Genomic DNA, 57,047 nt, shown 5'->3' on the forward strand with positions numbered 1-57,047 from the left:
CACGCCGCCGAGCGCGAAGCGGCCACGCTGAGCTATGCCGAACAACGCGCGCTCGACCTGGGCCTCGCGCTCGCGGGCGGCGCGCACACGCTGCTGCTCGACGAACCCACGGCGGGCATGAACCGCGCCGAGGCCGCGCGCGCGATGGCGCTGATCCGCGCGACCACGGCGGGCAAGACGCTGCTGCTCGTCGAGCACGACATGGACGCCGTGTTCGGTCTCGCCGACCGCGTCTCGGTGCTGGTGCAAGGACGCGTGATCGCCACCGGCACGCCGCAGGCGATCCGCGCCGATGCGGCCGTGCGCGAGGCGTATCTGGGCGCGGATTTCGGTGCAAACGGCGGTGCAAACTTCGGCGCGTCATCATCATGAGCATGACGAACGAAGCGCTCCTCGAAGTCGCGGGCCTGCGCGCGTGGTACGGCGCGAGCCAGGTGCTGCACGGCGTCGATCTGCGGATGCATGCGAGCGAGGTCGTCGCGCTCGCGGGCCGCAACGGCTCGGGCCGCTCGACCTTCGCGAAGGCGCTGATGTCGATGGTCGCCGCCGATGGCGCGCGTCGCTTCGCGGGCGCCGATCTCGCGCCGCTGCGGACCTTCGAGATCGCGCGCCTCGGCCTCGGCTACGTGGCGGAGCAGCGCGACGTGTTCCCGACACTGAGCGTCGACGAGAACCTGCGCCTCGGCGCGGTGAAGCCGCGCAAGGGCCGCCGCGCGCCGCGCTTCACGCTCGACGACGCGCGCGCGCTGTTTCCGATCCTGCACGAGCGCCGCGCCGCGCGCGCGGGCGTGCTCTCGGGCGGCGAGCAGCAGATGCTCGCGCTGGCGCGCGCACTGATGGGCGATCCCGATCTGCTGATCGTCGACGAACCGGCCGAGGGCTTGTCCGCGCAAATGACCGCGCGTGTCGGCGACGCGTTGCGCGCCTTGCGCGAACGCGGCGTTGCCGTGCTGCTGATCGAGCAGCGGCTCGCACTCGCGCCCGCGCTCGCGGATCGCATCGCGGTGATGGGGCATGGGCGCATCGTGTTCGAGGGCGCGCCGGGCGAACTCGCGCAGCGCGAGGACATCGTGCGCGAATGGCTCGGCGTCGGCTAAGGATCGTTGCGCGATCAACTAGCTGATGCGACGCGCGCGAGCGCCGTCATCGGGCCGATTTGCGCGAGCGTGTCGCACTGCTGCGCGTCGCGCACGAACAGCGAACCGGCGAAGCCGAGCGCGTTGATCGAGATGCCATCGACGCGCTCCTGCGCGCGCGGCACCATCAGCATCCAGCGGCGCGTGACGAGCAGGTTGTAGGGCGCGCGCTGATGCGCGAGTCCATCGATATCGATCGCGCCGATTCCCACTGCGTCGAGCAACGCGCGATAGGTCTGCCATGCGTTGCGCGCGGCATCGTCGGCGCTGCCTTGCAGGAGATCGAGCGTGGCGAACGCGTGCGCGAAGGGCAAGTTCGGCACGCACGAGAGACCGTTTTCCTTTTGCGCCGATGGCCATAAAACTTCCATCGGCACGGCGGGCCCGCGCGCATCGAGCGGCAGCGGCACGGCCTGCAAATGCTTGTGCGGCTGACTCGCGCCTGCTGCCTCGCCGCCGTTGTAAAAACCGAGTGCATCGAAGCCGCGCAAGGCCACGAGCAGCGCCGCGAAATCATCGCGATCGAGCAGCGCTTCCTGCGGCACGAAACGCCGCGTGACGATCAGCAGATGATCGTCGATCACGTTGTACTTGTTGAGCAGCGCGAGGTGTGTCGGCGTGAGCGCACCGACGCAGAGATCGTCCTCGCAGGGCAGAAACGGATTGCGGCGCGGAGCGGCGGGCGCATTGCCCTGAGAGACCTCGGTGCGCCGCGCCATCTCCTTGCGTGCGAGGCTCGACACCTGGCGCACGGCGAAACGCACGCCGCCTTCGTCGAGATGCGTGAGCACGGTCTCGATCGGTTTCAGCGCGCCGCATTGCAACGCGTGGCGCGTTTGCGCGTCGAGCGCGGCGCGCAGCGTGGTGGCGGTGAGCGGCGTCGAGGTCATCGGCGAATCATGGGCGATTCATTGACGATTCACAGGCAAACGCGGCGCTCAGGCCTTGTAGCCGATCGCGCGCAGCAGATCCTTGCGCCAGCGCACATCGTCCTCGGTCTCGACGCCGAGCGGCGGCGCGCCGTCCACCACGCCGACGATGCCGCGTCCACGGTCGGTTTCGGCGATCAGCACCTCGGTCGGATTGGCCGTCGCGCAGAAGATGCGGCAGACCTCGGGCACGGCTTTCACGGCGTTGAGCACGTTGACCGGAAAGAAGCCGTCGCCGAGAAACACGATGAAGCTATGGCCCGCCGCGATGCGCAGCGCGTTCTCCGTCGCCATCTCGACGAGCGCCTCGTGCGTGCCCGAGCGGCGCACGAGGCGCTTGCCCGACGCTTCGCAGAAGGCCAGCCCGAACGCGATGCCCGGCGCCGCGCCGTAGAGCGCTTCGTGCAGGTCCTCGACCGTTTTGATGAAGTGCGATTGCCCGAGGATGAAGTTGGTCGCTTCGGGCTTGACGATTTCAACCGTGGAAAGCTGCATGGCGAACCTCGCGCGGACGTCTCGAAGGCAGGTCCTTCAAGCATGGTTCGAAGTCGCGGCCAATGCAAGCGGCGCGGATCGGACATGAAAAAACGGCCGGCGCCTGTGCAGGCAGCCGGCCGTTTTCCGTGCAGGAAGATCGTTGCAGCGAGCTTACGCGGCCTTCGCCGCCCGTTTCTTGCCTTCGACGTCGGGCAGGAACACCGTCAGGATGCCGATCAGCGGCAGGAACGAGCAGACCTTGTAGACGAAGCCGATGCTGGTGGCATCCGCGAGCTGGCCGAGCACGGCCGCGCCGATGCCGCCCAGACCGAACGCGAAGCCGAAGAACAGGCCCGCGACCATGCCCACCTTGCCCGGAATCAGTTCCTGCGCATAGACGAGGATCGCCGAGAACGCCGAGGCCAGCACCACGCCGATGATCACCGTCAGCACGCTGGTCCAGAACAGGTTCGCGTAGGGCAGCAGCAGCGTGAACGGCGCGACGCCCAGGATCGAACCCCAGATCACGTATTTACGGCCGATGCGGTCGCCCACCGGGCCGCCGATGATCGTGCCCGCAGCCACGGCGGCGAGGAACACGAACAGGTGGACCTGCGCGGCCTGCACGGGCAGATGGAAGCGGTCGATCAGATAGAACGTGAAGTAGCTGTTGATGCTCGAGAGGTAGAAGTACTTCGAGAACACCAGCAGCACGAGGATGCTGATGGCCATCGCCACGCGTCCACGCGAGAGCGCGACGGCGGGCGCTTCGGCGCGCTTCTTCTTGAGATTCGGATGCGCCTTGTACCAGCGGCCGATCTGCGTGAGCACGAACATCGCCACCAGCGCGGCCACCGAGAACCACGCGATGCTGCGCTGGCCGTGCGGAATGATGATCACGGCGGCGAGCAGCGGTCCGAGCGACGAGCCCGCGTTGCCGCCCACCTGGAACAGCGACTGCGCGAGGCCGTGGCGGCCGCCCGAAGCCATGCGCGCAACCCGCGACGACTCCGGGTGGAACACCGACGAGCCGCAGCCCACCAGCGCGGCGGCCACCAGCAGCACGCCAAACGAGGGCGCCACCGACATCAGCAGCAGGCCGCACAGCGTGAAGCCCATGCCGACGGGCAGCGAGTACGGCATCGGGCGCTTGTCCGTATAGACGCCGACGAGCGGCTGGAGCAGCGACGCCGTGATTTGATAAGTGAGCGTGATCAGGCCGATCTGCGTGAACGACAGCGCGAAGTTGTCCTTGAGCATCGGATAGATGGCCAGGATCAGCGACTGGATCATGTCGTTGAGCAGGTGCGAAAAACTGATCGCGCCGAGCACGCTGTAGACCGTGCGCTGCACGGCGGGCGTGGCGGGTGTTGCGTTGGCGGTGGACGCTGCGGACGCAGCGGCCGCGCCGGACAGGGCGCGCTTGTCGAGGCTGGTTTCCATATGTCTTGAGCAGGAGAGCATCACGCGGGCGTCGTCTGAAAGCGCGAGGCGATCAATGCGGCGACGGCATGAAAGGGTCGTATATAGGAGTTATGAAGCGCAGTGTAATGTGTCTTGGACGAATCGTACGGACAAGTTTTGTCGCGAATCGGACACGCGGAAAAGCGCAATCGCCGCGACGCCTTGCCGCAGGCGGCCGCGCGGCGAGGGAAATTTCGCGCGGCAATTTTGGCGGCAAATTTTGGCCGGTTATAACCCGCCAGGATGCGCGAATACTTTCGCGCAACATACGGGGCCGGAATGCGGGCGATGCGGCCAGCGCGACACGTCAGGACATTAAAGATCGCGCGGCGCCGTGCCGTTGACCGGAGTTGAGGCGTTGCGCCATGCATGAGCCGCCACGAGCGGCCAGCGAGAGGCGTCGGCGGGTTTCGGCGGTTATCGCGGAGCCGAAAAACAGCTGACGCGGCGCGCGTCGTACAACAAGCTGGAGACCGATAACGATGAGAGCAATGACTGAAGCGGGCCGCCACGCGGGGTTCGTGCCGGACGAGTTGGGGGCGCCAGGCGGCAACGGCGCGGCGGGGAGCGGCAAAGGCAAGGGTAGCGGCAAGGGCAAAAAGCAGCGCGCCGCCGTCAACACGCGCGCGGACGCGTCGCGCCTTTCGGTGAAAGCGACGCTGCGTTTGGCGTTCGCGGTGGTGCTGGTGGGCACGCTCGCGATCGGCGCGTTCTCGCTCACGCAGATCAGCCGCCTCAACGATTCGACGGAATCGATCTACGAGCAGGGTCACGTCGCGAGCCGCGCCGCCGAGGAAGCGCGCGGTCACGTGCTGCGCGCGAGCCGCTCGCAGAAGATGCTGCTCACGGCCACCACGGCCAGGGAGCGCGACGAACTCGGCGACGGCATCGAAAAGGATCTGTCCGCCATCGTCGACGAGATGAAGGTGCTCGACGACCATGCCTCCGGCACCGCCGCGCTCGCCTCCCAGAAACAGTTCAGCGGCGCCGTGCAGGCCTGGAGCGGCCATCTGCGCGACTTCGTCACGCTCGTGAAGGCGCAGCCGCTCGATCTTTCGCAGATGAGCTGGCAGGTCGGCACCCAGGACGTCTCGCTGCTGGTCGAAACCGAAAAGCTCGAAAAACTCGTCGATCAACTCGTCGAGCAGCGCGGCGCGGCGGCCAAGGCGACCATCGCGGCGTCGGCGTTCATCTTCAAGTCGTCGTTCGTGATGATGGCGGCGGCCACGGTCGCGCTGTTCGTCGTGGCGTTCTTCGTCAGCGAATGGGTCGTGCGGCGGCTGTCGCGCGCGCTCGGCGGCGAGCCCGCGCATGCGAAGGCGATCGCCGCGCGCATCGCCTCGGGCGATCTCGCGCAGCCGGTCGTCGTGCGCGAGCGCGACGCGCAAAGCATGCTCGGCGCACTGCGCGACATGCAGCAGGGTCTCTCGACGACGGTCGCGGAAATTGCCGCGAGCGCGGAAGCTATCGCCGCTGCTTCGGGCCAGATCTCGACCGGCAATCTCGATCTTTCGCAGCGCACCGAGGAGCAGGCCGTCGCGCTCGAACGCACGGCCAGCAGCATGGAGCAGCTCACATCGACGGTGCGCCTGAACGCGGAGAACGCGCAGCAGGCCAGCACGCTCGCAGGCAACGCGTCGCAGATCGCGGAGAAGGGCGGCGCCGTGGTGGGCCGCGTGGTCGCGACGATGGGCGAGATCAACGAGAGCGCCAAGAGCATCGCGGACATCATCGGCGTGATCGAGGGCATCGCGTTTCAGACCAATATTCTCGCGCTGAATGCAGCCGTGGAAGCGGCGCGCGCAGGCGAGGAAGGGCGCGGCTTCTCGGTGGTCGCGGGCGAAGTGCGCAATCTCGCGCAGCGCAGCGCGGCGGCGGCCAAGGAGATCAAGACGCTGATCAGCGCCTCGGTCGAGCGCGTGGCGAACGGCTCGACGCTCGCCACCGACGCAGGCAACACGATGGACGAAGTCGTGAAGGCGGTGCGCCGCGTGAACGACATCATCGGCGAGATTTCGGCGGCGTCGAGCGAGCAGCGCGCGGGCATCGAGGAAATCAGCCGCGCGGTCACGCAGATGGATTCGGGCACGCAGCAGAACGCGGCGCTCGTGGAAGAAGCGACGGCCGCTGCGCAATCGCTCGACGATCAGGCGAAGGTGCTCAAGCGGCTGGTCGGCAAGTTTCATCTGGCCTGACGCATTATTCGTCGTGGGCAGGTAAAGCAAAACGCCGCGTTTTACGCGGCGTTTTTTCATGGCGATGCGCTTACTTCGCGTCGCGCTCGATGATCCACTCGTGCGCGGGATCGTTATGGAAATGCCACTCGCGCGTGGGGCCCGCCATCACGTTCAGATAGTACGAGTCGTACCCGTAGGGCACCACGACAGGGTGATAGCCGCGCGGCACCATCACCACGTCGTGATCCTCCACGGCGAGCGTTTCGTCGAGATCGCGCGCGTCGGTGTAGACGCGCTGAAACGCGAAGCCCTGCTGCGGATTCAGGCGATGGTAATACGTCTCTTCTAGCGCGCTTTCCTGCGGCAGCCGGTCGGCGTCGTGCTTGTGCGGCGGATAGCTCGACGAATGCCCCGACGGCGTGCGCACTTCCACCACGAGCAGCGATTCGGCGGGCTCGCTCTGCGGAAGAATATCGCAGACGTAGCGCGTATTCGCGCTCTTGCCGCGCGTCGAGCGCTTCATCTGCGAAGGCTCGATCAGGCGCACGGGCAGCGTGCCTTTGGCGGGCGCGCTCGCGACGCCCACTTCGGCGTCGCGCGTCGCGCGCACGGTGGCCTTCACGCCAGGCGGCACGTAGAGCGCGACCGGCGCGGCGTCCTCGAACACGCTGTCGCGCGAGCCGAGGCTCGAATAGCGCTCACCATTCGCTTCGATATCCACGGCGCCCGAGAGCACGACGATGCAGCTTTCACGGTCGGTCTCGTGCACGTAGACCAGTTCGTCCTTGCCCAGCCGGTACGCGGCGAAGCCGACATAACGCCAGCCCGCGCTAACGGGCGTGACGCGCGCGATTGTCTGGCCTTCGCGCGCGGCCTTGACGAGCAGGCTCATGCTGCCTCCTTCGTTCGGGAAAGTGTTTCGATATCCGAATCAACCAGCGATCGCAGCGTGCGATAGCCCTTCTGCGCATATGCATACGACGGCGCGATCACGGGATCCTGCTCGGCTTCCACGACGAGCCAGCCGCGATAGCCATGCTGCTTGAGCTTCGCGATGATCGACGCGAAATCCACCGCGCCATCGCCGGGCACCGAAAACGCGCCCGCAAGCACCGCATCGAGAAAGCTCCAGTTGCGATTGCGCGCGAGCTTGACGACGGCGGGGCGCACGTCCTTGCAATGCACGTGGCACACACGCGCGATGTGCTTGTCGAGTTCCGTCACCGGATCGCCGCCCGCGAAGGTGATATGGCCCGCGTCGAACAGCAGGCCCACGGCGTCGCTCGTGCGCGCCATCAGCTTGTCGACATCGGCGGGCGTTTCCACATACGCGCCCATGTGGTGGTGATACGCGAGGCGCACGCCGCGCGAGAGCGTGTGACGCGCGAAGGCATCGACGCGCGCGGCGTAGTCGTCCCATTGCTGCTCGCTGAAAAAGCGCGGGCGCTGATACAGCGGACGCGGCGCGCCCTGGATCGAATCGGCGACTTCGCCATAGACCATGACCGTCGCGCCGTTCTGCGCGAGCAGATCGAGATGGCGGTCCACGGCGGCGATTTCCTCTTCGACGCTGCGTTTCGCGAGCATGCCCGAATACCAGCCCGATACCAGCGACAAGTCGTATTGCGCGAGCAGCGCCTTGAGCGCCTGCGGCTCGCGCGGAAACTTGTTGCCGAGTTCGAAGCCTTCGTAACCGATCTCGCGGCCTTCGGTCAGCGCCGTGGAAAGCGGCGTCTCGCCGCCGAGCGAAGGCAGGTCGTCGTTCATCCACGACAGCGGATTGATGCCGATGCGTACGTCAAATGCGCTCATGTGCGTTCCTCGATCTGTGGAGCGTCGCGTGCTTCATGCTTCGTTCTGGGTAGCGTCGTCGTGCGGACCGCGCGCGCCGCGCTCGGCCACCTGCTTGACATAGCGCTCGCGTGCCTCGCGCACCGCCGCGCGCGGCGAGACTTCCGGCACCGCCACTTCCCACCACCAGCCGCCTTCCTCGGTCGTCCGCGCCGGATCGGTGTCGATGCACACGAGATAGGTGCGCGTCGCCGCGCGTGCGCGTTGCATCGCGGCTTCGAGTTCCGTCACGTTGGCGACGTGCTCGGCCTGCGCGCCCAGCGCGCGCGCGTGCGCGGCGAAGTCGATCTGCGGCGCGCCGAGCGGGCCTTGCGCGCAATCGTCGAACAGGTTGTTGAAGGGCGCGCTGCCGCACGCCTGTTGCAGACGATTGATGCAGCCGTAACCGCGATTGTCGAGCACGACGATGATGAGCTTCGCGCCGAGCATCACCGAGGTGGCGATCTCGCTGTTCATCATCAGGTAGCTGCCGTCGCCGACCATCACGATGACTTCGCGTTCGGGCCGCGCGAGCTTCGCGCCGAGGCCGCCCGCGATCTCGTAGCCCATGCACGAATAGCCGTATTCGACGTGATAAGCGCCGGGCCGTCCCGCGCGCCAGAGCTTGTGCAGTTCGGCGGGCAGCGTGCCCGCCGCGCAGACGACGATATCTTCGGTATCCGAACGATTCGACGAGCGCTGCACGGCGCCGATCACATCGGCATCGTAGGGCAGGGCGCCGCGTTCCTGCTCCGCGTGCGTGAGCGCCGCGACGCTCGCGCGCCAGGCGTCGGCGAGCTGTGTGGCTTGCGCGGTCCAGGCGGCGTCGGCGCGCCAGTGTTCAAGTTGCTCATCGAGCGCGGCGAGCGCGAGCTTCGCGTCGGCCTGCACGGCGATTGCGTCGAGCTTGAGCGTGTCGAAGCCGTTCGCATTGATGCTGATGACGCTCGCGTGTGTGAACAGCGAGTTCGAACCGGTCGTGAAGTCCTGCAGGCGCGTGCCCACGGCGAGGATGCAATCGGCGTCGCGCGCGAGCGCATTGGCAGCGGGTGAGCCAGTCACGCCAATCGCGCCCGCATTGAGCGGATCGTTCCACGCGAGCGCGCCTTTGCCCGCCTGGGTTTCGGCGACCGGAATGCCGTGCGCGGTAGCGAACGCGCGCAGCGTTTCGGTCGCGCGCGCATAGAGCACGCCGCCGCCCGCGACGATCAGCGGCTGGCGCGCGCGGCTCAACTGCGCGAGCGCCGCGTCGATTTCGCTCGCGATGGGCGCAGGCGTGTGGAAATTCACGAGGCGCGGCGTGAAGAAGCTCGCCGGATAATCCCACGCGGTGGCCTGTACGTCTTGCGGCAGCGCGAGCGTGACGGGGCCGCACTGCGCGGCGTCGGTCAGCACACGCAGCGCGCGCGGCAGGGCGCTCAGCAACTGCGCCGGGTGCACGATGCGGTCGAAGTAACGCGAGACCGGCTTGAGCGCATCGTTCGCGGAGAGGCCGCCGTCCTGCTGATCCTCGATCTGCTGCAGCACCGGATCGGGCTCGCGCGACACGAAGATATCGCCGGGCAGGAGCAAGAGCGGCAGACGGTTCACATGCGCGAGCGCGGCGGCGGTGACGAGGTTCGTCGCGCCGGGGCCGATGGAAGTCGTCACGGCCATCATGCGGCGGCGGAAGTGCGCCTTCGCATAGGCAATCGCGCTGTGCGCCATCGCCTGCTCGTTGTGCGCGCGCAGCGTCGGCAATTCGTGGCGATACTGATAGAGCGCTTCGCCAAGGCCCGCCACATTGCCATGGCCGAAGATCGCGAACACGCCGCCGAACAGCGGCTCGGTGCGGCCCGAGCCGTCCTCGCAAGCGACGCGTTGCGCCGCGAGCCAGCGCACGACCGCTTGCGCGGCGGTCAGGCGCACGGTGGCGGTCTGCGGATTTTGTGCGGCGCTTGCCGGGTTGTCCTGCGCGGCGTGGGCGATCGGAGCGATGCGTTGATTCATGCTGCTTTCTCCTCGCGCACGGCATGATGCGTCGACGATCCGCTCGCCGCCTGCGCGTCTTCGCGCGCCGCGCGCCACGCGGCGATCAGCGTTTCGAACGCGGTGCGCACGCGCGCGATCACGGTCTTGTCGTCGATATCGCCCTTGAGCCACGCGTAGCTCGGCTCGTAGAAGATCGTGCGGCCGACCGTGAAGCCGCGGCAGGTTTGCGAAGCCGCCGCCGCCTTGAAGCCGCTCATCAACTGATCCATCGGCGCGGAGAGACCGAGCAGCACCACGCCGCGGCAATGCGGATCGCGCTCGGCGATCAGCGCATCGACTTCGCGCCATTGCGCCGCGTCCACCGGTTCGAGCTTCCACCACTCGGGATAGAGGCCGATGTTGTAGAGCCGCTTGAGCGCGCGCGTGATCGTGCCCGGCGCATTCGGCTTGCCATCGAGCTTCGGCGGAATCACTTCGAGCAGCAGTTCGTGGCCGCTCGCCTGCACGGCGTCGTAGAGCGCGCGCAATTGCGCTTCCTGTTCGAGACGCTGCTCGATGGGCTCGTCGGGATGGAATTGCACGAGGCACTTCACGGTATGGCCGATGGGCCAGCTCGCGAGCGTGGTGCCGATCGAGCGGCCGTGATCGAACACGAGCGGCACCGAACCCGGCAATTCGACCGGGCGGCCGATCCACCAGTCGCGGCCCGTGGCGGCATTGAGCGCGTCCTGGCCGTAACGGTCGTCGATCAGCACGCCGATCTTGCCTTGCAGGCCGAGCGCGCTTTCGGTTTGCGCGACCGCTTCCACATACAGATTCTTCAGATACGCGATGCGCGATTCGTCGGCGCCCGTTTGCTGCGCGAGATCGAAGAACTGATTGCGATGATCGAAGGCGAAGCCGAGCACTTCGTCGTGACGCTTGCGCGCGGGCGTGACGCGATGCAGGCGCGCGAGCGTGGCGTCGCGATCGGGACGGCGCATGCGCACGGGATCGGCTTGCGCTTCGCTCAGGAAGTAGTCGAGTTCGGCGGGCGTGGGCATCGCGGGCGCGCAGCCGTGGCGCGAAACCACCAACGCGCCGCACGCGTTCGCGGCGCGCGCGCAGTCTTCGAGCGACGCGTCGCGCAGCCAGCCCGAGAGAAAGCCCGAGGCGAACGCATCGCCCGCGCCGAGCACGTTGAGCACGTCGACTTCGACGCCGCGCTGCATCGGCACGTCGTCGAGCGAATCGGGCACCGCGCCTTCGACGATCTGGCAGCCGAGCGGCCCGCGCTTGACCAGCAGCGTCGCGGACGTGACTTCACGCACGCGCTTGAGCGCATCGACGAGGGCTTCCTTGCCGCCCGCGATACGGAACTCTTCCTCGGTGCCGATCACGAGATCGAAGTTCGGCAGAATGCGCTGCAAATGTTCGCTTACGCCGGCGCTCGCGACGAAGCGCGTCTCGCCGTCGGCCTTGCCCGTGAGACCCCAGAGCACCGGACGATAGTCGATGTCGAGCACGGTGCGCACGTTGTTGCGGCGCGCGTAGTCGAGCGCGGCGAGGCTCGTGCGGTTCACCTGCTCGGTGGAGAAGTGCGTGCCGGTGATCAGCAGCGCCTTCGCGGAGGCGATGAACGCTTCGTCGAAGTCGGCGGGATCGACGGCCATGTCCGCGCAATTCTCGCGATAGAAGATCAGCGGAAACGTATCGCGGTCCTTGATGCCCAGCAGCACGAGCGCGGTGAGCCGTTCGGGATCGATGCGCACGTGGCTCGTATCGCAGCCTTCTTTCGTGAGCGTTTCGGTGAGAAAACGGCCCATGTGGTCGTCGCCGACACGCGTGAGCATCGCCGATTGCAAACCGAGGCGCGCGCAGCCGAACGCGATGTTCGCGGACGAGCCGCCCAGATATTTGGCGAAGGTGGAGACGTCTTCGAGCCGCGCGCCGACCTGCTGCGCGTAGAGATCGACGCCCAGCCGGCCCAGACACACGATGTCGCGGCTGCGGCCCGGCGCGAAGCGGCTCGGGGTGGTGGGGATGATAGCCATGAGCATTCCTGATGAGTTCGGTGCGGGGCGGGCCTGCTCAGATCGTGGCGCCGTCGAGTTCGGCGATCATCTTTTGCATTTCGGCGCCGCCGGCCATCATGTCGAGCACTTCGTTCTTGCTGATCGTGTCCTTCGTATAGGTGCCGAGCGAGCGGCCGCGATTGAGCAGCGTGAACGAGTCGCCGATGGGGTAGGCGTGATGCACGTTGTGCGTGATGAAGATCACCGAGATGCCTTTGGCGCGCGCCGCGTGAATCAGCTTGAGCACGTTGAAGCTCTGCTTCACGCCGAGCGCGGCGGTCGGTTCGTCGAGAATCAGCACGCGCGCGCCGAAGTGAATCGCACGCGCGATCGCGAGACACTGGCGCTCGCCGCCCGACATCGTGCCGATGGCCTGATGCGGATCGCGCACATGAATGCCCATCTCCGAGAGCCGGTCTTTTGCAATCTGCGCGCTCGAATCGAGATCCATCACGTTGATGAAACCGAACAGCTTTTTCTGCGGCTCGCGGCCCATGAAGAAGTTGCGCGCGACCGAGAGCAGCGGCACCAGCGCGAGATCCTGATAGACGGTCGCGATGCCGAGATCGAGCGCGTCTTTCGGCGACTCGAAGCGCACGGGCTTGCCGTCGACGAAATACTGGCCGTCGGTGGGCGCATGCACGCCTGCGAGCGTCTTGATCAGCGTGGACTTGCCCGCGCCGTTGTCGCCGAGCAGGCAGTGCACCTCGCCGCGCTTCAGGCGCAGCGTGACGCCGTTGAGCGCGATGACTTTGCCGAAGTACTTGCTGACGTTTTCGAGCGCGAGAATCGTGTCGCTGCCGGGGGCGGAGGTGTTGAGTTCGTCGGACATGGTCAGCCTCCCGTTACGATTGCGCGACGCGGCGGCGCACGTAGTGATTAAAGAGCACGGCGATCAGCAGCATCATGCCGAGGAACACGCGGAACCAGTCCGAGTCGATGTTCGTGTAGGTAATACCGATCTGCACCACGCCGAAGATCAACGCGCCGAACGCCGCACCGATCACCGAGCCGTAACCGCCCGTGAGGAGCGTGCCGCCGATCACCGCGGCGATGATCGCTTCGAATTCCTTTTGCAGACCACGGTCGGCAGCGGCCGACCCGATATCGCAGACCTGGAGCACCGCGAACAGGCACGAGCAGAACGCGGTCAGCATGAACAGCGAGATCTTCACGCGCTTGACCGGCACGCCCACGTTCTTCGCGGCGTTCGAGTCGCCGCCCACGGCGAGAATCCAGTTGCCGTAGCGCGTCTTGGCGAGCACGAATGCGCCGATGATGACGAGCGCGAACCACCAGAGAATCACCTTCGGCACGCCGTTGACGAGCGGCTGGCCGCTGTCGAGCATCTTGCCGATACCGATATGCGCGAGCGCCACGAACAGCCCTTTAAATGCGGTGCCGTGAAAGAGCAGGTTGGTCACGTAGTCGGCTTTCGCGACATCGCCCACGCCTGAGACGATGGTGCGGTCGGCGAACATGATCGAGAGTGCGAGCGTGAGGCCGCGCAGGATGAACAGGAACGCGAGCGTGACGATGAACGAGGGCAGCCGCGTGCGCATCACGAGGTAGCCGTTGAGCGCGCCGAGCGCGGTGCAGCCCACGAACGCGAAGATGATCGAGAGCGCGATGGGCCAGTGGAAGTACATGGTGGGAATCGCCACCATCATGCCCGCGAAGCCGATCATCGAGCCGATCGAGAGATCGAACTCGCCCGCGATCATCAGCAGGCACGCGCCAACAGAAAGGATGCCTAAGTAAGCGGCGACCTGCGACCAGTTCATCACGCCGTCGAGGTCGAACATGCCGGAGCCGCCCGCGCCGATCGCGAACACGGCGAACACGAGCACGGTGCCGGAAATCGCAGCGAATTCGGGGCGGCCGAGCAGATGGCCGAACCACGATTCGCGACGCACGCGTTCATCGCCATGCGAAGCGCTCGCCTGAGCGGGCTGGGGCGAGCGCGCGTCCTGCGCGTCGTCCGGTGCATGCGAGGGAAAGTGTTTGCCGGCTACACCCATGATGTCTCCTGTGTCCCGGACCTATGTGCCGAAATGGCTTGACTGGCCCGGTGAATGACGCGCGGCGAGGCTGGCGAGAGGCGAGTCGGTATCGCGTGTAGCGAACCGCCGCCGCGCGTGGCTGACGAAATGACCTGACGGATCAGCGGTACTGACCCGCGTACTTCACAACCTTGTCCAGATTCTCCTTGGTGATGAAGCCCGGACCCGAGCGAATGTTCTTCGGGCCATAGGACGGTTGCAGACCGTAGGTGTCGAGGCGCTGCTTGAACTTGGGATTCGCTTCGAGGATCTGGCGGATCTTCGCCGGATCGGTCGTGTGGTCCTTCTTCACGATCGCGAGCACGGCCACCGGAATGTAGCCCTGGAGATACGGCTGCTGGTCGATGGCGAACTGGATCGTGCCCGCGCGGATCGCCTTGGCGATCTCATCCGAGAAGTCGAAGGTGCAGAAGTAGATCTTGCCCGCGAGGCCCATCTGCTGAACCGCCTTGAGCGTGGCGGCGGCCGGCACCGGACCGAGCGTGAGAATCGCGCCCGTGTTCGGATGGTTGCGCAGATACGCGCTGACCTTCGACTGGATTTCCGTCGGGTCCTGGCCGGAGTCGATCGTCGAGGTCTTGTAGTCGACGCCGATGGCGTCTGCGAAGCCGCGGCAGCGGTCGAACGAAACGGTATTGGTAGCGATGTGGTTCACGCAGAGGAAGGACTTCACGCCCGCGGCCTTGGCCTTTTCGCCGGCCGCGTGGCCCGCCACATATTCGGGCTGGCCCACGTGCATGATCGCGCCCAGTTGCGCGCTTTGTTCCTCGGTGCCCGAGTTGATCGTCACGAGCGGAATCTTCTTGGCCGTGACCTTGCCGATGGAGCTTTTGAGCACGTCGAAGTCGGCGATGGTGGTGATGACGCCGTCGTAATTGCGCGCCGCCGCCTGTTCGACCAGGCGCGCCATGTCGGCGATGTCGCCGTTGGGCGGATTGCGGTAGTCGGTCTCGACGTTGAAGTCTTCGTCGGCCTGCTTGATGGCGTTCTTGATCACGTTCCACCACGAGTCCGAATCCGGCGCGTGGCTGATCAGCACGAAGTGCGCGTCGGCGGCCTGCGCCGTTTGTGCGCCCACTGCGCTCAAGCCGCTCAGCCCCGCTGCCAGCGCGAGCGCCGCGGCTAAACGTCGGAGCATGGTCTTGCCCTTGCGTTGCGTCATTGTCTCCACCTTTCTCGGTCTGTCGTTCGTTTTTGAGGTGAGCGCGGTGCTTGTCTGAATTGCGCGTCGACACGTTGCTCATGGACAAGATTAGGCGATCGTCCGAGCCGTTGCAACAGAAATTTCATTGCAAATAAAAATGGAAAATCTGTTCCATTCATGAGGCGGCGTGCCTATAATCGGCTCCGTTGGCTTGCCCTCAAACGCCCGCCCAGCAAGGGTTTTGCGGCACTGCGGCAAGCCAGGGGAAAAACGATCATGGCCGACGAGACAAGCGACGCCGTAGCAGGCGTCGACGAATTGATGCAGCGCATCGCGCACGACTACGAAGCGCTGCCGCGACAGTTGAAGAACGTCGCGACTTACATTGAACAGAACCGCGCGAGCGTGATGATGGACCGCACGAGCGACATCGCCGCGAGCTGCGGCGTGCATCCCTCGGCGGTGGTGCGCTTCGCGCAGCGCTTCGGCTTTTCGGGTTTCTCCGATCTGCAGGCGGTGTTTCGTCAGGCGTATGCGGGCCAGGGCGGCTCGCCCACGACCTACCAGCAGCGCATTCGCCAGTTGATCGACGAGAACGATGGCAAGACCGATCCGGCGCTGGGCGGCGCGGTGGCGCGCGAGTTCATCGGCGCGTGCCGCAGCGGTCTGGACGAACTCGAAGCGGGTCTCGACGACGCGCAGTTCGACGCCGCCGTGCGCATGCTCGAACACGCCGACAACATCTACGTGATCGGCGTACGCCGCTCGTTCGCGGTGGCGAGCTACATCGTCTATGCGTTGCAGCACACGCGCAAACGCGTGCATCTCGTTTCGGGGCTCGGCGGCATGTATCACGAGCAGATCCGCAGCGTGAAGAAGGGCGACGTGGTGATCGCCATCAGCTTCGCGCCGTACGGCAAGGAAACGCAGTACTGCCTGCGCGTGGCGCAGCAGCATCAGGCGAAAACGCTCGTGATCACCGACAGCCAGCTGTCGCCACTCGCGCGTCACGCGGATGCGCAACTCTATGTGAAGGAGGGGAGCGCGTTCGCGTTCCGCTCGCTGACCAGCACGTTTTGCCTGTGCCAGGCGCTGTTCGTGGCGCTTGCGTACCGGCTCGAACTCAACGTAGAAGAATCGACCGACACCGGAGGATACGATGACTAGTGGAGCAGCAGGCAAGGCGCTGGACGTAGCGGTTTTCGGCGCGGGACGCATCGGCCGCATTCACGCGGCGAATCTCGCGCGCCAGCCCGGCGTGCGCCTGAAGTACGTGATCGACGTGAACCGCGAGGCGGCCCAGGCGCTCGCGGCGCAGCACGGCGCGCAGGTGGCGGGTATCGACGAAGCGTTCGGCGATGCGTCGATTGGCGCGACGGTGATCTGCTCGTCGACCGATACGCACTCCGAACTGATCATGCGCTCGGCGGCGGCGGGCAAGCATATCTTCTGCGAGAAGCCCGTCGATCTCGCGATCGGACGCGCACGCGAATGCGCCGACGCCGTGGCGCGCGCGGGCGTGGTCGCGATGATCGGCTTTCAGCGCCGCTACGATCCCACGTTCGCGGCGCTCAAGCAGCGTCTCGACGCGGGCGAGATCGGCACGCCGGAAATGCTGGTGGTGACGAGCCGCGATCCGGGCGCGCCGCCCGTGGAGTACATCAAGCATTCGGGCGGCATCTTCAAGGACATGCTGATCCACGACTTCGACATCTTCCGCTGGATTCTCGACGACGAAGCCGACACGGTGCACGCCACGGGCAGTTGTCTCTCCGATCCGGCCATCGCCGAAGCGGGCGATATCGACTCGACCGCCGTGACGATCCGCACGAAGCGCGGCCGTCTTTGCCAGATCAACACGGCGCGGCGCGCGGCGTATGGCTATGACCAGCGCTTCGAGGTCCTCGGCAGTGACGGCATGCTGCAGGCGGGCAACATCAAACCGACCGAAGTAGTGGCGTGGTCGAAGACCTCGGTGGCGCAGGACGTGCCCGAGGCGTTTTTCCTGGAGCGCTATCGCGCCGCGTATGCGAGCGAAATGGCGCACTTCCATGAGGCGGTCACGCAGGGCAAGCCGGTGCGCACGACGGTCGCCGATGGGCTCAAGGCGCTCGAACTCGCGGAAGCGGCGGCGCTTTCGTGGCGCGAAGGGCGCGTGGTGAAAGTGGGCGCTTGATGCGCTGACGATGGATTGACGCAGTGTGATGGACGTCGCGATTGCATCGCGGCGTCTTTCGAATAGCAAGGATTACGAATTATTGTTCAGGAGACGGACTATGCAGGCAAACGATCGTGCCCGGCCGTTGCGCGTGGGCGTGGTGGGACTGGGGCGGCTCGGACGGCGACATGCGCAGAATCTCGCTTACCGCGTGCCGGGCGCGGTGCTGACGGCGGCATGCAGTCCGCTCGACGACGATCTCGCGTGGGCGCGCGAGACGCTGCCCGAAGCACGGCTTTACACCGACTACGCGCAGTTGCTCGCCGATAGCGAAATCGACGCGGTCTGGCTCGTCACGCCGTCGTCGCTGCATGCGCAGCAGATCGTCGACGCGTTGCGCGCGGGCAAGCATGTGTTCTGCGAAAAGCCGCTGTCGCTCGACGTCGCCGAATGCGAGCGCGTGGTCGAAGAGGCGCGCCGCCATGCGGGCCAGCAGGTCATGATCGGCTTCATGCGCCGGTTCGATCCGAGCTATCACGACGCGTTCGACAAGGTGCGCGCGGGCAAGATCGGCAAGCCGTTTCTGGTGCGCTCGCAGAACTGCGATCTCAACGATCCCGACGGCTTCTTCGTGCGTTTCGCGCCCACGTCGGGCGGCATCTTTCTCGACTGCACGGTGCACGATATTGACGTCGCGCGCTGGCTGCTCGGCAAGCCGCGCGCCACGCGCGTCTATGCGGCGGGCGCGATCGCGCTGCACGACGGTTTGCGCGAATTCGGCGACGTCGACAACGGCGTCGCGATCTGCGAATTCGAAGGCGGCAAGCTGGCGATGTTCTACGCCTCGCGCACGATGGCGCACGGCAACGATACGTCGAGCGAGGTGATCGGCACCGCAGGCGCGTTGGCCATCGGTCATCTGCCGCGCAGCAACCGTGTCGAGATTTACGACGCGCTCGGCGTGCGCAGCGAATGTACGCCCACGTTCTTCGAGCGCTTCGAGGAAGCGTTCCTGATCGAGGCGCAGGCGTTCGTGGCGTCGGTGCGCGCGCGGCTCAACGGCGCGACGGCCGAGGCGGCGGGGGCGAGCGAAGGCGCGACGCTGGAGGACGCGCTGGAGGCGACGCGCATCGGTTGTGCGCTGCGAGAATCGCTGCATACGGGGCAGGCGGTGACGCTCTGAATCGCACGGGGTTCGTGCGCGAGCGGAGCAGGGCGCTGCTGCGGTAAAATCGCCGCTATCTGATGAGACGTCGAGTCAGTTCGCGTTTCATCAAGCAGAGAACAAGCGCCAGCGCCGCGAGCAGGTTCGGCGGCGCGTCACCGAAGGATGCAACCCCGATGCAGATTCAGGTTCACAAGGAAGTGGATGCACGCGGGCTGAACTGCCCGCTGCCGATCCTGCGCGCCAAAAAGGCGCTCGCCGACATGGAAAGCGGCCAGATTCTCAAGGTGCTCGCCACCGATCCCGGCTCGCAGCGCGATTTCGCCGCGTTCGCGAAGCAGACCGGCAACGAGATCGTGGAGAGCACGCAGCAGGACAAGACGTTCGTGTTCCTGATGCGCCGCCGCTAAGCCGTCCACGCGCCGCCCAGGCGCATAAAAAAAGCCCGCAATCGCGAGATTGCGGGCTTTTTTCTGTCCGGCGGCGCGGCAAGAAAGCGGTTTAGCCTTCGAGCACCGGGTTACGCGTGCGCAGGTATTCGGCGAAGTCGTCGCCCACTTCGGGGTGACGCAGCGCGAATTCCACGGTCGCCTTCAGGTAACCGAGCTTGCTGCCGCAGTCGAAACGCGTGCCGTGATACTTGTACGCCAGAACCTGCTCGTCGGCGAGCAGCGACTGGATCGCGTCGGTCAGTTGCAGTTCGCCGCCCGCGCCCGGCTTGATCGAGCGGAGGTGGTCGAAAATGCGCGGCTTGAGCACGTAACGGCCCACCACGCCCAGGTTCGACGGCGCGACTTCGGGCGCCGGCTTTTCGACGATGCCCGAGAGCTTGACGATCGAGTCTTCCCACTCCTTGCCGTCGACGATGCCGTACGAGCGCGTTTCCGAGGGCGGGATCTCTTCCACGCCCAGCACCGAGCTATGGTAGTGGTCGAACACTTCGACCATCTGCTGCATGACGGGCGGCGTGCCGTACAGCAGGTCGTCGGCGAGAATCACGGCGAACGGGTTGTCGCCCACGAGCTTTTCCGCGCACAGCACGGCGTGACCGAGACCGAGCGCTTCCGGCTGACGCACGTAGAAGCAGTCGACGTTGTTCGGCTTGATGTTGCGAACCAGTTCGAGCAGCTTTTCCTTGCCGCGCGCTTCGAGTTCGGCTTCGATCTCATACGACTTGTCGAAATGGTCCTCGATCGCGCGCTTGCTGCGCCCGGTCACGAAGATCATTTCGGTGATGCCCGCCGCGACGGCTTCCTCGACCGCGTACTGGATCAGCGGCTTGTCGACGACCGGCAGCATTTCCTTCGGGCTCGCTTTCGTCGCCGGAAGGAAGCGCGTGCCGAGGCCCGCCACCGGGAATACCGCTTTCGTTACTTTTAGCATGTCTATAGTCCTGGTCGTGGTGGGATGACGCCGCCCGCGCGCCGCCATCCGTCACCTTAGCCGATTCAGGCAGGCAGCCGCGCGAGTTGCGCGGTCAGCTTGCCGAGCGTGGCCTGGAATTCTGCCAGTCGTTTCTGCTCCTGTTCAACCACGGCAGGCGGAGCTTTCGCAACAAAGCTTTCGTTTCCGAGCTTCGCATTGCACTTCGTCACTTCATTCGACAGCCGGGTGATTTCCTTCGAGAGCCGCTCGCGTTCCGCGGCCACGTCGATTTCCACCTTCAGCACGAGCTTGTCTGTTCCTACGATAGCAACCGGCGCGCCCGCCGAAGCAGCGTCCAGCGCAGCTTCGTCGGCGATGATCTGGACCTCCGAAAGCTTCGCGAGCGCCTGCGCGTAAGGCGCAAACGTGGCGAGGCGTTCGGCGTTGCCCGTGGCCAGCAGCGGCACCTTGACCGCGGGCGAGAGGTTCATCTCGCCGCGCAGGTTACGGCAGGCGTCGATCACGGTCTTCAGGTCGGCGGCCCATTGCTCGGCGGCTTCGTCGACCTTCTTCGAGTCCGCGAGCGGGTAGCCCTGCATCATGATCGATGCTTCGCCTTCCGCCGCGCCTTGCGGGTACGCGTCGGTCAGCGGCGCAACCTTTTGCCACAGCGCTTCGGTGATGAACGGAATCACCGGATGCGCGAGGCGCAGCACGGTTTCCAGCACGCGCAGCAGCGTGCGGCGCGTGGCGCGCTGCTGCTCGGGCGTACCGGTCTGGATCTGCACCTTCGCCAGTTCCAGATACCAGTCACAGTATTCATCCCAGACGAACTTGTAAATGGCATTGGCCACATTGTCGAAGCGATAGTCGGCGAAACCCTTCGCGACTTCGGCTTCCGTGCGCTGGAGCTGCGAGACGATCCAGCGGTCGGCCTGCGAGAAGTCCGTGTAGCCGCCCGGGCCGCAATCGCCCGGTTGGCAGTCGCCGGGCTTCGAGAAGCCGCAGTCGTGGCCTTCGCAGTTCATCAGCACGAAACGCGTGGCGTTCCAGAGCTTGTTGCAGAAGTTGCGGTAGCCCTCGCAGCGCGCCAGGTCGAAGTTGACGTTGCGGCCGAGCGTGGCCATCGACGCCATCGTGAAGCGCAGCGCGTCGGTGCCGTAGGCGGCGATGCCGTCCGGGAATTCCTTGCGCGTCTTCTTCTCGATGGTGGCGGCCTGCTTCGGGTTCATCAGACCCGTGGTGCGCTTGGCGACCAGCGTTTCGAGGTCGATGCCGTCGACGATGTCGATCGGGTCGAGCGTGTTGCCCTTGCTCTTCGACATCTTCTGGCCTTCGGCGTCGCGCACGAGACCGTGCACGTAGACCGTCTCGAACGGCACCTGGCCGGTGAAGTGCGTGGTCATCATGACCATGCGCGCCACCCAGAAGAAGATGATGTCGAAGCCCGTGACCAGCACCGAGGAGGGCAGGAAGGCCTTCAGCTCGGGCGTTTCAGCGGGCCAGCCGAGCGACGAGAACGGCACCAGCGCCGACGAGAACCACGTGTCGAGCACGTCTTCGTCGCGCTTGAGCGCGCCCGTGTAACCCTTGGCGTCGGCCTGCGCGCGGGCTTCCTCTTCGGTCTTCGCGACGAAGATTTCGCCGTTTTCGCCGTACCACGCCGGGATCTGGTGGCCCCACCAGAGCTGACGCGAGATGCACCAGTCCTGGATGTTTTCGAGCCACTGGTTATACGTGGTGGTCCAGTTTTCCGGCACGAACTTGATCTGGCCGTTGCGCACCACGTCGAGCGCGGTTTCGGTGATCGACTTGCCCGGGTTGAACGTGCCTTCCGGCGCCGGCTTGGTCATCGCCACGAACCACTGGTCGGTGAGCAGCGGTTCGAGCACGACGCCCGTGCGGTCGCCGCGCGGCACCATCAGCTTGTGCGGCTGCACCGATTCGAGTGCGCCGAGCGCTTCGAGGTCGGCCACGACCTGCTTGCGCGCCTCGAAACGGTCGAGGCCGCGATATTTTTCCGGCGCGTTGTCGTTGATCTTCGCGTCGAGCGTGAGGATCTCGATCATCGGCAGGCCGTGACGCTGGCCGACCTGATAGTCGTTGAAGTCGTGCGCGGGCGTGACCTTCACGACGCCCGTGCCGAATTCGCGGTCGACGTAGTCGTCGGCGATCACGGGGATTTCGCGGCCGGTCAGCGGCAGCTTGACCAGCTTGCCGATCAGGTGCGCATAGCGTTCGTCTTCAGGGTGCACCATCACGGCGGTGTCGCCGAGCATGGTTTCCGGGCGCGTGGTGGCGACGGTGAGCGTGGCCGAGCCGTCCGCGAGCGGATAGCGGATGTGCCACAGATGACCGTTTTCCTCTTCGCTCGCCACTTCGAGGTCGGAGACGGCGGTGCCCAGCACCGGGTCCCAGTTCACGAGGCGCTTGCCGCGATAGATCAGGCCCTGATCGTAGAGGCGCACGAACACGTCGCGCACGGCGGCCGACATCTTGTCGTCCATCGTGAAGTATTCGCGCGACCAGTCGATCGACGCGCCGAGGCGGCGCACCTGGCCGGTGATGGTCGAGCCCGACTGCTGCTTCCATTCCCACACGCGTTCGACGAACTTCTCGCGGCCGAGGTCGTGGCGCGAGACCTTCTGCGCGTCGAGCTGGCGCTCGACCACGATCTGCGTGGCGATGCCCGCGTGGTCGGTGCCGGGGACCCACAGCGTGTTTTCGCCGAGCATGCGGTGAAAGCGCGTGAGGCCGTCCATGATCGTCTGGTTGAACGCGTGCCCCATGTGCAGCGTGCCGGTGACGTTGGGCGGCGGCAACTGGATCGAGAAGTTCTTGCGGCCGGGCTCGAAGGTCGCGGCCGCGTAGCCTCGACGCTCCCACTCGGGGCCCCAATGGGCCTCGATGGTCTGGGGCTCGAAGCTTTTCGCTAGCGTGCTGTCGCTCATGGGTGGAATCTGCCGAAAAAGAGATGCGGAAACGGTCAATTATAAGGGGAAGTGCCGCACCCGCCCCGACGCATCGAGAGCTTGCGTGGCGCGCATGGGCTGGGCGGTGGGCGGCGCGGGCGTTGCGCGCCGTGACAGGCGCGCGCTTCGGGCCCGGATTCGGCGATGAAACGGGGCACCGGCGCGGGCACCGAAGCGGGTAACGCAGCGTGCACTGAATCGGCCACCGAAGCGGTGACCGATTCCGGCACTGATTTGCGCCCCGGTCCGCGGAGGGCGCCGCAGGCGGGTGGGATTTATAATGACGGCCGGCTTTCCCGTCGCGTTGCCCCGCGCGCGCCTCACTCCTCGCTATTCCATGCCCGAACTGCTCGCGAACCTGAACCCCGAACAACACGCCGCCGTCACGCTGCCTAACGAACCGGCGCTCATTCTGGCCGGGGCGGGCAGCGGCAAGACGCGCGTGCTCATCACGCGCATCGCGTGGCTGATCCAGCAAGGTCTCGCCTCGCCGATGACCATCCTCGCCGTGACCTTCACGAACAAGGCCGCGCGCGAAATGATGAGCCGTCTGCAGGCCATGATGCCGCTCGACACGCGCGGCATGTGGATCGGCACCTTCCACGGTCTCTGCAATCGCATGCTGCGCGCGCATTATCGCGACGCGGGCCTGCCGCAGACCTTCCAGATTCTCGATACGGCCGACCAGCTTTCGGCCATCAAGCGCCTGATGAAGGGCCTGAACGTCGACGACGAAAAGTACCCGGCGAAGAATCTCCAGTACTTCATCAACAACGCGAAGGAGCAGGGCCTGCGCCCGAAGGACGTCGACGTCACCGACGACTTCAACCGCAAGTTCGTCGAACTCTACGAAGCCTACGACCAGCAGTGCCAGCGCGAAGGCGTGGTCGACTTCGCCGAGCTGCTGCTGCGCTGCTACGAGCTGCTGTCGTACAACCCGCCGCTGCGCGCGCATTACCAGAGCCGTTTCCGCGACATTCTCGTCGACGAGTTCCAGGACACCAACAAGCTCCAGTACGCGTGGCTCAAGCTGCTCGCGGGTCAGGGCAACGCGATCTTCGCGGTCGGCGACGACGACCAGTCGATCTACGCATTCCGCGGCGCGAACGTCGGCAACATGCGCGACTTCGAGAACGAGTTCCGCGTGAAGCACATGATCAAGCTGGAGCAGAACTACCGTTCGCACGGCCATATTCTCGATGCGGCGAACCATCTGATCTCGCATAACTCGCGGCGTCTGGGCAAGAACCTGCGCACCGATGCGGGGCACGGCGAGCCGGTGCGCGTCTACGAGGCGGCCACCGATTCGCAGGAAGCGGGCTGGATCGTCGAGGAAATCCGCGCGCTGATCAATCAGGGGCTCGCGCGTCACGAGATCGCGATTCTCTATCGCAGCAACGCGCAGTCGCGCACGATCGAGCACACGCTCGTGAACGCGGGCGTGCCGTACAAGGTGTATGGCGGCCTGCGATTCTTCGAGCGTCAGGAAGTGAAGCACGCGCTCGCGTATCTGCGCCTGATCGACAATCCGAACGACGACACCGCGTTCGCGCGCGTCGTGAACTTCCCGACGCGCGGCATCGGCGCGCGCTCGATCGAGCAGCTGGCTGACGCGGCGCGTCTTTACAACTGCTCGATGGCCGCGGCGATTCCCTACGTCACGGGCAAGGCGGGCACGAGCCTCGGTTCGTTCGCCAATCTGGTCGCGAAGATGCGCGCCGAAACCGCGCAGATGAGCCTGCCGGAAACCGTCGAATACACGGTGCGCATGAGCGGTCTCGCCGAGTTCTATCAGACCGAGCGCGAAGGTCAGGATCGCCTGGAGAACTTGCAGGAACTCGTGAATGCGGCCACGGCGTTCGTGAGCGAGGCGGGTTATGGCCTCGACACGCCCGCGCGCTCGATCCCGCTGCGTCCGGGCGCGAGCAACGTGCCGGAAATCGTTTCGCAGGACGGCGAAATCGAAGTGCTCGACGCGGCCACGATCACCGATCCCGCGCAGAATCCCGACGTCATGACGCCGCTCGCGGGCTTCCTCTCGCACGCGTCGCTCGAAGCGGGCGACAACCAGGCGCAGGCGGGCCAGGACGCCGTCCAGCTGATGACGGTGCACGCGGCGAAGGGCCTGGAATTCACGGCGGTGTTCATCACCGGTCTCGAAGAGGGCCTGTTCCCGCACGAGAACAGCGCGATGGAAGCCGACGGGCTGGAGGAAGAACGCCGCCTGATGTACGTGGCGATCACGCGCGCGAAGGAGCGGCTCTATATCTCGTTCGCGCAGAGCCGCCTGCTGCACGGCCAGACGCGTTACAACGTGCGTTCGCGCTTCTTCGACGAGCTGCCGCAAGAATCGCTCAAGTGGCTCACGCCGAAGGTCGAGGCGGGCGCGCGCTGGGGCGGCCGCTCGGATAACGCGGGCTGGGGCCGCGACTGGTTCTCGCGCGGCGGCAATGGCGGAAACGGCGGCGGTAATAGTGGCAACGGCGGCGGCTCGCGCGATCGCGACGCCTACGTGGCCGACAAGACGCCGCTGCCGTCCTACGCGAACGAACAGCGCGCCGCCGATGCGGGCTTCCGCGTCGGCCAGGCCGTGTTCCACACCAAGTTCGGCGAGGGCGCGATCATCGCGCTCGAAGGCAGCGGCACCGACGCCAAGGCGCAGGTCCGCTTCAAGCGCCACGGCGAGAAGTGGCTCGCGCTGGCGGTGGCCAAGCTCCAGGCTGTGGACTAAAGCTCAAGCAAAAAGGGCGTGCCAGGGCGCACGCCCATCACGTTTTTTCGGACACTCCCGACGATGAACACTCCCATCCGTCCGCTCGGCGTGCTCGCCGCGCTGCCCCAGGAACTCGGCGACCTGATCGCCGCCATGCAGGCCGAATCGGGCGTCGTCACGCGCACCTTCGGCAAGCGCGATTACCACCTCGGCACCGTGCACGGCGCGCCGTGCGTCGTCACGCTCGCGCGCGTCGGCAAGGTGGCGGCCGCGGCCACGACGAGCGCGCTGATCCATGCGTTCGACGTCGATGCCATCGTATTTACGGGCGTGGCGGGCGGCGTGGGTGAAAATGTGCACGTGGGCGACGTGGTGGTCGGCGAAACGCTGCTTCAGCACGACATGAACGCCGAGCCGCTGTTTCCGCGTCACGAGATTCCGCTGCTCGCGCGCTCGCGCTTCGACGCCGACCGCGCGCTCGCCGATGCGCTGGCCGCCGCGTGCGAGCGCTTCATCGCGGAAGAGGGCGACGCGCTCTCGGCGCAATTCGGCGCCGCGCTGCCGCGCCTCGCGAACGCGCGTCCGGGCCTGCATCGCGGCCTCGTGATCAGCGGCGATCAGTTCGTGGCGAGCGCCGCCGCCGTGGGCGCGCTGCGTGCGCTGCTGCCCGACGCGCTGGCGGTGGAAATGGAAGGTGCGGCGATCGCCCAGGTCTGCCACGAATACGACGTGCCGTGCGCGATCGTGCGCACGATCTCCGATACCGCCGACGAGCACGCGAGCACCTCGTTCTCGTCGTTCCTCACCGATATCGCCGGGACGTATTCGACCGGGATTCTCAAGCGTTTTCTCGCGGCGTACACGCCCGTCGCGCGCTGATTCGCGGCGGCGGGCTCAGCGCTCGCCGCTTTCGCCCACCGCCTCGCGAATCTGTTGCAACGCCGACGCATCCTCGATAGTCGGCAGATCGCCCGGATCGCGCCCTTCGGCGAGCGCCGCGATCGCGCGGCGCAGCAGCTTGCCCGAGCGCGTCTTCGGCAGCATCGAAACGAAATGCACGCGCGCGGGCCGTCCGATCGCGCCGAGCTGGCGGTCCACGGTCGTCGCGATCGCTGCGGCGAGCTTGTCCGCCGCCTTCGGATCGGCCGCCGCCGCCGCGTCGCGCAGCACCACGAAGGCGAGCGCGGCCTGACCCTTCACCGTATCGTTCACGCCGACCACGGCCACTTCCGCGACCGCCGCGTGCGACGAGATCGCCTCTTCGATCTCGCGCGTGCCGAGCCGATGGCCCGCGACGTTGATGACGTCGTCGGTGCGTCCGAGGATCGTCACGTAGCCGTTTTCATCCTGCACGCCCCAGTCGAAGGTCGAATAGACCTGCTGGCCGGGCACGCTCTCCCAGTAGGTTTTCACGAAGCGCGCGTCGTCGCCCCAGACCGTCTGCATGCAGCCGGGCGGCAGCGGGTAGCCGAGCGTGATCACGCCTTTTTCGCCGCTCGCGCAGGGCTCGCCAGTGTGCTCGTCGCGCAGCACGAGGTCGTAGCCGTAGCAGGGCACGCCCGGCGAACCGAGTTTCTGCGGCAGCGCTTCCACGCCGCCCTGGATCGCCAGCATCGGCCAGCCGGTTTCGGTCTGCCAGTAATTGTCGACGACGGGTTTGCCGAGCGCGTCCGAAATCCATTCGGCGGTCGGCTCGTCGAGCGGTTCGCCCGCGAGAAAGAGCGTGCGCAGGCTCGACAGATCGGCGGCGTGCAGCAGCGCCGGGTCCTGCTTCTTGAGCACGCGGATCGCCGTGGGCGCGGTGAACATCAGGTTGATCTTGTGCTGCTCGACGAGACGCCACCAGATGCCGCCGTCGGGGCGGATCGGCGTGCCTTCGTACATCACCGTGGTCATACCCGCGAGCAGCGGCGCGTAGATGATGTAGCTATGGCCCACGACCCAGCCGATGTCCGAGGCCGTGAACATCGTGTCGCCCGCGCGGCCCTCGAAGATGTATTCCATCGACGCGGCGAGCGCGACCGCGTAGCCGCCCACGTCGCGCTGCACGCCCTTGGGTTTGCCCGTGGTGCCGGAGGTGTAGAGGATGTACGAGGGCTCGTTCGATTCGAGCCACTCGCAGGGAATCTGCGCGTCGTGATATTGCTCGCGCAACGGTTCGTAGTGCACGAGATAGGGCGCGTCGAGGCGTTCGGGCGCGAGCTGGCGGTCGATCAGCAGCACATGCGGCGGCGCGTGTTCGGCGCGCGACATCGCTTCGTCGACGAGCGGCGTGTAGTCGATCACCTTGCCGCCGCGCGCGCCGGCGTCGGCGCTCACGAGCAGCACGGGTTTCGCGTCGTCGATGCGCGCGGCGAGACTCGGCGCGGCGAAACCGCCGAACACCACCGAATGGATCGCGCCCAGCCGCGCACAGGCGAGCATCGCGAACACGGCTTCGGGAATCATCGGCAGATAGATCAGCACGCGGTCGCCGCGCTTCACGCCGAGCGAGCGCATCACGGCGGCCATGCGGTTCACTTCGGCGTGCAGGTCGGCGTAGGTGTAGCGGCGCTCGATGCCGGTTTCCGTCGACACGTAGACGAGCGCGTTCTGCTGCGCGCGCGAGGCGAGATGGCGGTCGACGGCGTTGAAGCAGAGGTTCGTGCGGCCGCCCGCGAACCAGCGCGCGAAGGGCGGATTCGAGCGGTCGAGCACGGCGTCGAACGGCGTTTCCCAATGGATGCGCGCGGCTTCGCGGCGCCAGAACGCGTCGGGCTGTTCGATCGACTCGCGGTGAAAATCGCGGTAACGGTGCATGAGGGGCTTCCTCCCGTGCGAGGTGGCGCGGACGGCTGGCGGCCGGATCCGGCTCTGGAGAATCGAGCATAGTGCAGCGCAATGCGCGCGGGCAACGCGGGTTCACCCGTGGGCGCGCGGCGGGTCGTGTGTTTTGCCGCGTGCTTGCCTTGTGTTTTGCCTCGTGTTCTGCCGCGCGTTCTGCCGCATGTCTTGTGTGCCGCGATGCCTGCGTCTGCGCCGCCCGGACGGATCAGGCGGGCTCGTCGGCGCAACCGGCCTGCGCGGTCAGCGCTTCGCCGTGCGGCAGCGACAGCGCCTGCGGACGCGCATGCCAGCGCCGCAGCCAGCGGCATGCCGCCGCGACGGCCGGATCGAGCTGGGCGCGCACGGCAGGGCGCAGGTCCGCGCCATAGTCCGAATGGGCGATCGGCTGCACGCCGATCAGCACCAGCTCGCGCGGATAGCGGCCCTTGAGCTGCGCGCAGGCGAGCGCATCGGCGAAATCCATCTGGTGCAGATTGACGGCGCGGGTGCGCAGATGCGCCGTGGCGGCGTCGCCGGCGCGCACGCACAGCGTGCCGGGCGACGCGCCGAAATCGGCGGCGTTGAACACGATCATGCGCTGCGCCGATTCCACGAGCGGCAGCAGCGCGCGTCCTTGTGTGCCGCCGTCGACGCACTCGACATGCGGCGCGCACTGCCACGCCGACGTGAGCCGTTCGAGCGCGCGCACGCCGAAGCCCGCGTCGCCCCATTGCACATTGCCGATTCCGAGCACGACGATGCGCCCCGCCGTATGCGCGCGCGCCGTCGTTTCCGACAGCGCCGCATGGCCGGGTGCAAAGATAAAAGGAAGGTGCTCGGCAAGAAAACCCACGCTGACAATCCGATCCAGGACGTAAAAATAAGAATAGTCCTAGGTGCTGCCGGTTTCGGGTTTGACGACCGTCAATGGCGCGGGGATTCGGCCTGTTTCTGAGACAAGTTTTTCAAGGCTGGACGGTCAGCCGTCGGGCAATGCCTGGAATCTGGCAAGAACTGTCATGCGATCTTCAGGTGCGCGCATCGGTGCGCGCAACGAAAAAGAGCGCCCGGAGGCGCTCTTGCGGTTTCCCGTGCTCACAGGCGTCGGCGGACCGGCTGGCCGCGCGACGCTTGCGCGCGCATCGCGCGATCAGGTGCCCGGCTTCACCACCACCGTGCAGGTCGTGCCCGCGGCGAGGACCATGTCGTCCGGCACCTTGTCGATATGGATGCGCACCGGCACGCGCTGCGCGAGGCGCACCCAGTTGAAGGTCGGGTTCACGTCGGCGAGCAGTTCGCGGCTTTGCGGATTGTCGCGGTCGTAAATGCCGCGCGAGATGCTTTCCACGTGGCCTTCGAGCGTGCCGCCGCTCATCAGCTTGATGTCGGCCTTGTTGCCCACCTTCACGTGCGGCAGCTTGGTTTCCTCGAAGTAGCCGTAGACCCAGAACGAGTGGCTGTCCACCACGGCGAGCTTCGCCTGGCCCGCGATCGCGTAGTCGCCCTTGAACACCTGCAGATTGGTGATGTAGCCGTCGACCGGCGAGATCACACGCGTGCGTTCGAGGTTGAGCTTGGCGGCGTCGAGCGCGGCGATCGCCTGCTGATACTGCGCCTGCGCCGAATTCGCGGTGTGTGAGGCGTTTTCGCGGTTTTCCTGCGAGACCACGAGGCTGTCCATGTCGGCGCGGCGGCGCGCGTCGTCGAGCTTCATGGTCAGCTCGGCCTTGCGCGCGGCCACGGCGGCCTCGGCCTGCTCGACGGCGATCTGATAGTGCGACGGGTCGATCTGCATCAGCAGGTCGCCCTTGTGCACGAACTGGTTGTCCTTGACGGGCAGCTCGACCACGGCGCCGGAGACGTCGGGCGCGATGTTCACCACTTCGGCGCGCACGCGGCCGTCGCGCGTCCAGGGTTCGTCCATGTAATGGACCCACAGCGCGCGGCCCACGAGGATGGCGATGACGAAGATGATCGCCGTCGCGATAAAGCCAATGATATTTCTGATAGTCATGATTCTACGTAGCCGGTTCAACGATAGACGGCGAGTCCAAGCACGCAGCACACGACCACGAGCAGACTCACGCGAAACAGGGACGGGTGCCAAACGAGACGGTACAGGCCGGTGCGGGCCAGTACGGAATCGAGCACCCAGGTGATCGCCGCGCCCAGGATAAAGAGCAGGACGATCGCCGGAATGTAGGCGTCGAGAAACGCAACGTCACGAGGCATGATGGGCTCCTTGCGCATTGCCGGAAGAGGGGGCCGCGCCTTGCTGGCTGAACGGCGCGAGCGGCGACTGCGGATCGATCAGCGCGGTGCGGATGAAATGCAGATGGCTGAGGATGCGCTGCACCGGATGGCGTTCCTCGCGCGGCGCTTCGTCGTTCAGCACGCGTTCGAGCAGTTCGCGGCAGGCGCCGATCGCGCCTTCGTTCGCGGCGAGCGCGGCGGCGTAACGCTTCGCGTTCGGTTGATCGAACAGCGCGCTCAGGTTCTTGAGCGTCGCATCGACGTGACCGCGCCAGGCCGTGTCCTTCGCGAAGCGCGGATGCGCGGGCAGCGCGGCCAGTTCCTCGCGCAGATCGATCGCGGCATTGCCGGTTTCGAGCGTCGCGAACATCCAGCGCAGCGTGTCCTGGCGGAACGCCTGATCGCTGCCCGCGAGTGCGTTGAGCTGGAACATCAGGTCGCGCGTGCCGCTTTCGAAGCGGTTGCGCAGACCCGAAAGACCGGTCAGCCGCGCGCGGCACGCATGCACCACCTGGCCGCGCAGATTCGCGAGCAGACGGTTGCGCAGCCACGGCGTCGAAGGCGGCAGCAGCACCGCGAACGCGGCGGCCGAAACGACCATCGAGAGACACAGCGCGAGCGCGTCGTTGATATAGCCGGTCGGGTTGTACTGCACCACGTTATCCGGGCCCGCGAGGAAGCACAGGAAGATGCAGTAGCCCATGCCGTAGCCCGCGTAGGCCGGGCGCGTCGTCAGGAACACGCCGAACGCGAGCGCGGGCGCGAGCGCCACGCACAGCATCGGGAAGCCGTCGATGTGCGGAAACACGCCGAAGGTCAGGATCATGCCGACGATCGACGCGAGCATCGTGCCGCCCGCCATCTGGCTCGCCATGCGCGCGGGCTGCGGCGAGGCCGAGGCGAGCGCGCAGGTGGCGGCGGCGTTGAGCACGAGGTTCGTGCCGCTCGGCCAGGCGGTGGCGATCCAGAAGGCGCCCAGCAGGCCCATCACGATCGCGGCGCGCAGGCCGTGCACGCCCGCCGCGACGAGGTTGGTTTTGGGCACGTAGCGCGCGATCCACTTTTCGCGCGCGTGGGTGTCGACGGCGAGCGAGGCGTAGGTCGCCGTGTACTCGTTCATCTCGTGCACGAAGCGGTAGAACAGTTCGGTGGCCGTGTCGAAGTCGAGCAGGTCGGCGGGCGCGTGGGCATCGCCTGCTGCTTGCGTCGCGGCTTGCGTCGCGGCTTGGGCTGCGGCTTGCGCGGCTGCGAGTTGCGCGCGCGTGTCGCGCACGCGCTTGGGCAGCGTCGCGCGATACGCTTCGAGCTGCGCGGCGACGTGCACGGCGTCGGCAGCCTTCAGCACGGGCTCGCCCGCCTTGTCGAACAGCGGCGCGATCTCGCGGAAATACGGTTCGAGCGCTTCGACGGTCGCCAGCTTGCCTTCGGCGCGCAGACGGTTCATCAGCTGATGCAGCGCGTGAAAGCGCGTCGAGGCCGTCATGAACTCGGTGTTCATGCGCGCGAGACGACCGGCGCGCATGCGCGAGTCGGGCGATTCGAACACGGCGCTGCTGCGGCTTGCCTCGAAGCCGACGATATCGGCCACGAAGCGCGCGTTGGTCGCTTCGATCTGCGAACGGTCGACGCGGCCGCCCAGCGACGCCGACACGTAATCGACGAACGACGAGAAGCGGCGGCGCACCGTCGAGCGCAGCAGCTCGCCGGTGTAGCGCGGGAACACCACGGCGCTCACGAAACCCGAGGCGAGAATGCCGAGCGAGATTTCGGCCACGCGCGTCATCGCCGACATGAAGGCGCCGTCGGGATGCTGCGAGGCCGGAATGCCGATCAGCGCGGCCGTGTAGCCCGCGAGCACGAAGCCGTACGAGCGGAAGTTGCGGTTGCGCGCCGCGCCCGCCGTGCAGATGCCGACCCACAGCGCCGTGCTGGCGATGAAGAGTTCGGGCTGCTGCGCGAATAGGCCGATCAGCGCGAGCATCACGACGAGCCCGACGAGCGTGCCGCAGATCCGGTAGAAGCTCTTGGCGAACACCGCGCCGCTTTGCGGCTGCATGACGATGAACACCGTCGTCATGGCCGTGCGCGGCGAGGGCAGGTCGAGCTTCATCGCGATGCCGAGCGCGAGCAGCGCCGCGGCGATCGCCTTGAACAGATAGAGCCAGACGAGGCCGTCGGTGCGCGCCCAGTCGGCGAACGCCTTCACGACGCTCTGGCCGTCCCGCGCGGAAGTGGGAGAGGAGGCTTGCATGGGCGTGCGCCTCAGTTCGCCGGGCTGGCCGACGTTGCCGACGTGGCCGCGCCCGCGCCGCTATCGGCGCTGTCCGCGCTGTCGGCGGTCTCGCCGCTGGACTTCGGCGCGAGCAGCGCGGCGGGCATCAGCGGCACCGAACGCGTCTTCTTGCCGTGCGCGGGCAACTGCTCGGCCTGCGTCGGGCCTTTCGCGGACGGATCGTTCGACGCGTCGACCACGCCGCCGCCCAGCGCGACCACGAGGGTCGCGTGCGCGCCCAGGCGCTCGGCCTGAATACGCGCGACGCCTTCCTGCGCGCGCAGCAGCTGCGCTTGCGCGATCAGCACGTTCACATAGTCGGTCAGACCACGGCGATAGCCTTCCTGCGAGAGGTTGTAGTTGCGCTGCGCGGCCGCGACCGAGCGATGCGCGTCTTCTTCCTGCGTCGCCAGCGAGCGCATGCGCACGACCTGGTCGGCGATTTCCTTGAGCGCGGTGACGATCGTCTGGTTGTACTGATCGACCGCGAAGTCGTATTCCGCCGACTGCGCGCCGAGCTGCGAGCGCAGACGTCCGCCGTCGAAGATCGGCAGCGAGAACGCGGGACCGGCCGCGTAGCTGCCGCTCATCGACTTGAGGAACTGGAACAGCGGGCCGGCGGCGGCATAACCGCCCATCGACACGAGCAGGTTCACGTTCGGATAGAAGTCGGCCTTGGCCACGTCGATGCCGCGCGCCTGGGCCGCCACGGTCCAGCGCGCCGCCACGACATCCGGGCGATGGCCGATCAGCTCAGCCGGCAGCGCCGAGGGCAGACCGGCCGGCGCGGACAGCGCGAGCGCCGGACGCGTGATCGATTCGCCCGCGCCCGGACCCTTGCCCGCGAGCGCGGCGAGCTGGTTCTTGCCGAGCGCGATCGACTCTTCGAGCGCGTCGATCTGGCGCTCGTACTCGGGCAGCGGCGTTTCGGCCTGGCTCACTTCGAGCTGGGTGCCGATGCCGCCCTTCAGGCGGCGCTGCGCGAGCGCGAGAATCTTCTGCTGTTCGCCGAGCGTCTGCTTGGCGATGTCGAGCAGCGCGTAGTTCATCGACATTTCGATGTAGGCGCGCGTGACGTTCGCTTCGAGTTCGAGCTGCGCGGCGCGCGCGTCGGCGGCCGTGGCGTGCGCCATGTCGAGCGCGCGCTCGGCGTTGTTCTTGTCCTGACCCCAGAGATCGAGGTGATAGGACAGGCCGAGCGAGGCCGTGTTGTTCCACGTGTTCGAGTTCGCGAGCGAGCCCGGACCGTAATAGATATTGTCCGACCAGTGCTGGCGCTGCACGGACATACTGCCGTTGATTTGCGGCAGCAGCCCGGCCTGGGCGACGCCCGCCATCGCGCGTGCTTCGCGAACGCGCGCCTGCGCGGCCGAGAGCGTCGGATTGCCGGCGATCGAGGTTTCGATCCAGGCGTTGAGCTGCGGGTCGTTATAGGCGCGCCACCAGTCGCTGGCGGGCCATTGGGCGTCCGTGTTGGCGGCGCGGATCGCTGCGCCGGCGTCCAGATCGGCCGCTTCCACGTGCTTCGCTTGCGGTGCGATTCCCCCGGTACTGGCGCAGCCCGCGATTATCAACGAGAACGTAAGAACCGTGAGTGCGGCGAGTCCTTTCGGTACCGGTGACTGCACGTTTTACTCCTTAACTTGGCTATAGATCACTGTGCGTCATTATATTTTTTGCTCGATTGGCGAATAACTGGTAAGGATGCAAGGCATTTTTACGGGATGTGAGATAATAGATTTTACGAAACGTGTAACAATTCGTCCGTCAGATAGAGGATTGGTATGGATACGCTTCAAAACATGCGGGTATTCGTGCGGGTGGTCGAAGCCGGCAGCTTTACGGGCGCGGCCCAGCACCTGAATACGACGACGGCGTACGCGTCGCGCGCGGTCTCCGATCTGGAGGCGCATCTGCGCACGCGTCTGCTGAACCGCACGACGCGCCGCATCGCGCTCACCGAAGCCGGCGAGCGTTATCTGCAGCGTTGCGAGCAGATCCTGGCCTACGTCGATCAGGCGGAAGCCGAGGCCGGCGACGCGCATGCGCGCCCGTCGGGCAAGCTCAAGGTCCATGCTATGACGAGCTTCGGCCAGCACTATGTGGTGCCGGCGGTGGGGCAGTATCAGCAGATGTACCCGGACGTGCAGGTGGAATTGACGCTCGCGCAGCGCATGCCGGATCTGCTCGACGAGGGTTACGACGTCGCGCTCGTGCTGGCGACCGATCTGCCGGACTCGGGCTTCGTCTCGCAGCGCCTGACCAGCGCGTTCAGCATCGCGTGCGCGTCGCCGGCCTATCTGGAGCGGCGCGGCGTGCCGCAGAAGCCCGCCGATCTTGTCAACCACACCTGTCTGCAACTCGTGACGCCGGTGTTTCCGGTGTCGCAATGGCAGTTCAGCGGCCCGAACGGCAACGAGACGATCGAGCTGGGCGCGACGCCCACGTTCCAGGTGAATGTGGCCGAGGCGCTGGCCGTGGCGGTGAGCGAGGGCATGGGCGTGGGCCTGCTGCCGATCTATTCGGCGATCAGCGGTCTACGCAGCGGCGAACTCGTCTGGATCCTGCCCGAGTACACGTCGCAGGAAATGAACGTCTACGCGATGTATCCGTCGCGCCAGTATCTCGACGCGAAGATCCGCACGTGGGTCGAACTGCTGCGCGAAAAGCTGCCGACCACGCTGGCCGAGGATCAGGCCGAACTGCGCCGCTTCGCGCGCACCTGAGACCTGGCCTGAGCGTTCAGGGCGGTCTGGCGGGCGGCTTGTGACACGCCGTTACAGCTGCGGGTTCTCGCAACACTTGCTTACGCACGGCCGCGAGCCGGCTTGGTAAGGTAGCGGGACTGAAACGTCAATTCGCCAGAACCCGAGGATTTCCATGGATACGCATCTGATGATCGGCATCGCCGTGATGATGGGCCTGATCGGTATCGCCGCGTCGCGCGACCTGCTGCGCATGCGCCGCGCGCAGCTTCAGCCCGTCACCCTGCGCGTGCAGCGTCCGGTCGACCGCTCGCGTCCGCTGCGCTGATTTTTATGTCGATCGGCGCAATTTCGCCGCTGATCCACGCCCGATCCACGCCTGATCCACGCGATCCTTGCAGGCCGGCTCCGTTCGCGAGCCGGCTGTCTTGAAGCGGCGACGCTTCGTCTGACTCAAACCTCCACCACCTTATCCCACGCGAATGCCGGATTCTCCGGCAGGCCCGTGCGCCGGTCGCGATAACCGCGCGGATTGCACACCACGCGCGTGCCGTTGACCGTGTAGTCGAAGCACGTATGCGTGTGGCCGTGCACCCAGAGCGCGGCGGGCGGCCCGACGAGCGCGCCGAGATCGTTCACGAATCCCGCTGACACCGGATCGTTCGCATAACGCGCCGCCAGGCTTAGCCGATGCGGCGCGTGGTGCGTCACCACGATCGTCTTGCCCGCGAAGGGCTTCGCCAGTTCCGCCTCCAGCCACGCACGCGAGCGCGCATGCAGCGCGAGCGAATCCGCGGGCGTGAAATCGCGCGCGAGCGCCTGCGGACTGTCGGGCCAGGACACCTGAATCAAGCCCTTGAAATCGAGCATCACGCGCATCGCCGCCGAAATGGCCGCCTCGCGCGCCGCGTCGCTCGCGCCGAACAGCGCGAAATCGGCCCACAGCGTCGTGCCGAGCACGCGAAAGCGGCCCTGCGGATCGACGTAGACACCGTTGTTCAGGAAGTGCACGTTGTCGAGCGTGGCGGCGGCGTCGCACATCGCGGCTTCGAGCGCGCCGAGTTCGCCGTCGTAATACTCGTGATTGCCCGGCACGTAGATCACCGGCACGTCCGCGTCGAAAGTTTCCGCGGCCCAGCGCAGCCCGAGCCCGTGATTGTGGATGTCGCCCGCGAGCACGACGAGGTCGGCGTCGGCGTGCGGGATCAGGTCCGGCTCGTCGTTTTCCAGATGCAGATCGGACAGCACGCGAACTTTCACATCGGCTCCTTGCGCGGTCAGCGCCTTCGATACCTCATCCACACACTCAGCGACGCATTCAGCGCACCACCTTGCCCGGATTCATCAGATTGAGCGGATCGAGCGCCTGCTTGATCGCGCGCATCATCGACAGTTCGACGTCGCTCTTGTAGTGCGCGTTTTCGTCGATCTTCAACTGGCCGAGGCCGTGCTCCGCGCTGATCGTGCCGCGATGACGCGCGACGCTGTCGTAGACGATGCGGTTCAGCGTCTTCTCGTTTTCTGCAAGAAAGCGCTTCGGGTCGCCGCCCTCGGGCGCCTGCACGTTGTAGTGCAGATTGCCGTCGCCGAGATGGCCGAACGTCACCATGCGCGCGCCGGGCACCGTGCGCGCGATCTCGGCGTCGGTTTCCTCGATGAAGTGGCCGATGCGCGAAATCGGCACGCCGATGTCGTGTTTCACGTTGAGCCCTTCCTGCGCCTGCGCGAGCGGAATGTGCTCGCGGATATTCCAGAACGCCTGCGATTGCGTGAGGTTTTCGGCGACCACGGCATCGTCGACGAGACCTTGTTCGAGCGCCGCTTCCATCAGCTTTTCGAACAGCGCGCGGCCGTGTTCCTCGCTTTCGTTATCGGAGAGTTCGAGCAGCACAACCTGCGCGTGGCGTTGCTGGAACGGATAGCGCAGCTGCGGGAAATGGCGGCCGACCAGCTGCATGCAGAAGTCCGACATCAGTTCGAAGCCGGTCAGCAGCGGACCCGCGTAGCGCTGCGCGAGCGAGAGGAAGTCGAGCGCGGCGTGGGCCGAGCCGAGCGCCGCGAGCGCGGTGACGCGCGCGGCCGGCTGCGGATGCAGCTTCATGACCGCCGCCGTGATGATGCCGAGCGTGCCTTCCGCGCCGATGAACAGATCGCGCAGATCGTAGCCCGTGTTGTCCTTGCGCAGTCCTCGCAGGCCGTCCCAGAGTTCGCCTTGCGGCGTCACCACTTCGAGGCCGAGACACAGTTCGCGCGTGTTGCCGTAGCGCAGCACGCCGGTGCCGCCCGCATTGGTCGAGAGATTGCCGCCGATCGTGCAGCTGCCTTCGGCCGCGAGCGAGAGCGGGAACAGACGGCCCGCATCGGCGGCGCGCGCCTGGACTTCGGCGAGGATCACGCCCGCTTCGACGGTGATGGTGTTGTTGTGCGCGTCGATCTCGCGCACGCGGTTCAGGCGGCGCAGGCTCAGCACCGCTTGCGCGCCGGTCGTGTCGGGCGTCGCGCCGCCCGCGAGGCCGGTGTTGCCGCCCTGCGGCACGATCGCGACGCGATGCGCGTGCGCGAGTTTCACGACGTCGGCGACTTCCCCGGCGTTCGCGGGACAGAGCACGGCGCAGGCCGCGCCCTGGTAGCGCTTGCGCCAGTCGGCGAGGTAGGGCGCGGTGTCGTGGGCGTCGGTGAGCACGTGTTGCGCGCCGATGGCGGCGGCGCAGGCGTCGAGGAAGGCTTGCGGGGCGAGGGCTTGGGTGTCGGTCATGGTGAATCGGGTGTCTCGGGGCGGCGCGGCGGCTGCGCGCGGGCGATGTTGTTCGGTGCGGGCGGCTGGCCTGGATGGCGCTGCTTGCCGCGCGCTTGTTGATCGTCGTGGCGGCGTGGCGGCGTGGCGGTAGGACGGCCAAAAGGCTAGTTTGACACGTCGGACGCCGTATCGGGGGCGGCGCGGGCAGGGCGCGCGTTGTTGCCTCGCCGTTCGCACGTGGGGGCGGGCTTCACAGCGCGGACGAGGCCGGACGGTGCGTTGAGGTTACTTGACGGGACTTATTGCGCGCCGCGTTTCGCGCGCCGGGCGGCGCGCTTGTAAGGCGCGACGTAGGCGAGCGCGCACGCGAAAAATCCGCAGGAAAGCGCGACCTCGACCCAGCCGAGCAGATTGCCGGGCGCGCGATCGGTCATGCCGCGCACGATGCCTTCGGCGAAATAAAGCAGCACCAGCATCGACGCCCATTGCAGCGTATAGAGCCGCCGACGCAGCACGCCGGGCAGCGCGCAGGCGAGCGGCAGCGCTTTCAGCACGAGCGCGCTGCCGCCGGGCCGCAGCGGCGCGAGCCGCCATTCCCAGGCGAGACACAGCAGCGTGAGCGCGGCGAGCATGGCGAAGGCGCCGAGCGCGGCGAAGCGTCGGCCCGCGACGCGGTCCGGTGCGCGGTTTGCTGCGGCGTCGCTCGCAAAGGTTGATGTCGATTCCGCTTCCGTGTCGCGCATTGGCGCATTGTCGCGACGCGAATTCGCCGATGACGGTAAAGTGCGCGGCTCCGCAGCGGACGCGGCGGACGCGGTGGACGTGGCGGACGTCGCAGACGACACGGACGATGCAGCGCGTCGCGATTCGTCGCCGAGATCCGCGTTGTTCGCGTTGCGCATGTTGTTCGCCTTGTCCGCTTCGTCCGCGTGGTTCACGGCCGTTCGCCTTGCGCGAGCGCCAGCGCCGAACGCGCGAGCCGCACGCCGAGCGCGACCGCGAGCGCCTTCTCATCGGCGCTGAGGCCGTGGCTGCGTCCGTCGGAGCGTGCGTGATGCGACGCGCCATACGGCGTGCCGCCGCCCTCGGTCGACGCGAGCGCGCTTTCGGTGTACGGAATGCCGACGAGCAGCATGCCGTGATGCAGCAGCGGCAGCATCATCGAGAGCAGCGTGCTTTCCTGGCCGCCGTGCAGGCTGCCGGTGGACGTGAACACGCAGCCGGGCTTGCCCGCGAGCGCGCCCGCGAGCCACTGCGGCGTGGTGCCGTCGAGAAAGTACTTGAGCGGCGCGGCCATGTTGCCGAAGCGTGTGGGCGAGCCGAGCGCGAGACCGGCGCATTCCTCGAGGTCGCGCAGTTCCGCGTAGGGCGGGCCGTCGTCGGGAATGTCGGGCGCGGTGGCTTCGCAGACCGTCGATACGGGCGGCACCGTGCGCACGCGCGACTCGGCGCCCGGCACGCTGTCGATCCCCTGGGCGATGGCGCGCGCGAGTTCGCGCGTGGCGCCATGGCGGCTGTAGTAGAGCACAAGAATCGGTTTCATCGGACCTCGTCGGTGGACGGGATATTATAGGGGTTGGGTTCGCGGCCGATGCGGCCCAACGGTTGATGCTTCCTCGTCAGACGCACCTCGTTAGACGCATCGTTTCAGCAGGGCAGGCCAATGGATGTGTTGTCGAAACTCCGAATCGATCTCGATATCGTGAAGCGTCTCGCGCGCTTCGCGGCACGGCGCAGCCGCGAGGATCGCATTCCGCAGGTCGCGGGCAGTCTCACGTTCACGACCATGCTCTCGCTCGTGCCGCTCGCCACCGTGGCGTTCGCGCTGTTCACGGCGTTTCCTATCTTCGCGTCGTTCCAGAATTCGCTGCAGGTTTTTCTCGCCGATCACCTGATGCCGACGCAGATCAACAGCCAGATCTTCAAGTATCTGAATCAGTTCGCGTCGAAGGCCAAGGGCCTCACGACCATGGGCATGATCGTGCTGTTCGTGACCTCCGTCATGACGATGATGACGGTCGAATCGGCCTTCAACCTGATCTGGCGCGTGCGCAAGGCGCGGCCGTTCGCGCAGCGCGTGCTGGTGTACTGGGCGATTCTCACGCTCGGACCGATCCTGATCGGCGTGAGTCTGTCTCTCTCGTCGTATCTGTTCACGCGCTCGCTGGCCATCGCCACCGAGCAGCACGTCTCGATGCTGTTCGACTGGCTGCTGATCGGCGCGTCGTTACCGCTCACGGCGCTCGCGTTCACGATGCTCTACGTCTATCTGCCGAATTGTCGCGTGCAGTGGCGCGACGCGGTGGTGGGCGGCGTGGCCGCGGCGATCGCGTTCGAGCTCGCCAAGCGCGGCTTCGGCTATTACGTGCGCCGCATTCCCACTTATACCGCGGTGTACGGCGCGTTCGCGGCCGCGCCGATGTTCCTGCTCTGGATGTACCTGAGCTGGTTCATCACGCTGGTGGGCGCGATGATCACTTCGGCGCTGCCGGAAATCCGCACGGGACGTTTCAACCGGCCGCGTTTTCCGGGCAGCGATCTGCTCGATGCGCTCGAACTGCTCGCGGGTCTCGCCGAAACGCGCGACGCGGGCCGCCCCGGCATGACCGGCGAGCAGCTTGCGCAACTGCTGCGCCGCGACCTCGCGACGGTGACGCGCCTCGTGGCCGATCTCGAAGAGGACGAACTGATCGCGCGGCTGGAAAAGGACGGCGCGAAGCCGCATTACGTGCTGATCGCGAATCCCGCGCGCATTTCCGTCGAGCGGATTTTCGGGCGCTTCGTGATCGACCGCGAGGAGCTGGCGTATCAGCTCAAGTCGAGCGATATCGATTCCAGTACGCTGCTGTCCGCGCTGGACAACGACAAGCTGTCGATTTCGCTGGCGTCTTTGCTTGCCGCGCGCCGCGAACTCGTGCGGCTGGCGGAAGCGGGCGATCCGCCGCCGGCGTTGCCGCATCCGGCGGCGTGAATCAGGTGCCGTGAAGCGGGAAATCTACAGCGAAATCTTCCCGCGACAGATATCCGAGAACATGACCCAATCGCCCATCAGGCTATAGATGGGATGGCGGAAGGTGGCGGGGCGGTTTTTCTCGAATGCGAAGTGCCCGATCCAGGCGAAGCCGTAGCCGCACACGACGGCGGCGGGCAGCCAGAGCCAGTTGCCGGTGGCGATGGCCATGGCGACACAGCCGATCACCCCGAGCGAGCCGATGAAATGCAGCCGTCGCGACATCAGGTTGCTGTGCTCGCTCAGATAGAACGGATAGAACTGCGCGAAATTCGCGAAGTGTTGCTCGGTATGGGTGGCGTGGCTCATTGTCTCCTCCGTTGCGCGGCCGGCGGTCCGGTGAGCGCTTGAGGGCCGAGGCGCAAGGTATGCGCCCGAAAACCGCTTCCGTACATGGCCCAAAGACGCGGCCAAAATCCATTCTGCGGCGAATCGAACGACCGTGCAAGCCGGGCAAACGGCAGGTGCGGCATGCACGGTGGGTATTCGTCGGGCGGCGTGTTCAGGCGATTTCGTGGACCGCTTTTCCGTTGCCTCCCGGCCGCACATTTCAGCGCTGTGTCAGCCGTTGCCCACCCGTGGCGCGGCGAAGCGATAAAGCGCGTCGAGCGTCGCGTCGGGCTGCTCCGTCATCAGCGCGTGGCCGGCGTCGAGCGTGGCGGTGTCCACGGCCACGCCGCCCTGGGCCAGCGCGTCGGCGATGGCGCGGGCGGCGCGCGGCGGCGTCATGGCGTCGCGCTGACCGACGATCAGGCGCACCGGGCAGCGTACTTTCGCGGCGCTGGTCAGGCCGTCGGCATACGCGTTGCAGGCCGCGAAATCCGTGTGAAAAAGCTGCGGCTCGCCGCGCGCGGACACGCGTTCCATCAGACGCTGGTTCATACCGCGCAGCCACGCGCCCGGCCCCGGACTCGACGGCTTGGCCGCGAGCGTCGAATGCGACCATGCGTTGACTAGCGCGATCGCTTCCGGCTCGCGCTCGCGCGCCGCATCCAGCAGCGTGGGCGAAACCGTCATCGGGAACGCGGTGGCGAGCAGCGCGATGCACGCGGCGCGTTCGGGATGGCGCGCCGCGAATTCGAGCGTGACGAGCGAACCCATGCTGTGGCCCGCGACGAAGATTCGCGCGTTCTTGGCCGCGCCCACCGCGTCGAGCAGCGCGGCCAGCCAGTCGGCCAGCGCGCCGATGCTCGTGAGCGCCGGACCCGCGCTGCGCATATGGCCGGGCAGATCGACGGCGAGCACGCTGAAGCCGTGATGCGCGAAATAGCGCGACTGCAGCGCCCAGACGCTGTGATCGTGCTGCGCGCCGTGCACGAAAACCGCGATGGGCCGCTGCGGATCGAACGGGCGCCCACCGGTATAGGCGTAAGCCGCCTTGCCTGCGACATCGACGATCATGACGCCTCCTTGCGCGGCGCGGTGCCGGTGGTGGCGGGCGCTTTCTGCGAAATCTTGAGCGCGCGCTTGAGGTCGTCGATCAGATCGTCGGGGTCTTCGAGGCCGATTGAGAGACGGATCGTGCCCTCACCGATGCCCGCCGCGGCGAGCGCCGCTTCGTCCATGCGGAAGTGCGTGGTGGAGGCGGGGTGGATCACGAGCGAGCGCGCGTCGCCGACATTGGCGAGATGCGAGAACAGCGTGAGCGATTCGATGAAGCGCTTGCCCGCTTCGCGGCCGCCCGCGAGGTCGAAGCTGAACACCGCGCCCGCGCCGCGCGGCAGCAGACGCTGGGCGAGCGCGTGGTCGGGATGGCTCGGCAATTCGGGGTAGGCGACGGCCTGCACCGCCTCGTGCGCAGCGAGAAATTCCACCACGCGCCGCGTGTTGGCCACGTGCCGTTCCATGCGCAGCGGCAAGGTTTCGATGCCTTGCAGCAGTTGCCACGCGGCTTGCGGATGCAGGCAGGCGCCGAAGTCGCGCAGGCCTTCGCGGCGCGCGCGCAGCAGGAAGGGCGCGACGCTGCTTTCCTCGCTGAACACCATGCCGTGAAAGCCCGCGTAGGGCTCCGTGAATTCGGGAAAGCGCCCCGATGCCTCGAAGTCGAACGTGCCGCCGTCCACCAGCACGCCGCCGATGGTCGTGCCGTGGCCGCCGAGAAACTTGGTCGCCGAGTGATAGACGAAATCCGCGCCATGATCGAACGGACGCAGCAGATACGGCGTGGTGAACGTGGAGTCGACGAGCAGCGGCACGCGATGGTCGTGCGCGATCTGCGCGACGGCGGCGATATCGAGCACGTCGAGGCCCGGATTGCCGAGCGTCTCGCCGAACAGCAGGCGCGTGTTGGGCCGCAGCGCCGCGCGCCAGGCGTCGAGGTCGCCCGGTTTGACGAAGGTGGTCTCGATGCCGAAGCGCCGCAGCGTGTAGTCGAGCAGGTTGTGCGAGCCGCCGTAAAGCGCCGCTGACGCGACGATATGCGCGCCCGCGCCCATCAGCGTGGCGATGGTCAGATGAAGCGAGGCCTGGCCGCTCGCGGTGCCGATCGCGCCTGCGCCGCCTTCGAGGGCCGCGACGCGCTCCTCGAACACGGCCACCGTGGGATTCGAGATGCGCGAATACACGTGGCCCGCGCGCTCCATGTTGAACAGCGCTGCGGCGTGGTCGGTGTCGCGGAACGAGAACGACGTGGTTTGATAAATCGGCGTCGCGCGGGCGCCGGTGACGGGGTCGGGCGCGGCGCCGGCATGCAGCGCGAGCGTGTCGAAGCGGGGATCGGACATTCTGGCAGCACGGCCGGCGCGAACCGGCGACGGGTGAAAGGTGAGGGCATCGTATCACCGGCCAGGCCGTGCGGGGACGCATCGGAAACCCGCGCCCGGGGCGGCCTGGCGTGGCTGAAACCGCCGCCAGACGGGGCTTGCGCGCCGCCATGGCCTGGCCGGATGGCATAGGGCGAACGGACGATGCCGCCCGCCGAAACGCCCGCACGCGTGGGCGGAAAATCGAAGCCGACACGCATTTCAGGGCCGATTCACAAGGGTTTCCAGCCGATTCGCGCGCCTTCCCGCGACTTTTCTTTTGCCTCCCTTTCCGCTAGGATCGAAAACAGGTAGGTATCTTTTCAGCATCTCCCCCACGATTTGACGGCATTTCCGTCAACCTTTTTTGCATGCGATCCGGTCAGGCGCGCCCGGGTCGACACAGGAGACACATCATGCGTGTGAGCGATATTCTCAAGGTCAAGGGCAATACGCTCTACACCGTCACGCCCGACACGTCGCTGCACGAAGCAGTGAACACCATGGCCGAGCACGACATCGGCTCGCTCGTCGTCATGGAGTACGGCGATCTGGTCGGCATGCTCACCTTCCGCGAGATCATTCTTACGCTGCGTACGAATGGCGGCAGCGTCGGCACCAGCACGATCCGCAAGGTCATGGACGACCATCCCATCACCTGCACGCCCGAAACCGAAGTGGACGAAGTGCGCCGCATGATGCTCGAGCATCACGTGCGTTATCTGCCGGTCATGGAAAGCCGCTCGCTGATGGGCGTGATTTCGTTCTACGACGTGGCGAAGGCCGTGGTCGAAGCTCAGGGTTTCGAAAACAAGCTGCTCAAGGCCTATATTCGCGACTGGCCGGAAGAGGAGCGTCAGCCGGCGCGTTGAACGCGCGAGCCCGTCCGATCCAGCATGAAAAAGCGCGCGTCAAGCGCGCTTTTTCACGTCTGGCGCCCGACTCTGACAGCATAAATCCCACTCGATGAACGAACGCTCCTTGCCAGCGACGGAAACCACCGCACGCGCGGCAACCGCCCACACTTCACAGTTCGCGCTGCTGCGTCAGCGCCGGTTCGCGCCGTTTTTCTGGACGCAATTCCTCGGCGCGATGAACGACAACGTGTTCAAGATCGGCTTCACGTCGCTCGTCACGTATCAGGCGGCGCGCTTTTCCGGCGTCGATCCGAAGACCGTCGCGTTTCTCATTTCAGCGATCTTCATCGCGCCGTTCGTGCTGTTTTCGGCGACGTCGGGCCAGATCGCCGACAAGTACGACAAGGCCGTGCTCACGCGCTGGGTCAAGACCTTCGAGATCGCGGTGATGCTGATCGGCGCGGCGGGTTTCTGGATGCACAGCGCGCCGTTGCTCTATGTCTGCACGTTCCTGATGGGCGTGCATTCGACCGTGTTCGGGCCGGTCAAGTACGCGTATCTGCCGCAGAAGCTCGCCGAGGACGAACTCGTCGGCGGCAACGGTCTCGTCGAGATGGGCACCTTCGTGGCGATCCTGATTGGCACGATCGTGGGGGGCGTTGCCGCCGGTATCGGCGCGAGCAATGCGCTTTCGGCGACCTCCGCCGCCGCGCAATCGGCGACGCCCGCGGGCGCCTGGTGGCTCGGCGGCATGTGCATCGCCATCGCGCTGATCGGGCGGATCGCCTCGTCGTTCGTGCCGCCGTGCGCGCCGTCGCAGACCGGATTGCGCATCAACTGGAATCCGTTCTCCGAAACCTCGCGCAACCTGCGGCTCGCGCACCGCAACCGCACCGTGTTTCTGAGCCTGCTCGGCATTTCGTGGCTGTGGTTCGTGGGCGCGACGTTCTTGTCGTCGTTCTTCAACTTCGCGAAGGACGTGCTGTTCGCCGACGCGGACGTCGTCACCGTGCTGCTCGCCATGTTCTCGCTCGGCATCGGCTTCGGTTCGCTGATGTGCGAGAAGCTGTCGCGGCGGCGCATCGAGATCGGGCTCGTGCCGCTCGGCTCGATCGGCATGAGCGTGTTCGGCATCGACCTGTTCTTCGCCAGTCACGCGCTGCCCGCCGCGCCGCATCTGCTGTCGGTGGGCGAATTCCTGAGCCTGCCCGCGCACTGGCGCGTGCTCGCCGACCTCTTTCTGCTCGCCATGTTCGGCGGGTTCTACAGCGTGCCGCTGTACGCGCTGATCCAGAGCCGCAGCGAACCGAGCCACCGCGCGCGCATCATCGCGGCGAACAACATCCTGAACTCGCTGTTCATGATCGTTTCCGCGTTGATGGCGATGGGGCTCACGGCGGCGGGCGTCGGCATTCCGGGTATTTTTCTGACCACGGCGCTGCTCAATATCGTCGTGGCCGCCTACATCTACGGGCTGGTGCCCGAGTTTCTGCTGCGTTTCGTCGCGTGGGTGCTCGTGCATACGGTCTATCGCGTGCGGCTCGTGCATGCGGAGCGCATTCCCGCCGAAGGTCCGGCCGTGCTGGTCTGCAATCACGTGAGCTATGTCGATGCGGTCGTGCTCATGGCCGAGAGCCCGCGACCGATCCGTTTCGTGATGGATCACCGGATTTTCCGTTCGCCGCTGCTCGGCTGGCTGTTCCGTCACGCACGGGCGATTCCGATCGCGCCCGCGCACGAAGACGCGGCGCTGCTCGAAAAGGCCTATGACGCCTGCGCGGCGGCGTTGGCCGACGGCGATCTGGTCTGCATCTTCCCCGAGGGCAAGCTGACGAAAACCGGCGGCATGAATCCGTTCCGCCACGGCGTGACGGAGATCCTCAAGCGCACGCCCGCGCCCGTGGTGCCGATGGCGCTGCGCGGGCTCTGGGGCAGTGCGTTCTCGCGGCATGCGGCGTCGGGGCAGGATCGGCCGGTGCGGCGCGGCCTGACGAGCCGGCTCACGCTGGCGGTCGGCGAGCCGATCGCGCCCGCCGACGTCACCGTCGACGGCCTGCAGCAGATCGTGGCCGACTTGCGCGGCGCGCGGCGCTAACGCTTCGTTTGCACGGCGGAACAGGGCGTCACGGTCGGCCCGGTTCGGCTCGGTTTCGGCCCAGATCGCCCCCGGTTGGCGCGCCGAGCGGGGGCAGCCGGGCGGGCCGTCGCGCGGACTGGCATAATATCGGATTCCCCGATTCACTTTGGACGACCGCCATGTCCGGCAACACGCTCGGTACGCTTTTCACCGTCACCACCTTCGGCGAATCCCACGGGCCGGCCATCGGCTGCGTCATCGACGGCTGCCCGCCCGGCATGGCGCTCACCGAAGCCGACATCCAGATCGATCTGGACCGCCGCCGTCCCGGCACGTCGCGTCACGTCACGCAGCGCCAGGAAGCCGATCAGGTCGAAATTCTCTCCGGCGTGTTCGAAGGCCGCACGACGGGCACGCCCATCGCGCTGCTGATCCGCAACACGGACCAGCGCAGCAAGGACTACGGCAACATCGTCGAGACTTTCCGTCCGGGCCACGCCGATTACACCTACTGGCAGAAGTACGGCATTCGCGACTATCGCGGCGGCGGCCGTTCGTCGGCGCGTCTGACGGCGCCGACGGTCGCGGCGGGCGCGGTCGCGAAGAAGTGGCTGCGCGAACGCTTCGGCGTGGAAGTGCGCGGCTACATGAGCGCGCTCGGCGAGATCGCGGTGCCGTTCGTCGAGTGGCAGCATGTGCATGAGAATCCGTTCTTTGCGCCCAACGCCGACGTGGTGCTGCAGCTCGAGGACTACATGGACGCGCTGCGCAAGGACGGCGACTCGATCGGCGCACGCATCAACGTGGTCGCGAGCGGCGTGCCGGTGGGTTGGGGCGAGCCGCTGTTCGACCGCCTCGACGCCGACATCGCGCACGCCATGATGGGCATCAACGCGGTGAAGGGCGTGGAGATCGGCGCGGGCTTCGCGAGCGTCGCGCAACGCGGTTCGACGCACGGCGACGAACTCACGCCCAATGGCTTCCACGGCAATCACGCGGGCGGCGTGCTCGGCGGCATTTCGACGGGGCAGGACATCACCGTGTCGATCGCGATCAAGCCGACGTCGAGCATCCGCACGCCGCGCCGTTCGATCGACAAGGCCGGTGAGCCCGCGATCGTCGAAACCTTCGGCCGTCACGATCCGTGTGTCGGCATTCGCGCGACGCCGATCGCCGAAGCCATGCTCGCGCTCGTGCTGATCGACCACGCGATGCGTCATCGCGCGCAGAACGGCGATGTCGTTGTGACGACGCCGAAGATTCCGGCTAGCGACGCCTGATTCGTTGCGCTCGCAAGCAGTGCGCCGTGTTTACTCGGCGCAGCAATAAAAAAACCGCTCCTTGGAGCGGTTTTTTTGCGTCTGCGAACGGACTTACATGTTCGGATAATTCGGTCCGCCGCCACCTTCCGGCGTGACCCAGACGATATTCTGCGTCGGGTCCTTGATATCGCAGGTCTTGCAGTGCACGCAGTTCTGCGCGTTGATCTGCAGGCGGTCGCTGCCGTCGTCGTTCTTCACGAATTCGTAGACCGCCGCCGGGCAGAAGCGCGCTTCCGGGCCCGCATAGGTACGCAGATTCACATCGACCGGCACCTTCGCATCTTTCAGCGTCAAATGCGCGGGCTGATTCTCTTCGTGATTCGTGTTCGAAATAAACACCGAAGAGAGGCGATCGAATGTGAGCTTGCCATCAGGTTTCGGATACTCGATCGGCTTGCATTGCGACGCCGGACGCAGCATTTCGTTATCGCGATGCTGATGATGCAGCGTCCACGGCACGTTGCCGCCCATCACCTTCTGTTCGAGACCGACCATCAGCGTGCCGAGGTACAGGCCCTTGCTCATCCACTGCTTGAAATTGCGCGCCTTGTACAGTTCCGTGTGCAGCCAGGACTGCTTGAACGCTTCGGGATAAGCCGTGAGTTCATCGCTCGTGCGACCGGCTTGCACCGCTTCGAATGCCGCTTCCGCAGCCAGCATGCCGGTCTTGATCGCCGCGTGACTGCCCTTGATACGCGCCGCGTTCAAAAAGCCCGCATCATCACCGACCAATGCGCCGCCCGGAAACACGAGTTTCGGCAGCGACATCAGACCGCCCGCCGTCATCGCGCGCGCGCCGTACGAAACACGCTTGCCGCCTTCGAGATATTTGCGGATCGCCGGATGCGTCTTGTAGCGCTGGAATTCCTCGAACGGCGACAGATACGGATTCGTATAAGCCAGGCCGACAACAAAACCCACCATCACCTGGTTATTGTCGATGTGGTAAAGGAACGAACCGCCGTACGTATCGTTTTCGAGCGGCCAGCCGGCCGTGTGAATCACGAGACCCGGCTGATGCTTCGCGGGATCGATCTCCCACAGTTCCTTGATGCCGATACCGTAGACCTGCGGATCTGCGTCCTTGCCAAGCTTGAATTTCTCGTTCAGCTGACGGCCCAGATGCCCGCGCGCGCCTTCGCAAAACAGCGTGTATTTCGCGTGCAGTTCCATGCCGAGCTGGAAATTCTCGGTGGGCTCGCCATCCTTGCCGATGCCCATGTTGCCCGTCGCGACGCCTTTTACCGAGCCATCGTCGTTATAGAGCACTTCGGCCGCCGGAAAGCCCGGGAAAATCTCGACGCCCAGCGCCTCGGCCTGCTGACCCAGCCAGCGCGTCACGTTCGCGAGGCTGATCACATAGTTGCCGTGGTTCTTGAAGTTGTCCGGCAGCGCCCAGTTCGGCACAGCCTTAGCCCCGGTTTCGGAAAGAAAAAGGAACTTGTCCTCGGTGACGGGCACGTTCAGCGGCGCGCCTTGCGCTTTCCAGTCGGGAATCAGTTCGTCGATCGCGCGCGGATCCATGACCGCGCCCGAGAGGATATGCGCCCCGATTTCCGAGCCTTTCTCCAGGACGCACACGCCAATTTCGACGCCTTTTTCTGCTGCGAGCTGCTTCAGGCGGATGGCCGCGGAAAGCCCGGCCGGGCCGCCGCCGACGACCACGACGTCGTATTCCATCGACTCGCGTGGGCCGTATTGCTCCAAAAGACTTGCGGGGGTCATTAAAGCTCCTCTTGCCATTAGAATACTTTTTTCGGGTTCGTATTGTCGGGGAACGCTCCGCGAGCCGCAACCCAATCAGCCTACATTAGCACGACCGTTCTATTTTATGCCAGAATGCCCGGCGCGCAGCCGGACAGGCGTTCCGGCACTTATTCATCCCTGAACAGGAAGCGAAAATGGGCCGTTCGATCAATCTGGAAGGCAAGGTGGCGATGATCACCGGCGCGTCGAGCGGTCTCGGCAAGCGCTTCGCGCAGGTGCTCTCGCAGGCAGGGGCGAAGGTCGTTCTGGCGAGCCGCCGGGTCGAGCGGCTCAAGGAACTGCGCGCGGAAATCGAAGCCGACGGCGGCGCCGCCCACGTGGTCTCGCTCGACGTCACGGACTATCAGAGCATTCGATCGGCGGTCGCGCACGCGGAAACCGAAGCCGGCACCATCGACATTCTCGTCAACAACTCGGGCGTCTCCACCACGCAAAAGCTCGTCGACGTCACGCCCGCCGACTTCGAGTACGTGTTCGACACCAACACGCGCGGCGCCTTTTTCGTGGCGCAGGAAGTCGCCAAGCGCATGATCATGCGCGGTAACGGCGGCGGCACGAAACCGGCGTATCGCATCATCAATATTGCCTCGGTGGCGGGGCTGAGCGTGCTGCCGCAAATCGGTCTCTATTCGATCAGCAAGGCCGCCGTCGTGCACATGACGAAGTCGATGGCGCTCGAATGGGGCCGCCACGGCATCAACGTCAACGCGATCTGTCCCGGTTATATCGACACCGAAATCAACCATCATCATTGGTCGACGGAGCAGGGGCAAAAGCTTATTTCGATGCTGCCGCGCCATCGCGTGGGCACGCCTGCCGACCTCGACGGCTTGCTGCTGCTGCTGTCCGCCGACGAGTCCGCGTTCATGAACGGCTCGATCATCACCGCCGACGATGGATTCGGCCTGACCTGAGCGCTTTCCGTTTTCCCGCGAGTGCCGATGTCGCTGCGCCGATGCGCCGCGAATCGTACACTCGCGTCTTTGCGTAACCCGAAGTCGAAGTGCAATTCGTGCAATGAGCGATTACCACCCCGTTTTTGAAATGACCATGCCGATCCGTTGGGGCGACATGGATGCTTTCGGCCATGTGAACAACACGGTCTACTTCCGCTACATGGAGCAGGTGCGGATTTCCTGGTTCGAGCAACTCGGCGTGGCCGGCGAGAGCCGCGAGGGCGGCAACCGGCAGGGTCCGGTGATCGTCAACGCCTCGATGGAATTCCTCAAGCAACTGCACTATCCGGGCGACATCGTCTGCACGATGACGGTGGGCCAGCCGGGGCGAAGCAGCTTCGATACCGGCTTTGAACTGCGCCGCGCGGACGAACCCGACACGGTCTACGCGCGCGGCAACGCCCGCTGCGTGTGGATCGACTACGAAGCGGGCAAGTCGGTGCCGATTCCCGACCCTTTGCGCGCGACCATCGAGAACGCGCCGCTCGTCAAGGCAGGCTGACGCGTTCCGCTACGCGCTCGCGCTTCCCGCGCGCGCCGCTTTCCCTTCCGCTCAATGCCCGAGGAGCCGCTGCAGCAATTCCGTGGCGTTGCCCGTGTCGTACTTGCGCATCAGCCGCGCGCGGTAGACGTCTACCGTGCGTGAGCTGATGTCGAGAATTCTCCCGATCTGCTTGCTCGTCTTGCCCGTGACCAGCTGCGCCGCGATTTCCCGCTCGCGCGGCGTGAGTTCGACGGCGACGCGCCGCGTCGCGCTCAAATCCTCGAACGTCCAGACGCCGGCCGCGTGCGGCGCCTGCCGGTCGAGCGAACGCCCGGTGACGTGGCACCAGAACAGCTCGCCGTTGGCGCGCTTCATGATGCGGTCGTCGGCGTAACTGCCTTGCGCGGTCATGATGGGCGGAATGCGTTCGCCGATGCGCTCGAACTCGTCCGCCGACGGATACAGCACCAGGAACGACTGCCCGATCAGCGCCTCGCGCGGGCAACGAAAGATCGCACAGAGCGCCTCGTTGCAGTCTTCGATGATGCGCTCGCGCGCGAGCACGAGCCCGATGGGCGCGAGGTGGAACGCCGTCTGGTAGTCGAGAGCGGTGGCTGCGGTGGCGGGCGTGGCAGGTTCGGGCATGGCGTGCGATACGGGAATGGCTTTATGTAGTTTTGCGTATTGTGCCGCAACGCCCGCCCAGCGTACGCTTCACAACCATCGGAGGACCGGGTGGACAGGCTGTCGGATTCACGGCAACGCCACTCGCGGATGACTAGAATGGGGCATCCGGGCGCCCACAGCGCCCGCGTGCCGGGCAGAACGAACAGAAACAACGCAAAACGTAGCGACGAATTTCCATTCGAGGAAGGGACACACTGATGAACAAGGTCTATGGAAGCGCGGCTGCCGCGCTCGAAGGCATCGTCAAGGACGGCCAGACGTTCGCGGTCGGCGGTTTCGGGCTGTGCGGCATTCCCGAGGCGCTGATCGGCGCGCTGCGCGATTCGGGCGTGAAGGGCATTACCTGTATCAGCAACAATGCGGGCGTCGACGGTTTCGGCCTGGGTCTGCTGCTGGAAACGCGCCAGATCAAGAAGATGGTCTCGTCGTATGTGGGCGAGAACAAGGAATTCGAGCGCCAGTATCTGTCGGGCGAGCTCGAACTCGAATTCACGCCGCAAGGCACGCTGGCCGAGAAGCTGCGCGCGGGCGGCGCGGGCATTCCCGCTTTCTTCACGAACACGGGCTACGGCACGCTGATCGCCGAGGGCAAGGAAACGCGCCAGTTCGGCGAGAACCATTACGTGCTCGAGCATTCGCTCACGGCGGACGTCGCGCTCGTGAAGGCGTGGAAGGCCGATAAATCCGGCAACCTCATTTATCGCCGCACGGCGCGCAACTTCAACCCGATGTGCGCGATGGCCGGCAAGATCACGGTGGTGGAAGTGGAAGAGATCGTCGAGAACGGCGAACTCGATCCCGATTCGATTCACACGCCGGGCATCTTCGTGCAGCGCCTCGTGCTCAACGCGAGCCCCGAAAAACGCATCGAACAACGCACCGTGCGCGCCGCGGCGAGCGCCTGAGGAGGGAGACGGATCATGGCATGGAATCGTGACGAAATGGCCGCGCGCGCGGCAAAGGAACTGCAGGACGGCTTTTACGTGAACCTCGGCATCGGGCTGCCGACGCTCGTGGCCAATCACGTGCCGGAAGGCGTGGAAGTGTGGCTGCAATCGGAAAACGGCCTGCTTGGTATTGGCCCGTTTCCGACCGAAGATCAGGTCGACGCCGACATGATCAACGCGGGCAAGCAAACCGTGACCACGCTGCCGGGCTCGTCGATTTTCTCGTCGGCGGACTCGTTCGCGATGATTCGCGGCGGCCACATCAATCTGGCGATCCTCGGTGCGATGCAGGTGAGCGAGAAGGGCGACCTGGCCAACTGGATGATCCCCGGCAAGATGATCAAGGGCATGGGCGGCGCGATGGACCTCGTGGCGGGCGTCAAGCGCGTGGTCGTGCTGATGGAGCACGTGGCGAAGGGCGACCAGCACAAGATTCTCGACCAATGCACGCTGCCGCTCACGGGCGTGGGCGTGGTGGACATCATCATTACCGACCTCGGCGTGATCGAGGTGACCGACGCCGGGCTGAAGGTGACCGAACTCGCGCCGGGCGTGACGGTGGACGAGATCAAGGCCAAGACCGGCGCGCCGCTCGACGTGAGCGCCGTGGGTTGAGGCGGAGACTGCCGATAGCAGTGCGGTTTTCGCAGCAGAAGATTGCATGATGGACGCGGGCGGGACTTCGGTCTCGCCCGTTTCGTTTTGGACGATTCCATTCTTGCGCGTTTGCGCGCTCCTGAAACCTCGTCCTGATGGCATAGGCCGTTCGGCACGGTGCCTGAGCGCGGGATTCGCCGCCGGATGGCGCGCCGGGCGGGGCGCGAAGGGCCCGCAAGTGGGTGCGCGCCACGCCGCGCCCGTCCATCCCGGCTCACAAAGGCGTTTAGAATTCGTCCTGAGCCTTCGGGCGCCACCAGCGAGGACCTAGCGATGACCGAATCGTCTGCCGTGCCGCGTCAGCAGTACGTCCAGTGTCTCAGCCCCTCGGGGCTGCACCGCGTCGCGTACACCGAGTGGGGCGATCCCGCGAATCCGCGCGTGCTCGTCTGTGTGCATGGCCTCACGCGCTCCAGCCGCGATTTCGATCGTCTGGCGGCGGCGTTATGCGGCACGTATCGCGTCGTTTGTCCCGACGTGGTCGGTCGCGGGCTGTCGCCGTGGCTGATCGACCCGCGCGGTTATGGCGTCGCGCAGTACGTGGCCGACATGGTCACGCTGATCGCGCGCACGGGCGTGGAGCAGGTCGACTGGTTCGGCACCTCGATGGGCGGTTTGATCGGCATGGCGCTCGCGGGGCTGCCCGACGCGCCCATCGGCCGTTTGCTGCTCAACGACATCGGCCCGCATATCGAGCCGGCCTCGCTCGAGCGTATCGGCGAGTACGTCGGGCGTGACGAGCGCTTCGCGACGCTGCAGGAAGGCATCGACAACGCCGCGCTGCTGGCGGCCTCGTTCGGGCCGCTGACCGCCGATGAATGGCGCGAGATCAACACGCCGCTGCTGCACGAGGTGGACGGTGCGTGGCGCTATCGCTACGACCCGCGTATTTCGGAGGCCTTCAAGGGCGTGACGCCCGAGCAGAACGAGCAGGGCGAGCAGTTTTTGTGGCGCTCGCTGGCGGCGTTCAAGGGGCCGGTGCTCAGCGTGCGCGGCGAACTGTCGGATCTGCTGTCGCGCGAAACCGTCGCGCAAATGGTCGAAAAGGGCCAGCAGGTCGAGAGCGTCGAAATCGCGGGTGTCGGCCATGCGCCGGCCTTCCTCTCGCCTGAGCAGATCGGGATCGCGCGCCGTTTCTTCGCCGGGGAGCCGGTCAGCGCGTCATAATATGAGTTAGTCGCGCGCGCTCCGGTGCCGATCCGGGCGCGTCCGGCACGTTCAACTTCAACAGGAATTTACATGGCAGTCATTCGTCACCACGTGGGTCCGCGTCTTTCGGAAACCGCTGTTTACAACGGTACGGTCTATCTCGCGGGTCAGATCGCCGAGGACACGAAGCAGGACATCGCTGGCCAGACGCGCGAAGTGCTCGGCCATATCGACCGCCTGCTGGGCGAAGCGAACAGCGACAAGACGCTGCTGCTGTCGGTGCAGATCTATATCGCCGACATGAAGGATTTCGCGGGCATGAACGCCGAGTGGGACAAGTGGGTTCCGCAAGGCGCCACGCCGCCGCGCGCGACCGTCGAAGCGAAGCTCGCCAACCCGGAATGCCTGATCGAAATCGTCGTGGTGGCCGCGCAGCGCGACTGAGCGCGCGCCGCTTCTACTGCCGCTTCGGCCACCGGTTCGCCAGGCGTTAATTTGGGTTTCGTATCGTCCGAATCGACCGTTTTACCGTAGTCATAAGCCCGTCCGGTACGCCGGCGGGCCCAGCCTCATGAGCAGCGACACCATTCCTACCGTCCCCGCCGATCAAGCCGGCTCAGCGCCGCAAGCCGCGCTGCCGTCGCTCGACGACGCGCTCGCGTTCGTGCGCGAGCACGCGGGCGACGCGCGTCTCTCGACGGGCGAGCCGCTGTTCGAGCACGCGCAGGGCACGGCGTCGATCCTGAGCCGCCTGAACGTCGATCCACCGGCGGTGCTGGCTGCGGCGCTGTTCAATCTCGCGCCGCATCTCGACGACCCGGAGCGCACGCTCGAAGGGCGCTTCGGCGCCGAAGTCGCGAAGCTCACCTTCGACGTGCGCAAGCTGCTGCGCCTCGGTTCGGTGAGCCGCCGCGCGGCCGCGCAGAGCGCCGCGCCCGAGTCGGGCCGCGAAAGCCGCGACGCGCAGGCCGCGCGGCGCGCTCAGGTCGAGTCGCTGCGCAAGATGCTGCTGGCGTTCGCGCAGGACATCCGCGTGGTGCTGATTCGTCTCGCGTCGCGGCTGCAATCGCTGCGTTATTACGCGGCGGCGAAGATCCAGCCTGCGCCCGAGGTCTCGCACGAAACGCTCGAAATCTACGCGCCGCTCGCGAACCGGCTCGGCATCTGGCAACTGAAGTGGGAGCTCGAAGACCTCGCGTTCCGCTTCGAGGAGCCGGTCACGTACAAGCGCATCGCGAAGCTGCTCGACGAGAAGCGCGTCGAGCGCGAGAGCTATGTGTCCGAAGCCATCGCGCGGCTTCAGCACGAACTGGCGGCGGCGCACATCGACGCCGAAGTGAGCGGGCGGCCGAAGCACATCTACAGCATCTGGAAGAAGATGCGCGGCAAGGAGATCGACTTCTCCGAGCTGTACGACGTGCGTGCCTTCCGCGTGATCGTGCGCGACATCAAGGATTGCTACACGGTGCTCGGCATCGTGCACAACCTCTGGCAGCCGGTGCCGCGCGAGTTCGACGACTACATCTCGCGTCCCAAGCCCAACGGCTATCGCTCGCTGCATACCGTCGTGGTCGGCGACGACGGGCGCGCGTTCGAAGTGCAGATCCGCACCCAGGAAATGCATCAGTTCGCGGAATACGGTGTGGCCGCGCACTGGCGCTACAAGGAAGCGGGCACGAAGGGCTATGGCGGCCAGTTCAGCGCGAGCAGCAGCTACGACGAGAAGATCGCCTGGCTGCGCCAGTTGCTCGCGTGGAAGGACGACGTGTCCGACGAGCGGCAGCCGTGGGAAGAATTGCGTCAGGCCACGCTCGACGACGACCATATTTACGTGCTCACGCCCCAGGCGCGCGTGATCGCGTTGCCGCAAGGCGCGACGCCGCTCGATTTCGCGTATCACCTGCATAGCGAGCTGGGCCATCGCTGCCGCGGCGCGCGCGTCGACGGCGCGATGGTGCCGCTCAACACGCAGTTGCAGAACGGTCAGACGGTCGAGATCGTGT

Annotated in this window: 48 protein-coding genes and 1 pseudogene (1 of these 49 running past the window's edge); 22 read left to right on the forward strand and 27 right to left on the reverse strand. The window is 66.1% G+C overall.

The genetic code is table 11. The annotated features are described in order from the left end of the window. Nucleotides 1-372, forward strand: a pseudogene (locus tag LDO54_RS20600) (ABC transporter ATP-binding protein); the annotation flags it as partial. Next, nucleotides 369-1,097, forward strand: a complete 729-nt coding sequence (locus tag LDO54_RS20605) for an ABC transporter ATP-binding protein (RefSeq protein WP_436975633.1) — start codon at nt 369-371, stop codon at nt 1,095-1,097. The pseudogene LDO54_RS20600 and the gene LDO54_RS20605, both read left to right, overlap by 4 nt. 14 nt (nt 1,098-1,111) lie before the next feature. Here the strand turns inward: LDO54_RS20605 and LDO54_RS20610 are convergent, their stop codons facing one another. The 3 genes from LDO54_RS20610 to LDO54_RS20620 form a co-directional block, all read right to left on the reverse strand. Further along, nucleotides 1,112-2,026 (reverse strand): ATP adenylyltransferase family protein, encoded by a 915-nt coding sequence (locus tag LDO54_RS20610; protein WP_224012527.1) that lies wholly within the window; start codon nt 2,024-2,026, stop codon nt 1,112-1,114. A 48-nt stretch (nt 2,027-2,074) separates the two neighbouring features. After that, nucleotides 2,075-2,560: an adenosine-specific kinase gene (locus LDO54_RS20615; protein WP_224012528.1), complete on the reverse strand. Its 486-nt coding sequence runs from the start codon at nt 2,558-2,560 to the stop codon at nt 2,075-2,077. A gap of 153 nt (nt 2,561-2,713) precedes the next feature. Beyond that, nucleotides 2,714-3,985 (reverse strand): MFS transporter, encoded by a 1,272-nt coding sequence (locus LDO54_RS20620; protein WP_224012529.1) that lies wholly within the window; start codon nt 3,983-3,985, stop codon nt 2,714-2,716. A 503-nt stretch (nt 3,986-4,488) separates the two neighbouring features. On the opposite strand from LDO54_RS20620, the gene LDO54_RS20625 reads away from it, so the two are divergent. After that, nucleotides 4,489-6,201, forward strand: coding sequence for a methyl-accepting chemotaxis protein (locus LDO54_RS20625; RefSeq protein ID WP_224012530.1), 1,713 nt, complete (start codon nt 4,489-4,491; stop codon nt 6,199-6,201). Between the two features lie 70 nt (nt 6,202-6,271). Here the strand turns inward: LDO54_RS20625 and iolB are convergent, their stop codons facing one another. From iolB to LDO54_RS20660, 7 genes are all read right to left on the reverse strand, one after another. Beyond that, on the reverse strand, nt 6,272-7,075 hold the full coding sequence (gene iolB / locus LDO54_RS20630; RefSeq protein WP_224012531.1) for a 5-deoxy-glucuronate isomerase: 804 nt from the start codon (nt 7,073-7,075) through the stop codon (nt 6,272-6,274). Next, nucleotides 7,072-7,995 (reverse strand): myo-inosose-2 dehydratase, encoded by a 924-nt coding sequence (gene iolE, locus LDO54_RS20635; protein WP_224012532.1) that lies wholly within the window; start codon nt 7,993-7,995, stop codon nt 7,072-7,074. Before iolE ends, iolB begins: the two co-directional genes overlap by 4 nt. A 33-nt stretch (nt 7,996-8,028) precedes the next feature. Beyond that, nucleotides 8,029-10,002 carry a 3D-(3,5/4)-trihydroxycyclohexane-1,2-dione acylhydrolase (decyclizing) gene (iolD, locus tag LDO54_RS20640; protein ID WP_224012533.1) on the reverse strand — a complete coding sequence of 658 codons (1,974 nt, stop codon included), beginning with the start codon at nt 10,000-10,002 and terminating at the stop codon, nt 8,029-8,031. Then, nucleotides 9,999-12,017 carry a bifunctional 5-dehydro-2-deoxygluconokinase/5-dehydro-2-deoxyphosphogluconate aldolase gene (locus LDO54_RS20645; protein ID WP_224012534.1) on the reverse strand — a complete coding sequence of 673 codons (2,019 nt, stop codon included), beginning with the start codon at nt 12,015-12,017 and terminating at the stop codon, nt 9,999-10,001. Before LDO54_RS20645 ends, iolD begins: the two co-directional genes overlap by 4 nt. A 37-nt stretch (nt 12,018-12,054) precedes the next feature. Then, nucleotides 12,055-12,870: an ATP-binding cassette domain-containing protein gene (locus LDO54_RS20650; protein ID WP_224012535.1), complete on the reverse strand. Its 816-nt coding sequence runs from the start codon at nt 12,868-12,870 to the stop codon at nt 12,055-12,057. Between the two features lie 13 nt (nt 12,871-12,883). After that, nucleotides 12,884-14,059 carry an ABC transporter permease gene (locus LDO54_RS20655; RefSeq protein WP_224012536.1) on the reverse strand — a complete coding sequence of 392 codons (1,176 nt, stop codon included), beginning with the start codon at nt 14,057-14,059 and terminating at the stop codon, nt 12,884-12,886. 142 nt (nt 14,060-14,201) lie between these two features. Next, the gene (locus tag LDO54_RS20660) at nt 14,202-15,263 is read right to left on the reverse strand and encodes a sugar ABC transporter substrate-binding protein (RefSeq protein ID WP_224012537.1); all 1,062 of its coding nucleotides are present in this window, start codon (nt 15,261-15,263) and stop codon (nt 14,202-14,204) included. Between the two features lie 258 nt (nt 15,264-15,521). Between LDO54_RS20660 and LDO54_RS20665 the strand changes: the two genes are divergently transcribed. From LDO54_RS20665 to LDO54_RS20680, 4 genes are all read left to right on the forward strand, one after another. Further along, nucleotides 15,522-16,412, forward strand: a complete 891-nt coding sequence (locus LDO54_RS20665; protein WP_224012538.1) for a MurR/RpiR family transcriptional regulator — start codon at nt 15,522-15,524, stop codon at nt 16,410-16,412. Beyond that, nucleotides 16,405-17,421 carry an inositol 2-dehydrogenase gene (iolG, locus tag LDO54_RS20670; protein WP_224012539.1) on the forward strand — a complete coding sequence of 339 codons (1,017 nt, stop codon included), beginning with the start codon at nt 16,405-16,407 and terminating at the stop codon, nt 17,419-17,421. Before LDO54_RS20665 ends, iolG begins: the two co-directional genes overlap by 8 nt. 100 nt (nt 17,422-17,521) lie before the next feature. Then, the gene (locus LDO54_RS20675; RefSeq protein WP_224012540.1) at nt 17,522-18,586 is read left to right on the forward strand and encodes a Gfo/Idh/MocA family oxidoreductase; all 1,065 of its coding nucleotides are present in this window, start codon (nt 17,522-17,524) and stop codon (nt 18,584-18,586) included. A gap of 164 nt (nt 18,587-18,750) precedes the next feature. Continuing rightward, the gene (locus LDO54_RS20680; RefSeq protein ID WP_027815106.1) at nt 18,751-18,978 is read left to right on the forward strand and encodes a sulfurtransferase TusA family protein; all 228 of its coding nucleotides are present in this window, start codon (nt 18,751-18,753) and stop codon (nt 18,976-18,978) included. Nucleotides 18,979-19,069: 91 nt separating this feature from the next. On the opposite strand, the gene galU is transcribed toward LDO54_RS20680, so the two are convergent. Together galU and LDO54_RS20690 are read right to left on the reverse strand one after the other, a co-directional pair. Beyond that, on the reverse strand, nt 19,070-19,951 hold the full coding sequence (gene galU, locus LDO54_RS20685) for a UTP--glucose-1-phosphate uridylyltransferase GalU (RefSeq protein ID WP_065065871.1): 882 nt from the start codon (nt 19,949-19,951) through the stop codon (nt 19,070-19,072). A 65-nt stretch (nt 19,952-20,016) separates the two neighbouring features. Continuing rightward, on the reverse strand, nt 20,017-22,884 hold the full coding sequence (locus LDO54_RS20690) for a valine--tRNA ligase (protein ID WP_224012541.1): 2,868 nt from the start codon (nt 22,882-22,884) through the stop codon (nt 20,017-20,019). A gap of 358 nt (nt 22,885-23,242) precedes the next feature. Between LDO54_RS20690 and LDO54_RS20695 the strand changes: the two genes are divergently transcribed. Further along, nucleotides 23,243-25,636: a UvrD-helicase domain-containing protein gene (locus LDO54_RS20695; RefSeq protein ID WP_224012542.1), complete on the forward strand. Its 2,394-nt coding sequence runs from the start codon at nt 23,243-23,245 to the stop codon at nt 25,634-25,636. 63 nt (nt 25,637-25,699) lie between these two features. Beyond that, nucleotides 25,700-26,497 carry a 5'-methylthioadenosine/adenosylhomocysteine nucleosidase gene (locus LDO54_RS20700; RefSeq protein WP_224012543.1) on the forward strand — a complete coding sequence of 266 codons (798 nt, stop codon included), beginning with the start codon at nt 25,700-25,702 and terminating at the stop codon, nt 26,495-26,497. Nucleotides 26,498-26,512: 15 nt separating this feature from the next. Here the strand turns inward: LDO54_RS20700 and LDO54_RS20705 are convergent, their stop codons facing one another. The 6 genes from LDO54_RS20705 to LDO54_RS20730 form a co-directional block, all read right to left on the reverse strand. Further along, nucleotides 26,513-28,417, reverse strand: coding sequence for a propionate--CoA ligase (locus tag LDO54_RS20705; RefSeq protein WP_224012544.1), 1,905 nt, complete (start codon nt 28,415-28,417; stop codon nt 26,513-26,515). A gap of 232 nt (nt 28,418-28,649) precedes the next feature. Continuing rightward, the gene (locus LDO54_RS20710; protein WP_224012545.1) at nt 28,650-29,276 is read right to left on the reverse strand and encodes a HyaD/HybD family hydrogenase maturation endopeptidase; all 627 of its coding nucleotides are present in this window, start codon (nt 29,274-29,276) and stop codon (nt 28,650-28,652) included. A 297-nt stretch (nt 29,277-29,573) separates the two neighbouring features. Further along, entirely contained in the window at nt 29,574-30,437 is an 864-nt protein-coding gene (locus tag LDO54_RS20715; protein WP_205995299.1) for an efflux RND transporter periplasmic adaptor subunit, read from the reverse strand. Nucleotides 30,438-30,454: 17 nt separating this feature from the next. Continuing rightward, a complete protein-coding gene (locus tag LDO54_RS20720; protein WP_173816805.1) occupies nt 30,455-30,658 on the reverse strand; it encodes a DUF1656 domain-containing protein in 204 nt (67 codons plus the stop codon). Continuing rightward, the gene (locus LDO54_RS20725; RefSeq protein ID WP_224012546.1) at nt 30,645-32,927 is read right to left on the reverse strand and encodes an FUSC family protein; all 2,283 of its coding nucleotides are present in this window, start codon (nt 32,925-32,927) and stop codon (nt 30,645-30,647) included. The genes LDO54_RS20720 and LDO54_RS20725 overlap by 14 nt, the downstream gene beginning before the upstream one ends. 11 nt (nt 32,928-32,938) lie before the next feature. Beyond that, complete coding sequence (locus LDO54_RS20730; protein ID WP_224012547.1) at nt 32,939-34,576, reverse strand: efflux transporter outer membrane subunit; 1,638 nt, start codon at nt 34,574-34,576, stop codon at nt 32,939-32,941. Nucleotides 34,577-34,732: 156 nt separating this feature from the next. Here LDO54_RS20730 and LDO54_RS20735 point away from each other — a divergent pair, with 156 nt between their 5' ends. Next, a complete protein-coding gene (locus LDO54_RS20735; RefSeq protein ID WP_205995296.1) occupies nt 34,733-35,674 on the forward strand; it encodes a LysR family transcriptional regulator in 942 nt (313 codons plus the stop codon). 154 nt (nt 35,675-35,828) lie between these two features. Continuing rightward, nucleotides 35,829-35,981 carry a hypothetical protein gene (locus LDO54_RS20740; RefSeq protein ID WP_224012548.1) on the forward strand — a complete coding sequence of 51 codons (153 nt, stop codon included), beginning with the start codon at nt 35,829-35,831 and terminating at the stop codon, nt 35,979-35,981. Between the two features lie 125 nt (nt 35,982-36,106). Here the strand turns inward: LDO54_RS20740 and LDO54_RS20745 are convergent, their stop codons facing one another. The 4 genes from LDO54_RS20745 to wrbA all read right to left on the reverse strand — a co-directional run bounded on the left by LDO54_RS20745 (nt 36,107) and on the right by wrbA (nt 39,933). Beyond that, nucleotides 36,107-36,913: a metallophosphoesterase gene (locus LDO54_RS20745; RefSeq protein WP_224012549.1), complete on the reverse strand. Its 807-nt coding sequence runs from the start codon at nt 36,911-36,913 to the stop codon at nt 36,107-36,109. Between the two features lie 58 nt (nt 36,914-36,971). Then, nucleotides 36,972-38,408, reverse strand: a complete 1,437-nt coding sequence (locus tag LDO54_RS20750; RefSeq protein WP_224012550.1) for an FAD-binding oxidoreductase — start codon at nt 38,406-38,408, stop codon at nt 36,972-36,974. Between the two features lie 281 nt (nt 38,409-38,689). Then, a complete protein-coding gene (locus tag LDO54_RS20755) occupies nt 38,690-39,022 on the reverse strand; it encodes a DUF2069 domain-containing protein (protein WP_224012592.1) in 333 nt (110 codons plus the stop codon). A 302-nt stretch (nt 39,023-39,324) separates the two neighbouring features. After that, complete coding sequence (wrbA, locus tag LDO54_RS20760) at nt 39,325-39,933, reverse strand: NAD(P)H:quinone oxidoreductase (protein WP_224012551.1); 609 nt, start codon at nt 39,931-39,933, stop codon at nt 39,325-39,327. Between the two features lie 120 nt (nt 39,934-40,053). Between wrbA and LDO54_RS20765 the strand changes: the two genes are divergently transcribed. After that, the gene (locus LDO54_RS20765; RefSeq protein WP_224012552.1) at nt 40,054-41,361 is read left to right on the forward strand and encodes a YihY family inner membrane protein; all 1,308 of its coding nucleotides are present in this window, start codon (nt 40,054-40,056) and stop codon (nt 41,359-41,361) included. A 24-nt stretch (nt 41,362-41,385) separates the two neighbouring features. On the opposite strand, the gene LDO54_RS20770 is transcribed toward LDO54_RS20765, so the two are convergent. The 3 genes from LDO54_RS20770 to LDO54_RS20780 all read right to left on the reverse strand — a co-directional run bounded on the left by LDO54_RS20770 (nt 41,386) and on the right by LDO54_RS20780 (nt 44,123). Continuing rightward, nucleotides 41,386-41,709 carry an Mpo1-like protein gene (locus LDO54_RS20770; RefSeq protein WP_224012553.1) on the reverse strand — a complete coding sequence of 108 codons (324 nt, stop codon included), beginning with the start codon at nt 41,707-41,709 and terminating at the stop codon, nt 41,386-41,388. 252 nt (nt 41,710-41,961) lie between these two features. Further along, entirely contained in the window at nt 41,962-42,801 is an 840-nt protein-coding gene (locus LDO54_RS20775; protein WP_224012554.1) for an alpha/beta fold hydrolase, read from the reverse strand. Then, nucleotides 42,798-44,123 carry an O-acetylhomoserine aminocarboxypropyltransferase gene (locus LDO54_RS20780; protein ID WP_224012555.1) on the reverse strand — a complete coding sequence of 442 codons (1,326 nt, stop codon included), beginning with the start codon at nt 44,121-44,123 and terminating at the stop codon, nt 42,798-42,800. Before LDO54_RS20780 ends, LDO54_RS20775 begins: the two co-directional genes overlap by 4 nt. 434 nt (nt 44,124-44,557) lie before the next feature. Here LDO54_RS20780 and LDO54_RS20785 point away from each other — a divergent pair, with 434 nt between their 5' ends. From LDO54_RS20785 to aroC, 3 genes are all read left to right on the forward strand, one after another. Further along, complete coding sequence (locus LDO54_RS20785; protein WP_224012556.1) at nt 44,558-45,013, forward strand: CBS domain-containing protein; 456 nt, start codon at nt 44,558-44,560, stop codon at nt 45,011-45,013. Nucleotides 45,014-45,107: 94 nt separating this feature from the next. Continuing rightward, entirely contained in the window at nt 45,108-47,093 is a 1,986-nt protein-coding gene (locus LDO54_RS20790) for an MFS transporter (protein WP_224012557.1), read from the forward strand. A gap of 161 nt (nt 47,094-47,254) precedes the next feature. Continuing rightward, entirely contained in the window at nt 47,255-48,355 is a 1,101-nt protein-coding gene (aroC, locus tag LDO54_RS20795; protein WP_224012558.1) for a chorismate synthase, read from the forward strand. A gap of 93 nt (nt 48,356-48,448) precedes the next feature. Here the strand turns inward: aroC and LDO54_RS20800 are convergent, their stop codons facing one another. Further along, complete coding sequence (locus LDO54_RS20800) at nt 48,449-50,122, reverse strand: electron transfer flavoprotein-ubiquinone oxidoreductase (RefSeq protein WP_224012559.1); 1,674 nt, start codon at nt 50,120-50,122, stop codon at nt 48,449-48,451. A gap of 176 nt (nt 50,123-50,298) precedes the next feature. On the opposite strand from LDO54_RS20800, the gene LDO54_RS20805 reads away from it, so the two are divergent. Beyond that, on the forward strand, nt 50,299-51,078 hold the full coding sequence (locus tag LDO54_RS20805; protein ID WP_224012560.1) for an SDR family oxidoreductase: 780 nt from the start codon (nt 50,299-50,301) through the stop codon (nt 51,076-51,078). Nucleotides 51,079-51,181: 103 nt separating this feature from the next. Then, entirely contained in the window at nt 51,182-51,622 is a 441-nt protein-coding gene (locus tag LDO54_RS20810) for an acyl-CoA thioesterase (RefSeq protein WP_224012561.1), read from the forward strand. A 51-nt stretch (nt 51,623-51,673) separates the two neighbouring features. On the opposite strand, the gene LDO54_RS20815 is transcribed toward LDO54_RS20810, so the two are convergent. Further along, a complete protein-coding gene (locus LDO54_RS20815; protein WP_224012562.1) occupies nt 51,674-52,249 on the reverse strand; it encodes a LuxR C-terminal-related transcriptional regulator in 576 nt (191 codons plus the stop codon). A 239-nt stretch (nt 52,250-52,488) separates the two neighbouring features. On the opposite strand from LDO54_RS20815, the gene LDO54_RS20820 reads away from it, so the two are divergent. The 5 genes from LDO54_RS20820 to LDO54_RS20840 form a co-directional block, all read left to right on the forward strand. After that, on the forward strand, nt 52,489-53,196 hold the full coding sequence (locus LDO54_RS20820; protein WP_224012563.1) for a CoA transferase subunit A: 708 nt from the start codon (nt 52,489-52,491) through the stop codon (nt 53,194-53,196). A 15-nt stretch (nt 53,197-53,211) separates the two neighbouring features. After that, nucleotides 53,212-53,853 (forward strand): CoA transferase subunit B, encoded by a 642-nt coding sequence (locus LDO54_RS20825; RefSeq protein WP_224012564.1) that lies wholly within the window; start codon nt 53,212-53,214, stop codon nt 53,851-53,853. Nucleotides 53,854-54,168: 315 nt separating this feature from the next. Beyond that, nucleotides 54,169-55,062, forward strand: a complete 894-nt coding sequence (locus tag LDO54_RS20830) for an alpha/beta fold hydrolase (RefSeq protein WP_224012565.1) — start codon at nt 54,169-54,171, stop codon at nt 55,060-55,062. A gap of 72 nt (nt 55,063-55,134) precedes the next feature. After that, nucleotides 55,135-55,488 carry a RidA family protein gene (locus LDO54_RS20835; protein WP_065060346.1) on the forward strand — a complete coding sequence of 118 codons (354 nt, stop codon included), beginning with the start codon at nt 55,135-55,137 and terminating at the stop codon, nt 55,486-55,488. A 127-nt stretch (nt 55,489-55,615) separates the two neighbouring features. Next, a protein-coding gene (locus LDO54_RS20840) for a RelA/SpoT family protein (protein WP_224012566.1) crosses the window boundary here: on the forward strand, nt 55,616-57,047 show its 5' portion. 830 nt of this gene lie beyond the right edge of the window; 1,432 of the gene's 2,262 nt are visible here — the first part of the coding sequence; the start codon lies at nt 55,616-55,618; its stop codon lies beyond the right edge, outside the window.

The organism is Paraburkholderia tropica (genome assembly GCF_914484835.1).
Taxonomy (GTDB): Bacteria; Pseudomonadota; Gammaproteobacteria; order Burkholderiales; family Burkholderiaceae; genus Paraburkholderia; species Paraburkholderia tropica_A.

What these genes read in the sequence shown, in the direction of transcription:
- LDO54_RS20755 (WP_224012592.1), bottom strand. Translation starts at nt 39,022, where the DNA reads ATGCTCGCCGCGCTCACGCTGCTGTGTCTCGCCTGGGAATGGCGGCTC.
- LDO54_RS20660 (WP_224012537.1), bottom strand. Translation starts at nt 15,263, where the DNA reads ATGACGCAACGCAAGGGCAAGACCATGCTCCGACGTTTAGCCGCGGCG.
- galU (WP_065065871.1), bottom strand. Translation starts at nt 19,951, where the DNA reads ATGCTAAAAGTAACGAAAGCGGTATTCCCGGTGGCGGGCCTCGGCACG.
- LDO54_RS20735 (WP_205995296.1), top strand. Translation starts at nt 34,733, where the DNA reads ATGGATACGCTTCAAAACATGCGGGTATTCGTGCGGGTGGTCGAAGCC.
- LDO54_RS20695 (WP_224012542.1), top strand. Translation starts at nt 23,243, where the DNA reads ATGCCCGAACTGCTCGCGAACCTGAACCCCGAACAACACGCCGCCGTC.
- LDO54_RS20800 (WP_224012559.1), bottom strand. Translation starts at nt 50,122, where the DNA reads ATGACCCCCGCAAGTCTTTTGGAGCAATACGGCCCACGCGAGTCGATG.
- iolE (WP_224012532.1), bottom strand. Translation starts at nt 7,995, where the DNA reads ATGAGCGCATTTGACGTACGCATCGGCATCAATCCGCTGTCGTGGATG.
- LDO54_RS20785 (WP_224012556.1), top strand. Translation starts at nt 44,558, where the DNA reads ATGCGTGTGAGCGATATTCTCAAGGTCAAGGGCAATACGCTCTACACC.
- LDO54_RS20740 (WP_224012548.1), top strand. Translation starts at nt 35,829, where the DNA reads ATGGATACGCATCTGATGATCGGCATCGCCGTGATGATGGGCCTGATC.
- LDO54_RS20715 (WP_205995299.1), bottom strand. Translation starts at nt 30,437, where the DNA reads ATGACTATCAGAAATATCATTGGCTTTATCGCGACGGCGATCATCTTC.
- LDO54_RS20775 (WP_224012554.1), bottom strand. Translation starts at nt 42,801, where the DNA reads ATGATCGTCGATGTCGCAGGCAAGGCGGCTTACGCCTATACCGGTGGG.
- LDO54_RS20750 (WP_224012550.1), bottom strand. Translation starts at nt 38,408, where the DNA reads ATGACCGACACCCAAGCCCTCGCCCCGCAAGCCTTCCTCGACGCCTGC.
- iolG (WP_224012539.1), top strand. Translation starts at nt 16,405, where the DNA reads ATGACTAGTGGAGCAGCAGGCAAGGCGCTGGACGTAGCGGTTTTCGGC.
- LDO54_RS20645 (WP_224012534.1), bottom strand. Translation starts at nt 12,017, where the DNA reads ATGGCTATCATCCCCACCACCCCGAGCCGCTTCGCGCCGGGCCGCAGC.
- LDO54_RS20705 (WP_224012544.1), bottom strand. Translation starts at nt 28,417, where the DNA reads ATGCACCGTTACCGCGATTTTCACCGCGAGTCGATCGAACAGCCCGAC.
- LDO54_RS20820 (WP_224012563.1), top strand. Translation starts at nt 52,489, where the DNA reads ATGAACAAGGTCTATGGAAGCGCGGCTGCCGCGCTCGAAGGCATCGTC.
- LDO54_RS20815 (WP_224012562.1), bottom strand. Translation starts at nt 52,249, where the DNA reads ATGCCCGAACCTGCCACGCCCGCCACCGCAGCCACCGCTCTCGACTAC.
- wrbA (WP_224012551.1), bottom strand. Translation starts at nt 39,933, where the DNA reads ATGAAACCGATTCTTGTGCTCTACTACAGCCGCCATGGCGCCACGCGC.
- LDO54_RS20725 (WP_224012546.1), bottom strand. Translation starts at nt 32,927, where the DNA reads ATGCAAGCCTCCTCTCCCACTTCCGCGCGGGACGGCCAGAGCGTCGTG.
- LDO54_RS20610 (WP_224012527.1), bottom strand. Translation starts at nt 2,026, where the DNA reads ATGACCTCGACGCCGCTCACCGCCACCACGCTGCGCGCCGCGCTCGAC.
- LDO54_RS20765 (WP_224012552.1), top strand. Translation starts at nt 40,054, where the DNA reads ATGGATGTGTTGTCGAAACTCCGAATCGATCTCGATATCGTGAAGCGT.
- LDO54_RS20780 (WP_224012555.1), bottom strand. Translation starts at nt 44,123, where the DNA reads ATGTCCGATCCCCGCTTCGACACGCTCGCGCTGCATGCCGGCGCCGCG.
- LDO54_RS20655 (WP_224012536.1), bottom strand. Translation starts at nt 14,059, where the DNA reads ATGGGTGTAGCCGGCAAACACTTTCCCTCGCATGCACCGGACGACGCG.
- LDO54_RS20790 (WP_224012557.1), top strand. Translation starts at nt 45,108, where the DNA reads ATGAACGAACGCTCCTTGCCAGCGACGGAAACCACCGCACGCGCGGCA.
- LDO54_RS20770 (WP_224012553.1), bottom strand. Translation starts at nt 41,709, where the DNA reads ATGAGCCACGCCACCCATACCGAGCAACACTTCGCGAATTTCGCGCAG.
- LDO54_RS20675 (WP_224012540.1), top strand. Translation starts at nt 17,522, where the DNA reads ATGCAGGCAAACGATCGTGCCCGGCCGTTGCGCGTGGGCGTGGTGGGA.
- LDO54_RS20805 (WP_224012560.1), top strand. Translation starts at nt 50,299, where the DNA reads ATGGGCCGTTCGATCAATCTGGAAGGCAAGGTGGCGATGATCACCGGC.
- LDO54_RS20665 (WP_224012538.1), top strand. Translation starts at nt 15,522, where the DNA reads ATGGCCGACGAGACAAGCGACGCCGTAGCAGGCGTCGACGAATTGATG.
- LDO54_RS20650 (WP_224012535.1), bottom strand. Translation starts at nt 12,870, where the DNA reads ATGTCCGACGAACTCAACACCTCCGCCCCCGGCAGCGACACGATTCTC.
- LDO54_RS20690 (WP_224012541.1), bottom strand. Translation starts at nt 22,884, where the DNA reads ATGAGCGACAGCACGCTAGCGAAAAGCTTCGAGCCCCAGACCATCGAG.
- LDO54_RS20825 (WP_224012564.1), top strand. Translation starts at nt 53,212, where the DNA reads ATGGCATGGAATCGTGACGAAATGGCCGCGCGCGCGGCAAAGGAACTG.
- LDO54_RS20615 (WP_224012528.1), bottom strand. Translation starts at nt 2,560, where the DNA reads ATGCAGCTTTCCACGGTTGAAATCGTCAAGCCCGAAGCGACCAACTTC.
- LDO54_RS20625 (WP_224012530.1), top strand. Translation starts at nt 4,489, where the DNA reads ATGAGAGCAATGACTGAAGCGGGCCGCCACGCGGGGTTCGTGCCGGAC.
- iolB (WP_224012531.1), bottom strand. Translation starts at nt 7,075, where the DNA reads ATGAGCCTGCTCGTCAAGGCCGCGCGCGAAGGCCAGACAATCGCGCGC.
- LDO54_RS20835 (WP_065060346.1), top strand. Translation starts at nt 55,135, where the DNA reads ATGGCAGTCATTCGTCACCACGTGGGTCCGCGTCTTTCGGAAACCGCT.
- iolD (WP_224012533.1), bottom strand. Translation starts at nt 10,002, where the DNA reads ATGAATCAACGCATCGCTCCGATCGCCCACGCCGCGCAGGACAACCCG.
- LDO54_RS20810 (WP_224012561.1), top strand. Translation starts at nt 51,182, where the DNA reads ATGAGCGATTACCACCCCGTTTTTGAAATGACCATGCCGATCCGTTGG.
- LDO54_RS20620 (WP_224012529.1), bottom strand. Translation starts at nt 3,985, where the DNA reads ATGGAAACCAGCCTCGACAAGCGCGCCCTGTCCGGCGCGGCCGCTGCG.
- LDO54_RS20830 (WP_224012565.1), top strand. Translation starts at nt 54,169, where the DNA reads ATGACCGAATCGTCTGCCGTGCCGCGTCAGCAGTACGTCCAGTGTCTC.
- aroC (WP_224012558.1), top strand. Translation starts at nt 47,255, where the DNA reads ATGTCCGGCAACACGCTCGGTACGCTTTTCACCGTCACCACCTTCGGC.
- LDO54_RS20605 (WP_436975633.1), top strand. Translation starts at nt 369, where the DNA reads ATGAGCATGACGAACGAAGCGCTCCTCGAAGTCGCGGGCCTGCGCGCG.
- LDO54_RS20700 (WP_224012543.1), top strand. Translation starts at nt 25,700, where the DNA reads ATGAACACTCCCATCCGTCCGCTCGGCGTGCTCGCCGCGCTGCCCCAG.